The 56,712-nt window shown below is 72.1% G+C and carries 50 protein-coding genes and 5 pseudogenes (2 of these 55 running past the window's edge); 37 read left to right on the forward strand and 18 right to left on the reverse strand.

Features of this window, described 5'->3' with window-relative positions; all coding sequences use genetic code 11:
• Together HUV60_RS05675 and HUV60_RS05680 are read left to right on the forward strand one after the other, a co-directional pair.
• Window positions 1-187, forward strand: the final stretch of a protein-coding gene (locus tag HUV60_RS05675; RefSeq protein WP_257851892.1) for a (2Fe-2S)-binding protein. It extends 728 nt beyond the left edge of the window; 187 of the gene's 915 nt are visible here — the last part of the coding sequence; its start codon lies beyond the left edge, outside the window; it ends in the stop codon at window positions 185-187.
• A 303-nt stretch (window positions 188-490) separates the two neighbouring features.
• Window positions 491-1,534 carry a DUF2637 domain-containing protein gene (locus HUV60_RS05680; RefSeq protein ID WP_257851883.1) on the forward strand — a complete coding sequence of 348 codons (1,044 nt, stop codon included), beginning with the start codon at window positions 491-493 and terminating at the stop codon, window positions 1,532-1,534.
• An 88-nt stretch (window positions 1,535-1,622) separates the two neighbouring features.
• On the opposite strand, the gene HUV60_RS05685 is transcribed toward HUV60_RS05680, so the two are convergent.
• Entirely contained in the window at window positions 1,623-2,108 is a 486-nt protein-coding gene (locus HUV60_RS05685) for an ATP-binding protein (protein ID WP_443047223.1), read from the reverse strand.
• Window positions 2,109-2,496: 388 nt separating this feature from the next.
• On the opposite strand from HUV60_RS05685, the pseudogene HUV60_RS05690 reads away from it, so the two are divergent.
• A pseudogene (locus tag HUV60_RS05690) lies at window positions 2,497-2,851 on the forward strand (transcriptional regulator); the annotation flags it as partial.
• Between the two features lie 6 nt (window positions 2,852-2,857).
• Here the strand turns inward: HUV60_RS05690 and HUV60_RS05695 are convergent.
• Both HUV60_RS05695 and HUV60_RS05700 read right to left on the reverse strand, forming a co-directional pair.
• Entirely contained in the window at window positions 2,858-4,600 is a 1,743-nt protein-coding gene (locus tag HUV60_RS05695; protein ID WP_257851882.1) for a pyruvate dehydrogenase, read from the reverse strand.
• A 76-nt stretch (window positions 4,601-4,676) separates the two neighbouring features.
• Entirely contained in the window at window positions 4,677-6,056 is a 1,380-nt protein-coding gene (locus tag HUV60_RS05700) for a protein phosphatase 2C domain-containing protein (protein ID WP_257851881.1), read from the reverse strand.
• A gap of 184 nt (window positions 6,057-6,240) precedes the next feature.
• Here HUV60_RS05700 and HUV60_RS05705 point away from each other — a divergent pair, with 184 nt between their 5' ends.
• Window positions 6,241-6,723: a DUF456 domain-containing protein gene (locus tag HUV60_RS05705; RefSeq protein WP_257851879.1), complete on the forward strand. Its 483-nt coding sequence runs from the start codon at window positions 6,241-6,243 to the stop codon at window positions 6,721-6,723.
• A gap of 39 nt (window positions 6,724-6,762) precedes the next feature.
• Here HUV60_RS05705 and HUV60_RS05710 read toward each other — a convergent pair whose 3' ends face one another.
• The 5 genes from HUV60_RS05710 to HUV60_RS05730 all read right to left on the reverse strand — a co-directional run bounded on the left by HUV60_RS05710 (window position 6,763) and on the right by HUV60_RS05730 (window position 13,348).
• The gene (locus HUV60_RS05710; RefSeq protein WP_257853101.1) at window positions 6,763-7,290 is read right to left on the reverse strand and encodes a methylated-DNA--[protein]-cysteine S-methyltransferase; all 528 of its coding nucleotides are present in this window, start codon (window positions 7,288-7,290) and stop codon (window positions 6,763-6,765) included.
• A gap of 29 nt (window positions 7,291-7,319) precedes the next feature.
• The gene (locus HUV60_RS05715) at window positions 7,320-8,723 is read right to left on the reverse strand and encodes a DNA-3-methyladenine glycosylase 2 family protein (protein WP_257853100.1); all 1,404 of its coding nucleotides are present in this window, start codon (window positions 8,721-8,723) and stop codon (window positions 7,320-7,322) included.
• A 132-nt stretch (window positions 8,724-8,855) separates the two neighbouring features.
• Window positions 8,856-9,968 carry a ribosome small subunit-dependent GTPase A gene (rsgA, locus tag HUV60_RS05720; protein ID WP_257851877.1) on the reverse strand — a complete coding sequence of 371 codons (1,113 nt, stop codon included), beginning with the start codon at window positions 9,966-9,968 and terminating at the stop codon, window positions 8,856-8,858.
• Window positions 9,969-10,233: 265 nt separating this feature from the next.
• Window positions 10,234-11,763, reverse strand: a complete 1,530-nt coding sequence (locus HUV60_RS05725; protein ID WP_257851876.1) for a cellulose-binding domain-containing protein — start codon at window positions 11,761-11,763, stop codon at window positions 10,234-10,236.
• Between the two features lie 259 nt (window positions 11,764-12,022).
• Entirely contained in the window at window positions 12,023-13,348 is a 1,326-nt protein-coding gene (locus tag HUV60_RS05730) for a radical SAM protein (RefSeq protein WP_257851875.1), read from the reverse strand.
• A gap of 363 nt (window positions 13,349-13,711) precedes the next feature.
• Between HUV60_RS05730 and HUV60_RS05735 the strand changes: the two genes are divergently transcribed.
• The 6 genes from HUV60_RS05735 to HUV60_RS05760 all read left to right on the forward strand — a co-directional run bounded on the left by HUV60_RS05735 (window position 13,712) and on the right by HUV60_RS05760 (window position 22,754).
• Complete coding sequence (locus HUV60_RS05735; RefSeq protein ID WP_257851873.1) at window positions 13,712-14,968, forward strand: FAD-binding protein; 1,257 nt, start codon at window positions 13,712-13,714, stop codon at window positions 14,966-14,968.
• Window positions 14,969-15,101: 133 nt separating this feature from the next.
• Window positions 15,102-16,370, forward strand: a complete 1,269-nt coding sequence (locus HUV60_RS05740; protein WP_257851870.1) for an ROK family transcriptional regulator — start codon at window positions 15,102-15,104, stop codon at window positions 16,368-16,370.
• A 330-nt stretch (window positions 16,371-16,700) separates the two neighbouring features.
• Window positions 16,701-17,966, forward strand: coding sequence for an ABC transporter substrate-binding protein (locus tag HUV60_RS05745; RefSeq protein ID WP_257851869.1), 1,266 nt, complete (start codon window positions 16,701-16,703; stop codon window positions 17,964-17,966).
• Between the two features lie 22 nt (window positions 17,967-17,988).
• On the forward strand, window positions 17,989-18,951 hold the full coding sequence (locus HUV60_RS05750) for a carbohydrate ABC transporter permease (RefSeq protein WP_257851868.1): 963 nt from the start codon (window positions 17,989-17,991) through the stop codon (window positions 18,949-18,951).
• The gene (locus tag HUV60_RS05755) at window positions 18,948-19,838 is read left to right on the forward strand and encodes a carbohydrate ABC transporter permease (RefSeq protein WP_257851867.1); all 891 of its coding nucleotides are present in this window, start codon (window positions 18,948-18,950) and stop codon (window positions 19,836-19,838) included. Before HUV60_RS05750 ends, HUV60_RS05755 begins: the two co-directional genes overlap by 4 nt.
• Window positions 19,839-19,850: 12 nt before the next feature.
• Entirely contained in the window at window positions 19,851-22,754 is a 2,904-nt protein-coding gene (locus tag HUV60_RS05760; RefSeq protein WP_257851865.1) for a glycoside hydrolase family 2 TIM barrel-domain containing protein, read from the forward strand.
• A 315-nt stretch (window positions 22,755-23,069) separates the two neighbouring features.
• Here HUV60_RS05760 and HUV60_RS05765 read toward each other — a convergent pair whose 3' ends face one another.
• From HUV60_RS05765 to HUV60_RS05775, 3 genes are read right to left on the reverse strand one after another with little or no spacing between them, the layout of a single operon-like run.
• A complete protein-coding gene (locus HUV60_RS05765; protein WP_257851863.1) occupies window positions 23,070-24,155 on the reverse strand; it encodes a rhamnogalacturonan acetylesterase in 1,086 nt (361 codons plus the stop codon).
• Window positions 24,152-25,570, reverse strand: coding sequence for an RICIN domain-containing protein (locus HUV60_RS05770; RefSeq protein WP_257851862.1), 1,419 nt, complete (start codon window positions 25,568-25,570; stop codon window positions 24,152-24,154). The genes HUV60_RS05765 and HUV60_RS05770 overlap by 4 nt, the downstream gene beginning before the upstream one ends.
• 1 nt (window position 25,571) lies before the next feature.
• Entirely contained in the window at window positions 25,572-26,732 is a 1,161-nt protein-coding gene (locus HUV60_RS05775; protein WP_257851861.1) for a glycoside hydrolase family 43 protein, read from the reverse strand.
• Window positions 26,733-27,005: 273 nt separating this feature from the next.
• Between HUV60_RS05775 and HUV60_RS05780 the strand changes: the two genes are divergently transcribed.
• From HUV60_RS05780 to HUV60_RS05805, 6 genes are all read left to right on the forward strand, one after another.
• A complete protein-coding gene (locus HUV60_RS05780; protein ID WP_257851860.1) occupies window positions 27,006-27,413 on the forward strand; it encodes a YciI family protein in 408 nt (135 codons plus the stop codon).
• A 43-nt stretch (window positions 27,414-27,456) separates the two neighbouring features.
• Entirely contained in the window at window positions 27,457-28,602 is a 1,146-nt protein-coding gene (locus HUV60_RS05785) for an RNA polymerase sigma factor (protein ID WP_257853098.1), read from the forward strand.
• A 112-nt stretch (window positions 28,603-28,714) separates the two neighbouring features.
• Window positions 28,715-29,629 (forward strand): homocysteine S-methyltransferase, encoded by a 915-nt coding sequence (gene mmuM / locus HUV60_RS05790; RefSeq protein ID WP_257851859.1) that lies wholly within the window; start codon window positions 28,715-28,717, stop codon window positions 29,627-29,629.
• A gap of 234 nt (window positions 29,630-29,863) precedes the next feature.
• Window positions 29,864-30,328 carry a hypothetical protein gene (locus HUV60_RS05795; protein WP_257851857.1) on the forward strand — a complete coding sequence of 155 codons (465 nt, stop codon included), beginning with the start codon at window positions 29,864-29,866 and terminating at the stop codon, window positions 30,326-30,328.
• Between the two features lie 43 nt (window positions 30,329-30,371).
• Window positions 30,372-31,196 (forward strand): hypothetical protein, encoded by an 825-nt coding sequence (locus HUV60_RS05800; protein ID WP_257851856.1) that lies wholly within the window; start codon window positions 30,372-30,374, stop codon window positions 31,194-31,196.
• Between the two features lie 199 nt (window positions 31,197-31,395).
• On the forward strand, window positions 31,396-31,923 hold the full coding sequence (locus HUV60_RS05805) for a S1 family peptidase (protein ID WP_257851854.1): 528 nt from the start codon (window positions 31,396-31,398) through the stop codon (window positions 31,921-31,923).
• Window positions 31,924-32,260: 337 nt separating this feature from the next.
• On the opposite strand, the gene HUV60_RS05810 is transcribed toward HUV60_RS05805, so the two are convergent.
• Window positions 32,261-33,268, reverse strand: coding sequence for a homoserine dehydrogenase (locus HUV60_RS05810; protein ID WP_257851853.1), 1,008 nt, complete (start codon window positions 33,266-33,268; stop codon window positions 32,261-32,263).
• 345 nt (window positions 33,269-33,613) lie between these two features.
• Here HUV60_RS05810 and HUV60_RS05815 point away from each other — a divergent pair, with 345 nt between their 5' ends.
• The 3 genes from HUV60_RS05815 (at window position 33,614) to HUV60_RS05825 (ending at window position 35,879) form a co-directional block, all read left to right on the forward strand.
• Complete coding sequence (locus HUV60_RS05815; protein ID WP_257851851.1) at window positions 33,614-34,666, forward strand: LacI family DNA-binding transcriptional regulator; 1,053 nt, start codon at window positions 33,614-33,616, stop codon at window positions 34,664-34,666.
• 65 nt (window positions 34,667-34,731) lie between these two features.
• Window positions 34,732-35,127: a VOC family protein gene (locus HUV60_RS05820; RefSeq protein WP_257851850.1), complete on the forward strand. Its 396-nt coding sequence runs from the start codon at window positions 34,732-34,734 to the stop codon at window positions 35,125-35,127.
• A gap of 134 nt (window positions 35,128-35,261) precedes the next feature.
• The gene (locus HUV60_RS05825) at window positions 35,262-35,879 is read left to right on the forward strand and encodes a hypothetical protein (protein WP_257851848.1); all 618 of its coding nucleotides are present in this window, start codon (window positions 35,262-35,264) and stop codon (window positions 35,877-35,879) included.
• A 166-nt stretch (window positions 35,880-36,045) separates the two neighbouring features.
• Here the strand turns inward: HUV60_RS05825 and HUV60_RS05830 are convergent, their stop codons facing one another.
• Together HUV60_RS05830 and HUV60_RS05835 are read right to left on the reverse strand one after the other, a co-directional pair.
• Window positions 36,046-36,753: a helix-turn-helix domain-containing protein gene (locus HUV60_RS05830; protein ID WP_257851847.1), complete on the reverse strand. Its 708-nt coding sequence runs from the start codon at window positions 36,751-36,753 to the stop codon at window positions 36,046-36,048.
• 10 nt (window positions 36,754-36,763) lie between these two features.
• Window positions 36,764-37,191, reverse strand: a pseudogene (locus tag HUV60_RS05835) (helix-turn-helix transcriptional regulator); the annotation flags it as partial.
• 2 nt (window positions 37,192-37,193) lie between these two features.
• On the opposite strand from HUV60_RS05835, the gene HUV60_RS05840 reads away from it, so the two are divergent.
• Window positions 37,194-37,529, forward strand: coding sequence for a hypothetical protein (locus HUV60_RS05840; RefSeq protein WP_331461975.1), 336 nt, complete (start codon window positions 37,194-37,196; stop codon window positions 37,527-37,529).
• Between the two features lie 5 nt (window positions 37,530-37,534).
• On the opposite strand, the gene HUV60_RS05845 is transcribed toward HUV60_RS05840, so the two are convergent.
• Window positions 37,535-38,722, reverse strand: coding sequence for a YihY/virulence factor BrkB family protein (locus tag HUV60_RS05845; protein WP_257851846.1), 1,188 nt, complete (start codon window positions 38,720-38,722; stop codon window positions 37,535-37,537).
• A 111-nt stretch (window positions 38,723-38,833) separates the two neighbouring features.
• On the opposite strand from HUV60_RS05845, the gene HUV60_RS05850 reads away from it, so the two are divergent.
• The 16 genes from HUV60_RS05850 (at window position 38,834) to HUV60_RS05920 (ending at window position 54,460) form a co-directional block, all read left to right on the forward strand.
• Entirely contained in the window at window positions 38,834-40,468 is a 1,635-nt protein-coding gene (locus HUV60_RS05850) for an acyl-CoA dehydrogenase family protein (RefSeq protein ID WP_257851845.1), read from the forward strand.
• Window positions 40,469-40,912: 444 nt separating this feature from the next.
• Entirely contained in the window at window positions 40,913-42,247 is a 1,335-nt protein-coding gene (locus HUV60_RS05855) for a GAF domain-containing protein (protein WP_257851844.1), read from the forward strand.
• Between the two features lie 193 nt (window positions 42,248-42,440).
• Complete coding sequence (locus HUV60_RS05860) at window positions 42,441-43,772, forward strand: hypothetical protein (RefSeq protein ID WP_257851843.1); 1,332 nt, start codon at window positions 42,441-42,443, stop codon at window positions 43,770-43,772.
• A gap of 299 nt (window positions 43,773-44,071) precedes the next feature.
• Window positions 44,072-44,644, forward strand: a complete 573-nt coding sequence (locus HUV60_RS05865) for a GNAT family N-acetyltransferase (protein ID WP_257851842.1) — start codon at window positions 44,072-44,074, stop codon at window positions 44,642-44,644.
• A gap of 179 nt (window positions 44,645-44,823) precedes the next feature.
• Window positions 44,824-44,907: a putative leader peptide gene (locus HUV60_RS33840; protein ID WP_351391960.1), complete on the forward strand. Its 84-nt coding sequence runs from the start codon at window positions 44,824-44,826 to the stop codon at window positions 44,905-44,907.
• A 193-nt stretch (window positions 44,908-45,100) separates the two neighbouring features.
• Complete coding sequence (locus HUV60_RS05870; RefSeq protein WP_257851841.1) at window positions 45,101-46,798, forward strand: nitrite/sulfite reductase; 1,698 nt, start codon at window positions 45,101-45,103, stop codon at window positions 46,796-46,798.
• Window positions 46,795-46,986 (forward strand): hypothetical protein, encoded by a 192-nt coding sequence (locus HUV60_RS05875; protein ID WP_257851837.1) that lies wholly within the window; start codon window positions 46,795-46,797, stop codon window positions 46,984-46,986. The genes HUV60_RS05870 and HUV60_RS05875 overlap by 4 nt, the downstream gene beginning before the upstream one ends.
• On the forward strand, window positions 46,983-47,693 hold the full coding sequence (locus HUV60_RS05880; protein ID WP_257851836.1) for a phosphoadenylyl-sulfate reductase: 711 nt from the start codon (window positions 46,983-46,985) through the stop codon (window positions 47,691-47,693). Before HUV60_RS05875 ends, HUV60_RS05880 begins: the two co-directional genes overlap by 4 nt.
• 35 nt (window positions 47,694-47,728) lie before the next feature.
• Complete coding sequence (gene cysC, locus HUV60_RS05885; protein ID WP_257851835.1) at window positions 47,729-48,265, forward strand: adenylyl-sulfate kinase; 537 nt, start codon at window positions 47,729-47,731, stop codon at window positions 48,263-48,265.
• Window positions 48,262-49,215, forward strand: coding sequence for a sulfate adenylyltransferase subunit CysD (gene cysD / locus HUV60_RS05890; RefSeq protein WP_257851833.1), 954 nt, complete (start codon window positions 48,262-48,264; stop codon window positions 49,213-49,215). The genes cysC and cysD overlap by 4 nt, the downstream gene beginning before the upstream one ends.
• 2 nt (window positions 49,216-49,217) lie before the next feature.
• Complete coding sequence (locus HUV60_RS05895; protein ID WP_257851832.1) at window positions 49,218-50,552, forward strand: sulfate adenylyltransferase subunit 1; 1,335 nt, start codon at window positions 49,218-49,220, stop codon at window positions 50,550-50,552.
• Window positions 50,540-50,695: a hypothetical protein gene (locus HUV60_RS05900; RefSeq protein WP_257853215.1), complete on the forward strand. Its 156-nt coding sequence runs from the start codon at window positions 50,540-50,542 to the stop codon at window positions 50,693-50,695. Before HUV60_RS05895 ends, HUV60_RS05900 begins: the two co-directional genes overlap by 13 nt.
• A gap of 152 nt (window positions 50,696-50,847) precedes the next feature.
• On the forward strand, window positions 50,848-51,957 hold the full coding sequence (locus HUV60_RS05905; protein ID WP_257851831.1) for an aliphatic sulfonate ABC transporter substrate-binding protein: 1,110 nt from the start codon (window positions 50,848-50,850) through the stop codon (window positions 51,955-51,957).
• Window positions 51,958-51,995: 38 nt separating this feature from the next.
• Window positions 51,996-52,808, forward strand: coding sequence for an ABC transporter ATP-binding protein (locus tag HUV60_RS05910; protein WP_257851830.1), 813 nt, complete (start codon window positions 51,996-51,998; stop codon window positions 52,806-52,808).
• A complete protein-coding gene (locus tag HUV60_RS05915; protein ID WP_257851823.1) occupies window positions 52,795-53,703 on the forward strand; it encodes an ABC transporter permease in 909 nt (302 codons plus the stop codon). Before HUV60_RS05910 ends, HUV60_RS05915 begins: the two co-directional genes overlap by 14 nt.
• A 4-nt stretch (window positions 53,704-53,707) precedes the next feature.
• A complete protein-coding gene (locus HUV60_RS05920) occupies window positions 53,708-54,460 on the forward strand; it encodes a sirohydrochlorin chelatase (protein ID WP_257853097.1) in 753 nt (250 codons plus the stop codon).
• Between the two features lie 29 nt (window positions 54,461-54,489).
• On the opposite strand, the gene HUV60_RS05925 is transcribed toward HUV60_RS05920, so the two are convergent.
• A complete protein-coding gene (locus tag HUV60_RS05925) occupies window positions 54,490-54,873 on the reverse strand; it encodes a nuclear transport factor 2 family protein (RefSeq protein ID WP_257851822.1) in 384 nt (127 codons plus the stop codon).
• Window positions 54,866-55,439: pseudogene (locus tag HUV60_RS05930) on the reverse strand (DUF1697 domain-containing protein). The gene HUV60_RS05925 and the pseudogene HUV60_RS05930 overlap by 8 nt, the downstream one beginning before the upstream one ends.
• 36 nt (window positions 55,440-55,475) lie before the next feature.
• Here HUV60_RS05930 and HUV60_RS05935 point away from each other — a divergent pair.
• Window positions 55,476-55,997 (forward strand): annotated as a pseudogene (locus tag HUV60_RS05935) (MMPL family transporter); the annotation flags it as partial.
• A 193-nt stretch (window positions 55,998-56,190) separates the two neighbouring features.
• On the opposite strand, the pseudogene mgt reads toward HUV60_RS05935, so the two are convergent.
• Window positions 56,191-56,712, reverse strand: a pseudogene (gene mgt / locus HUV60_RS05940) (macrolide-inactivating glycosyltransferase) (its annotated part continues 700 nt past the right edge of the window); the annotation flags it as partial.

Here is a 56,712-nt window from a genome sequence, read left to right on the forward strand (position 1 = left end):
GCACACCCGGGACCGGATCAGCTGCTGCATGTTCTACACCCTCCGTCCCGACGACGTCTGCGCCAACTGCCCGCGCACCTGCGGCGCCGGAAGGACGAAGGGAAGGGTGAGCGAAGAGGTGGCCACCGGCAAGGTCATCAGCATGCCCACCGAGGAGGCCGTCATGCCGGTGGCGAAGGCGAGTTGACGTCGCGTCACTCGTCGATCCGTCCACCCGTCCGCTGGATCTGCCCGGTTCTGCACCACCACGAAGGTCACAGGGTCTTCACGATTTCCTCGCTTGTTGTGAGGCGTCTCCACGGAAGCACCCGTACGGGTAGTCTCATTCGAACCCAACTCTCGCCCCTCACGCGTCAGTTCGAGCAGAACGCCGCCCTGGGCACCTCCTCGCACTTCATGGCGGCCACTTGCCCCGAAATCCCCAGAGGAGCGGCGGGATTGGGCCACTATGGCGGGCGTTACGCCCTATCCCAATGCAAGGGGCCCCTAGATGAGACTGACCGACATATCGCCGAATTGGCTGCTTCCGGGCGCCGTGCTGCTCCTGGGCATGCTGGTGGCGGTGGCGGTGCTCGCGCGCGGCAAGCGCTCCTCGGTCAAGGACACGAGCGCGGACGACTCGTGGGAGCGCAGCGAAGAGCGCCGCAGGCGCAAGGAGGCTCTGTACGGCACCGTCTCCTACATCCTGCTGTTCTGCTGTGCCGCGGTGGCGGCCGCACTCTCCTTCCACGGTCTGGTCGGCTTCGGCGAGCAGAACCTCGGCCTGTCCGACGGCTGGCAGTACCTCGTGCCCTTCGGTCTGGACGGCGCGGCGATGTTCTGCTCGGTGCTCGCCGTGCGCGAGGCCAGCCACGGTGACGCGGCACTCGGCTCCCGCATACTCGTGTGGACCTTCGCGTTCGCCGCGGCCTGGTTCAACTGGGTGCACGCTCCCCGGGGCATAGGGCACGCGGGCGCTCCGCACTTCTTCGCGGGTATGTCCCTGTCGGCGGCCGTGCTGTTCGACCGCGCGCTGAAGCAGACCCGCCGGGCCGCCCTGCGTGAACAGGGCCTGGTGCCGCGTCCGTTGCCGCAGATCCGCATCGTCCGCTGGCTGCGGGCTCCCCGGGAGACGTACCGTGCCTGGTCGCTGATGCTGCTGGAGGGCGTACGCAGCCTCGACGAGGCGGTCGAGGAGGTCCGCGAGGACCGGCGCCAGAAGGACGAGACGCGCCGGCGCCGGCGCGTCCAGGAGCGGGTGGAACGGGCGCGGCTGAAGGCCATCAGCCGGGGCCACCGCGCTCTCGTGGGCGGCGGCGGCCACCCCATGGAGGCCCCGACGGTGGAGCGGGCGGACGACGTGACGGCCAAGGAGCCTGCCATAGTGGCGCCGGAGACCGCCCTCCCCGTTCGCTCGCGTCCGTCCCTGCAGCCGGTACGCGGTGGTTCCGATCCGATGACCGTCGACCTCACCGCGGAGGACGACACCCAGGCGCTGCCTCGTCTGGACTCCCTCGAGCGCAAGCTCAAGGACCTGGAGCAGCAGTTCGGCTGACGCGGGCGGGACGGGACAGGGCATTCGACGGGACGGGGTACGGCCCGTGCGGCCGTACCCCGTCCCGTCGAATGCGCCGACGCCGGTGTCAGGCGGCGTCCGCTTCGAGTTCGAACCAGACCGCCTTGCCCACTCCGTGCGCCCTGACTCCCCACGCGTCGGCGAGGGACTCGACCAGGACCAGCCCCCGGCCGTGCGTACCGTCGTCGACGACCGGTACCCGTGGCCGGGGTTCGTGGTCCACGAAGTCCCTTACCTCGACCCGTAGTCCACGAGGTCCGACGGTGGCCGTCAGGACCGCCGCCCGGTCGGTGTGGATCAGCGCGTTGGTGACGAGCTCGGTGGTGAGGAGCTCCGCCGTCTCCGACTGTCCGGGCCTTCCCCAGTGCCTGAGCATGTGTCGTAGGTCGTGACGGGACTCGGGCACCGCCCGCAGGTCCGCCCGCCCCAGTCGGCGTTGCAGCCGGGCCGCCGCCGGTGCCTGCTCCGCGCCCTCGTCGGCCGTCCCCTCCACGGTCGTCACCGAGCCGGTCCCGGCCACGCCGGGACGACCCCCTTGTGCCTGCCTTCTCATGGCCCCCGCCCGCGTTCCGGTGTCGATTCCCCCTGCGGCTCGAACACGTCCAAGGGAATCCATGCCCTGTCACCCACGCGGCAGTCATGCGGCGGTCGCCAGGCGTCCTGAAAGCCGGATATTGGCCGAATTTCAACGGCCACACACGTGTGCGGGATCGTCCTCCCGGCCCCCGTGGCGAGAGGACGACCCCGGGTTCGCGGTGGTCGTGCGGTCCGTTGCGGACCATGTACTACCGGCCGGTTCACTTCCGGGCGCCCGTGTCAGTACAGCTTGTTGACGGCCTTGGCCGTCGTCTTCTTGAAGGCGGACACCGGGGCGTCGCCGAGGACGCCCCTCTGCCCCCAGCTCACGATGGTGACCGTCCTGCCGTCGCGTCCCACCGACAGCAAGGGACCAGGGCTACGGCGGCGCCCTCACCCCGCGGTACCTCGCGGCGGGCCTGGACAAGGACCGGCCGATCGCCCGCCCGGTCGCCGGGAACGACGCCGGTACACCGGTCCCCGCGGTCCGTATGCCCTACCGGGTCTCCGCGAAGGACCCGGAGGTACTGGAGGTGACCGCCACGGCCGCGGGCTGCGACTGTCGCTGGTACCTGGAGCTGGAACTGGTCCTCGGGCAGCCGCTCCGGCACCGTCCGGATCGACGACGGCGGCCGTCCGTTCCGCACCAGCGGCATCGAGGGCCCGCCCCGCTACGAGTACGACACCTCCAACTGTCGCTGGACACCCCGTACGGGCTGAACACCCTTACGGACGCGGTACGTTGCGCAGGTTGGAGCGCGCCATCTGGAGCATCCGGCCGACCCCGCCGTCCAGCACCATCTTCGACGCGGACAGCGCGAAGCCGGTCACCATCTCGGCCTTGATCTTCGGTGGGATGGACAGCGCGTTGGGGTCGGTGACGACGTCGACGAGGGCCGGGCCCTTGTGCTTGAACGCGGACTCGAGTGCCCCGGCGAGGTCCTTCGGCTTCTCCACCCGCACCCCGTACGCGCCGCACGCGCGGGCGACTGCGGCGAAGTCCGTGTTCTTGGTGGCGGTGCCGTGCGAGGGCAGTCCGGCGACCAGCATCTCCAACTCGACCATGCTGAGGGAGGAGTTGTTGAAGACGACGACCTTCACCGGCAGGTCGTACTGGACGAGGGTGAGGAAGTCCCCCATGAGCATGCTGAATCCGCCGTCCCCGGACATCGACACGACCTGCCGGCCCTGGTCGACGAACTGCGCCCCGATCGCCATCGGCAGTGCGTTGGCCATCGAACCGTGCGAGAACGAACCGATGACCCGGCGGCGGCCGTTGGGCGAGATGTAGCGGGCCGCCCAGACGTTGCACATCCCCGTGTCGACGGTGAAGACCGCGTCCTCGTCGGCAAGTTCGTCCAGGAGTGAGGCCACGTACTCGGGGTGGACCGGCACGTGCTTCTCCACCTTGCGCGTGTAAGCCTTCACCACCCCCTCCAGCGCCTCCGTGTGCTTCTTCAGCATCCGGTCGAGGAACCTGCGGTCGTCCTTGCCCTTGATCCTCGGGGTCAGACAGCGCAGCGTCTCCCGCACGTCGCCCCACACCGCGAGGTCCAGCTTCGAGCGCCGGCCGAGGTGCTCGGGCCGCACGTCGACCTGGACGGTCTTCACGTCGTCGGGAAGGAAGGCGTTGTACGGGAAGTCGGTGCCGAGCAGGATCAGCAGGTCGCACGCGTGGGTGGCCTCGTAGGCGGCGCCGTATCCGAGCAGCCCGCTCATGCCGACGTCGTACGGGTTGTCGTACTGGATCCATTCCTTGCCGCGCAGGGCATGCCCGATCGGAGACTTGATCTTCTGGGCGAGTTCCATGACCTCGGCGTGTGCGCCCTGGGTGCCGCTGCCGCAGAAGAGGGTGACCTTCCCGGCGGAGTCGATCATGTCGATCAGGCGGTCGATCTCGGCGTCGCCGGGACGGACGGAGGGGCGGGAGGTGACCAGGGCGGTCTCGGCGGCCCGGTCGGGGGCCGGCTGGTCGGCGATGTCACCGGGGAGGGTGACGACGCTGACGCCGGAGCGGCCGACCGCGTTCTGGATCGCGGTCTGGAGCAGCCGGGGCGTCTGCTGGGGGTTGGAGATCATCTCACTGTAGTGGCTGCACTCGCGGAACAGCCGGTCGGGATGGGTCTCCTGGAAGGAGCCGAGGCCGATCTCGCTGGACGGGATGTGCGAGGCGAGGGCGAGGACCGGGGCCATCGACCGGTGGGCGTCGTACAGCCCGTTGATGAGGTGGAGGTTGCCGGGGCCGCAGGAGCCTGCACAGGCGGCGAGACTGCCGGTGATCTGCGCCTCCGCACTGGCGGCGAAGGCGGCGGTCTCCTCGTGCCGGACGTGGACCCAGTCGATGGCGGAGTTGCGACGCACGGCGTCGACGACGGGGTTGAGGCTGTCGCCGACGATGCCGTAGAGGCGCTCGACTCCCGCGCGGGTCAGGATGTCGACGAACTGTTCCGCGACGTTCTGTTTGGCCATGGTTCCCGGGTGCCCCTTCGGTGTCCGTGAATCCCTGGATCTCCGTCCGGGTTCCATGGAGTCACACCCGGTGGGTTCACGCCTCCCAGACGGCGGCGGCCGTACGGTCGTCCGCGTATCCCTTGACCCGTACCTGGGTGTCGGCGAGGAACGCGGCGAGGCCCGGTGGTCCGGGGCGGGACCACCGCGTGGCCAGGTGGGCGCGGAGTTCCTCCTCGCCGCGCAGCGGGCCGGCGAAGCCCGGACTGCACAGCAGGAGGGTGTCGCCCTCGCGGGCGACGGACGTACGGAAACGGAAGGGCTCTCGCGAAGGACCGGGGGCGGGCTCGTACGGGCTCGGGGGCGTCGGTATGCCGAGGTCCATGGTGAGCCGGTCGCCCTCGGGGGTCTCCGAGGGCAGCGAGCCGAAGCCGAGCACGGCCTCGCCCCTGGCCTCGGCGGCCTCCGGCTCGATGTCCTGCCACGCTCCGCCCCGCAGCCGGAACAGTCCGCCGTCGCCGACGCCGAAGAAGACGCGGGTCCGGCAGTCGGGGTCGGCGGGCAGCAGCAGGCAGCGCAGGGTGGCCGCGTACGCCTCGGGTTCGAGACCCTGCTCGGCGGCGCCCGCGCGGAGCCTGCCGAGGGTGCGGTCGGTGAGGCGGTGCAGCCCCGACTTGAGGTCGCCGCGCCGGCCCGCCCTGATGTCCTCGGCCAGGCGGGCGTGGCTGAGGCCCACCGCCTTGCCGATCCACCGACAGGCCTCGGCGGCCGCGCGATGGGCACCGGGGGTACCCCGTACGCCGGTGGCGACCGCCACCAGCACCAGGGCCCGGTCCTCACTGCCGAACCGGGCGGTCAGCAGGGCATCCCGCCGCAGTGCACCCCGGTACCTCGCGGAGTCACCGCGTACGGAGGCGGCCCGCAGGGTGCAGGCCCCGTACCGGGCACCGTCGAGCACGGTGTCCGGGACCAGGTCGTCCAGTTCGTGGGGGTCGGCGGGGGGCAGCGCGGTGGGCTCGGCATCGTAGGTGGGCGGCCGGGAGCCCACGTGGCCGCGCGGCGGGGGCGGCGGCTCCACAGGCGGGACGTGGCGCGGGGCCCGGGGGCGGGGGGAGGCGTCGGTGGGGGCGGCGTCGGGGGCGGCATCGGGTGGGGCGGGAAAGCCGGCCGCCGAAGTCGTGCGGCCCGGCGGGGGCCAGGCCTGCGGTGCTCCTTGCGGCGGGTGGGGCGTCCGGCCACCGGGCGACTGTGTGCCGGATGGCTGCATGCCGGACGGGTTCCCCGTGGAAGGCCCTCCGTGCGCCGGCCCGCCCACCGGACCGTCCGCCCTCTCGTTCACCGTGCCGGCCACGGAGTCGAAGCGGTCCTCCAGGGAATCGGGCGCGGGCGCGGAGCCCGTGTCCGCGGTGGCGCCGTCGTACAACTGCCCCCACCAGTCGTCCTCGTGGCCGGTGGGCCTGCCCCCCTGTTCGCTCATACCTTGCATTGTCCACCGCGCGGGCCCGATGAGAACGGAGCAGGGGAAATCCGTTCCCGGCACCACGCGGCCTACGGCGCCACGGCCACTCGGGGCACATGAGCCACGCTTGTTCGACGCGAGGGGCCGGTGGGAGCCCCACACCTGGTCTGCGCCTCCGGCCGTCCTCCGGCACCCTGGACAGATGGGAGCGTGGGATCTCCTGCTGACCGGACTGGTGATCCTGTTCGGCCTGTGCGGAGTACTGCTGCCCGGGGTGCCGGGGTCGTGGCTGGTGTGGGCCGCGATCCTGTGGTGGGCGCTGAAGGACCCGCGGCCCGTGACGTGGTGGGTACTGGTCGGCGCGACGGTCGCCTTGCTCCTGTCCCAGGTGGTCCGCTGGACCCTGCCGCCCCGCCGGCTCCGGGCCGGCGGCATCGACGGCCGGGTGCTGGCGTACGCGGGCGCGGGGGCGCTCCTGGGCTTCCTCCTGGTGCCCGTCCTGGGCGCGGTCCCGGGTTTCGTGGCCGGGATCTACGCCTGCGAGCGGGTCCGCCTGGGCCGCCGCGGCGAAGCGGTGACGGCGACCCGTACGGCGATGCGCTCGGGCGGCTGGAGCGTGCTGACCGAACTGTTCACCTGCCTGCTGATCACGGCGGCATGGCTCGTCACGGTCGTCTGGCGATGACCGGCAGGCCGGCGGGCCTGCCGGTCCACCGGTCCACGGCTACGGCCGCAGTGCTCCCTCGTGGGTGAGCAGGTGGATCTTGCGGTCCAGGCCGCCCGCGTATCCGGTCAGCCTCCCGTCGGCGCCGATCACCCGGTGGCAGGGGCACACGATCAGCAGCGGGTTCGCGCCGATCGCCCCGCCGACGGCCCGTACGGCGGCCCTGGAGGCGCCGATCCGCGCGGCGATCTCACCGTACGACACGGTCGCCCCGTAGGGGATGTCACCGAGCGCGGCCCAGACCCTCTCCCGGAAGGGGGTGCCGGCGGTGTGCAGCGGCAGCCGGAAGTCCTCGAGCTCACCGGCGAAGTACGCGGCGAGCTGCTCCTCGGCCGCACGGAACGGGCCCGGGTCCTGCCGCCAGGCCTCCCGCACACTGCGCCCGCCCTTCTGCCCGGGCACGGAGAGCGAGGTCAGCGCCCCGTCCGGACCTGCGGTGAGGAGCAGTTTCCCGAGGGGGCTGTCGACACCGGTCCAGTACGTGTCCGTACCTGCGCCCGTGCCCGTGCCCGTGCCCGTGTCGACCATGCCGTTGGCCGTCGTGGTCGTGGTCGTGTTCACGGGTACTCCAACTCCCCTGCCGCGCGCAGGTGGTTCAGGGCGTATGAGCGCCAGGGGCGCCAGCTGTCGGGCAGGTCGGGACCGGGCAGGGCCACGTCCGGGTCGCCGAGCGCACGGGTGCGGATCTCGGCGATGGTACGGACGTCCAGGCCCGGAACGCCGGTCAGGGCGCCCGCGGCCTCGTCCCGGTCGGCGCCGGGGTCGAGCCGTACGGCGCCGTCGGCGAGGGCGGCGGTGAGCGCGCCCAGGGGGCCTCGGGGTTCGGCGTCGGCGAGGACGGACGGTTCGGGGAAGAGGTGGGTGAGGGTGCCGCAGGGGGCGTCGAGCGTCTTGCCGTACCGCTGGACCAGCCGTGTGGCCTCGCCACGCCCCACCAGGGCCCGTACGGCGAGTTCGGCGGGGTCGGCGGCGCCCGGTGAGCGCAGTCCCGGCCGGGCGGCGACCAGCGGGGCGAGCCGCGCGTCGGCGCCGAGCCGTTCGTCGACGGCGTACGGGTCCGCGTCCAGGTCGAACAGGCGGCGCAGCCGCTGTACGGCGGTGGCCAGGTCGCGGAGGTCGGTGAGGTGGATCCGGGCGTCGAGCCAGCCGCCGGGGCGGGCGCCGGAGCCGGGGCGGGCGGCGCCGGGGTGTTCGTCGACGGCGGTGGTGCCGGTGCCGTACGGAAGCCGGAGGGTGCGCCGGTAGGTGCGGGTGCCCGGGGTGCCGGTGACGTCCTCGACGCCCGGGACGGCCTCGCGCTCCAGCAGGTCGAAGACGGGTCCGGGCTGGTACGGGCCGCGGTGGGCGAGGCGCAGGGGGATACCGGCGGTCGGGGTGGCGGTGCGGTGGCCGGCCCGGCCGGCACGTGGCGCGGCGGCACGCAGCTCACCGGGGGTGGCCGCGTACACGGCCCGGACGGTCTCGTTGAACTGCCGCACGCTGGCGAACCCGGCGGCGAAGGCGATCCCGGTGACCGGGAGCGTGGTGGTCTGGAGGAGCACGCGCGCGGTGTGCGCGCGCTGCGCCCGGGCGAGCACGACGGGCCCGGCGCCGAGTTCGCCGGTGAGCTGGCGCTGCACCTGGCGGGCGCTGTAGCCGAGCCGTGCGGCCAGTCCGGCGACGCCTTCGCGGTCGACGACGCCGTCGGCGATCAGCCGCACGGCCCGGCCCACGACGTCGGCGCGTACGTTCCACTCGGCGGAGCCGGGAACGGCGTCCGGACGGCACCGCCGGCAGGCGCGGAACCCCGCGCCCTGCGCGGCGGCGGCGGTCGGGAAGAACCGCACGTTGCGTCGCTTGGGCGTGACCGCGGGGCAGCTGGGACGACAGTAGATCCCGGTGGTCCCGACGGCGAAGAAGAACGCCCCGTCGAACCGCCCGTCCCGGCTGCGCACCGCCTCGTACCTGCTGTCCTCGTCCATCACGCCGTCCAGTCTCCACCGGCCGGAGGACCCCGGCTGGCGGAAATCGGACATGAAGGGCGGGAGGCTGGACCGCCCGGGGCTCGACGGACGACCGCTGCCAGAGCTCGGCCGGGCAACCTGTGACCGGTATTACCGCCGGTGGCTGTCGCCGCCCCTCTTCGCCTCCATGGCGGCCCTGCCGATCGCCCCCTTCCGCTTCCAGTCCTTGCGGATCTCGGCGCGGAGGCGTGCGTCGGTCTTGGCGACGATGCGCCGGTTCTCGCGGAGCAGCTTGCGGTAGCTCTCGAGGCGGCGTTCCGGGAGGGCGCCGGTCTCGATGGCCTCGATGACGGCGCAGCCCGGCTCGCTCTCGTGGGCGCAGTCGTGGAAGCGGCAGCCCTCGGCGAACTCCTCGATCTCGGAGAACACCTGGCCGACACCGCTGCCGGCGTCCCAGAGGCCGACGCCCCGCAGGCCCGGGGTGTCGATGAGGACGCCCCCGCCGGGCAGGGCGAGCAGGTTGCGGGTGGTGGTGGTGTGCCGACCCTTGCCGTCGACGTCACGGGTGGCCCGTACGTCCATCACATCCTCGACGAGGAGCGCGTTGGCGAGGGTGGACTTCCCTGCGCCGGACTGGCCGATCAGGACGGACGTACCCCCGGCGGCGATGGCGGTGAGAACGTCGAGCCCCTCCCCGTCCTGCGCGCTGACGGCCAGTACCGGCACGCCGGGCGCGCTGGTCTCCACGTCCTGGACCAGGTGCGCCAGCGTCACCGCGTCCGGCACGAGGTCGGCCTTGGTGAGCACGACCACCGGCTGGGCCCCGGACTCCCAGGCGAGCGCGAGGAACCGCTCGATCCGGGCCAGGTCCAGCTCGACGGCGAGCGAGACGGCGATGACGGCGTGGTCCACGTTGGCAGCGAGGACCTGCCCCTCGGACCGCTTGGACGAGGTGGACCGCACGAAGGCGGTACGCCGCGGAAGGCACGTCCGTACGTAACGCGGGTTGCCGTCCGGTTCGACGGCGACCCAGTCGCCCGTGCACACGACCCGCAGGGGATCGTGCGGGGTCACGAAGGCGGTGTCGGCGCGCAGGGACCCGTCGGGGGTGACGACGTCACACTGGCCGCGGTCGACCCGCACCACACGGCCGGGCAGCAGCCCCTGCGCACCGTACGAGGAGAACGCGGCCTCCCACTCGTCGTCCCAGCCGAAGGGGGCGAGAGCACGCGAAGAAGCCGGAAGAGAAAAGGAGAAGTTCAAGGGAGACCCTTCGAAGGGCGGCCCCGGCACCGCGCATCACCGGCGCGGCAGAAGAAGAGATGTCAGCCGAGGGCCACGGAGGTGGGATGAACGAACGTCCGGATGCAGACAGCACCCATCGCGGAGACAGCCATCGGTCACACCTCCCTTTCGGCACACACGCACCAACGACAGCAGCGGCCAACGGCCCTGCTCGCTTCCGCGCCCAGAATAAAGCGCCGATCAGCCGGACAGCCACCCTTTTTTCCGTACCCGCCGGGCCCCGTCACCCGCTCGCGCAGGAGTGGCCGTTGAGGGTGACGTCGGTGGGCGGGGAGTTCTTTCCGGTCCAGGAGGCAAGGAAGCCGAAAGCCAGTTTTCCGCCGGCGGGGGCCGTCTTGTTGTAGTCGGCGGCGGTGGCGGTGACACGGGAGCCCTTCTGGCTCGCTTCGGCATCCCACATCTGGGTCACGCGCTGGCCGTCCCGGAAGGTGAAGGCGACGCGCCAGGATTCGAGGGGCTCTGTCGTGGTGACGGTCAGGGTGGCCTGGAAGCCGTCGGGCCACTGGTTACCCAGGTCGTACGTGGCGTGGCAGACGGCCGGCTTGCTGGGCGCGGTGGTCCGGGGCGGGGAGGCCGTGGCGGAGGTGCTGCCCTGCGGTTCGGGGTCGGGGCCGGTGTCGGGGGTCGGCCGGCCCGGGGCGCGTCCGTCGGTGGGGGGTTTGGGGGCGTCGGCGGGTGCGGCGCCGGAGGCCGAGGCGGGTGCGGATCCGGAGGCCGAGGCGGGTGGGACGGCACCAGGGCCCTCGGGCGGGTACGGATCCGGGTTGGCCACCGCCTGGCGGTCGGCGTCGGGGAGGGTCGCCCTGTCTTCCTCCGCGCCGCCGAACTGCATCAGGGAGACGGCAAGTGCGGCTCCCGACACCAGGACGGCGGCGACCATCAGCCGGTTGCGGACGACGCGCGCCCGCTGCGACACGTCGGCCGGGACTCCGCCCACGCCGGGTCCGTCGGGGCGCCCGGGACCGAGACGCGCCTCGGCCGCGCGGCGGCGGCGCTCCAGGTAGGCGAGGCCGCCCCAGCCGATGACCCCGCCGGTGAGCGCGACGGGCAGTCCGCCGCCGTGCATCCGCAGGCAGGCCGCGGCCTCGGCACACTGCACGCAGACGGCGAGGTGCCGGGACAGGTCGTCGGGGGTGTCGGCTGCGGGCGAGCGGGTGACGGCGTCCAGCAGCCGGGCGTAGCTGCGGCACTCCGCGTCCATCGGGGAGTCGAGGTGGTTGCGGTGGCAGCGGTCCCGGAACAGGCCGCGGACCTGGGTGAGTTCGTCCGCGGCGGTGACGGGGTCGAGACCGAGCCGGCGGGCCACCAGGGGCAGCGGCAGGGACTCCGCCTCGGCCAGCCAGAGGAGTTCGGCGTCGGCCTGCTGCAGATCGCGCAGTCCGCGCAGAGCGATCGGGCGGCTCAGCGGAGGGCCGGTGTAGCGGGCGGCCTTGTCCGAGTGGAGCCACAACCTCAGGTCCGGATCGAGCCGGTGCCCCTGTCCGGTGCCCTCCCAGTCCGCGGCAGTGGTGCGAACGGCGGCCAGCAGCAGGGGTATTCGGGGCAGCCTGGAGGAGCGGCGGCCGGTGCCGCGCACGGTACTCGCCTCCGCCTCGCGCACCTCCCGTATGCCTTGTGCGAACGCCTCGCGCGCGAGTTGCGCGGCGGCGGTGGAGCCGGCCGTGCAGAGATCGGCGTACGAGAGCACCGCGTCCCAGCACTCGGAGAACAGTGCTGCCTCGGTGGCGTCCTGAGGGGCCGGCAGGTCGGTCATGAGTCTCCTGCATCCACGAACGAGGTCAACTCGCCATTCTAAAAGCACAGTTGGGGGAACCCTCGGGGGCGATGGACGAGCTTTTCACTATTTCGACACAACTGACAAGCTCTGTGTCCGCTTCGGGCGGCACGACGCCCGCGTACGCGCCCTCGCGCACGCCTCACGTCGGAGGATACGCAAGGAAGGCCGGAACGTCTCGGTTCCGGCCTTCCCCGTGTTCCGTTTTCCTCTCAGGTGCTCCCGGCCCTCGCGCGTCTCACGCCTCGGCGGGCTCCTGCGCCGGGAGACTGTCCATGAAGGAGCTGACGGAGAACACCGCGCGCCCCGGTCCGGGCTCACCGTAACCGGGGGGCGAGGACAGGCCGAAGTCGTCCATCGTGGCGCGGTAGGCCTCGAGCAGCCGGATGTGGTACTCCAGCGGCGCGCCCTGCGGGTTGGCCTTGCCCAGCGGGGTCGTCGGCTCGGGGCACCAGGTGGTGAAGCGGGGCGTGATGCCGTGCGACATGAAGAAGCGCAGGCCCTCGGTGGTGGAGGCGATGGCCTCGTCGACCGTGGTGAAGCCGAAAGGCTCGGCCATCTCCACGCCTGCCACGAAGTTCGGGATCACGTTGCGCGCGCCGAAGACGTCCGCGGAGTCCAGGATGCGCTTGTGCCACTCGTCGCGGCCGACGTAGCGCTCCTTGCCGGGGCAGTACAGCTCGAACAGGCGGCGGTCCCACACCTCGTAGTTGGGGTGGTAGATCTGCACGCCGTAGTCCTTGAAGCGCTGCACGTCGTCCCTGGGCAGCGCCTGGGCGACGACCTTGCCGATCCAGCGGCCGGGGAAGCGCTCCTCGATGGCCTTGGCGTAGTGGCCGTAGAAGTCGGCCTCGTCACGGCCGGCGACCGTCCTGGTGATCGCTCCGCCGGTCAGCGTGTAGGCGGTGGACGCCTTCGCCGTGTCGTACCGGTCGATGATCTCCAGCGCCTCGAGGACCTCCTCGACGTCCTTGACCCCGGTGTAGGGCCGGCCGGCCGCCTTGTGCTGGCGCCAGTTGTGGTTGATGTCGCAGTACTGGCACTCCTCCTTGGCGCCGAAGTACTGGCAGACCCGGAAGACGGTCAGGTAGATCAGGTAGCCCCACTGGATCGTGGGGGCGACCTCCATGACGGACTTCCCGCTGGAGAGGGTGTGCCGGTAGTACTCGGGCATCGGCGGCACGCCGACGTCCGAGACGCGCTTCCCGTCGAGGTAAAGGCCGAGGACCCCGTCCTCGTCCGCGGCGACCCGGTAGGGGGAGGCCGGGTTCACCCTCACGGAGACCACGGTGCGGCGCAGGTCGTAGGGGCCTCCGGTGAGGATGATCTCCTCGGGCGGGCGCCGGAGCGCGGCCTCGCCCAGCTCGGGCAGCGTTCCGTGGTCGAAGGAGAAGATGAAGTACGACTTCGGTTTGACCTCACCGCCCTCGTTGTCACTGAGGGCGGACGGATCGAAGGCGATCCCGCCCCGGAGCAGGTCCTCCTTGAAGACGGCCTCGCGCGGCACATGCGGGAACCGCTCCATCAGATCCTCGACCAGCGCGGTACGGCTGCCGCTGCCCATCCCGTGTCTCCTTCCGGTTCGGACGTACGACTCCCGGCTCGGACGTACGACTCCTCACGGTATGCCCCTGCCCGTCGGTCCGTGGTACCGGGGCCCCCGACGTGACGCGGGGCACTCCCCCCGGACCTGCGGAGACAGTACGTCCCGTGGGTCGCCCGGTGGGCTTCGGTGCCGTGCTGCGCCCCGTGCGCGCCCCGCGCCCCAGCGGGAGAGCGGGAGAGCGGGAGAGCGGGAGAGCGGGAGAGCGGGAGAGCGGGCCGGGCGGGCCGGGCGGGAGAGCGGGCCGGGCGATGCATACCCCGGGGCTCGCGATAAGTTCCGGCGGGGACCTTTTCGGTCCCGCACCTCCGGGAAGGACGACCGATGACCGGGACCGTGACCAACTGGGCGGGCAACATCACGTACGCCGCCAAGGAGCTGCACCGCCCGCACACCCTGGACGCGCTGCGCGCGCTGGTCGCCGGGAGCAGCCGGGTGCGGGCTCTGGGCAGCGGGCACTCCTTCAACGAGATCGCCGAGCCGGGCGAGGCCGGCGTCCTGCTCTCGCTCGAGGGCCTGCCCGCGCAGGTCGACGTGGACACGGCGGCCCGGACGGTACGGGTGGGCGGCGGCGTGCGGTACTCGGAGCTGGCCCGCCGCGTGCACGAGCGAGGACTCGCGCTGCCGAACATGGCGTCGCTCCCGCACATCTCGGTGGCCGGTTCGGTCGCCACCGGCACGCACGGCTCCGGGGTCGGCAACGGTCCGCTCGCGTCGGTGGTGCGCGAGGTGGAGCTGGTCACGGCGGACGGTTCGACGGTACGGATCGGCCGTGGGGGCGAGGCCCGGTTCGGCGGCGCGGTCACCTCGCTCGGGGCGCTGGGTGTCGTCACGGCGCTCACCCTGGACCTGGAGCCGGCGTTCGACGTCGAGCAGCACCTGTTCACCGAGCTGCCGCTGGCCGGGCTGGATTCCCGTCTCTTCGAGACGGTGATGTCGGCCGCGTACAGCGTGAGCCTGTTCACCGACTGGAGGACGCCGGGGTTCCGGCAGGTGTGGGTGAAGCGGCGTACGGACCAACCGCTGCCGGACTTCCCCTGGGCGCCGCCCGCGACCGAGAAGCTGCACCCCGTGCCGGGCATGCCTGCGGTCAACTGCACGGACCAGTTCGGCGTGCCGGGGCCCTGGCACGAGCGGCTGCCGCACTTCCGCGCGGAGTTCACCCCGAGCAGCGGCGAGGAGCTGCAGTCGGAGTACCTGCTGCCGCGCCGGTTCGCCGTCGACATGCTGCATACGATCGACAGCATCCGGGAGACGGTCTCCCCCGTACTGCAGACCTGCGAGGTGCGGACCGTGGCCGCCGACGGCCAGTGGCTCAGCCCCTCCTACGACCGGGACACCGTGGCCGCCCACTTCACCTGGGTCGCGGACACGCCCGCGGTGCTGCCCGTGGTCCGGCGGCTGGAGGAGGCGCTGGCGCCCTTCGAGGCGCGGCCGCACTGGGGGAAGGTGTTCACCACCCCGGCGGCGAAGTTGCGCGCCCTCTATCCGCGGCTCGGCGACTTCCGGGCCCTGGCCCGGTCACTGGACCCGGCGGGCAAGTTCAGCAACGCGTTCGTGCGGGACGTCCTGGGCGACTGACCGCGCCCGGTCCCGGCTCGCCCGACTTCGTACAGCCCCTTTCCGAACCTCTTGCCGAACGTCGGCACCGGCCATAGCCTTGCCGCGCGCCGGTGCCGACGCAGCCCGGCACGGCAGTGCGGGCGCTGCAGGGATGGGGGCACCTCCGGTGAAGCGCACCTCGCGGGACATCCGTACCGCCAACCGCTACGAGGTGCTGCGCCAGATCATCGCCGAGTCCCCCACCTCACGGCAGGAGCTGGCGGCCGCCACCGGGCTCAGTCTCGCCACGGTGGCCACCCTCGTCGGCGAACTGCTCGGCCTCGGCATGGTCGTCGAGGTCGGTTTCGAGGACTCGGCCGGCGGACGTCCGCGCGGTCTGGTGGCCGTCGACGCGTCGGGCGGCGTCCTGATCGGCGTCGACCTCGCCGAGACATACGTCCGGGTCGAGCTGTTCGACCTCGCGCTGAACGTGCTGGCCCGCGCTGGCGAGGAGATGCGTCCCGGTGAGAACCGGCCCGAGCAGGTCGTGGGCCGTGTGGCCTCGGCGGTCGGCTCGGTGGTGGAACGGGCCGGGACCGGGTCCGCGCGGGTGCTCGGGGCCGGGGTGAGCGTGCCGGGCCAGGTGGACCGTGCCACGGGAGTCTCCGAGTACGCGCCGAACTGGGACTGGCACGACGTGCCGCTGCTGGACCTGCTCGCCGAGCGGATCCCCCACCCGCTGTACCTGGACAACCCGTTGCGTGCCTGCGCGGTGGCCGAGCTGTGGTTCGGGGCGGCGCGCGGGCGCGGTGACGCGGTGGTGGTCAACCTCGGGACCGGGGTGGGCGCCGGGCTCGTGCTGGGCGGCGGAGTGCACCGTGGGGTCAGCAACAGTGCCGGCGAGTGGGGGCACACCACGCTCGTCCTGGACGGACGCCCCTGCCACTGCGGCAACCACGGCTGCGTCGAGACGTACACCGGGGCGCCGGGGATCATGTTGAACCTGCGGGAGGTGAGCCCGCACAGCCCTCTGCTGCGTCCCGACGACCAGACGGCGACCGTCGGCGCCCTGGCACGGGGGGTGGCTTCGGGCGACCCGGTGGCGGTCAAGGTCCTCGAGGACACCGCCCGTTACCTCGGTGCCGGGATCGCCGACCTGATCAACCTGCTCAACCCGGAGGTGGTCGTGCTCAGCAGCTGGGTCGCGGCCGCGTTCGGTGAGCCGCTGCTCGACGCGGTGCGCGAGGCCGTCACCCGGCACGCGCTGCGCCGCCCGCTGGCCGCCACCCGCATCGTGCTCTCCCCGATTCCCACCGATCCGGTCTGCCTGGGCGCGGCGACGTTCGCGCTGGAGGGCGCGTTGAAGGCGGCGCGCAAGGGAAACGGCACACGCGCCGACACAGCCACGCAAGCCCGCGGATCCGGCACCGACAAGCCGTGACGTCCCGCGCACCACCCGCGTCCCGAGCCTCGAATCCCCGGCTCCGTCGGCCCGTTGACCGATCCGTCCGTCATCCCGAACGGCGCACAACGCTTCGTACGGGCTTTGCCCAACCCCTTGCCGAAGCCTTGAACGAAGGTTAACGTCCGGCACCGCAAGGCCTTTCCGCGCCGTCCACCGCACCACCGCCAGAAGCCGTCCGCCGCGGATCCCTCTGCTCCGCGTGCACTGCCCCGTACCGCCGGCGCCGCCCGTACGTCCCCGCACCCGCCCGGGGCGCCTGCTCCACTCACCTGCCTTTCGAGCCGTACTCGAGACAAGGACGTCGACATGTCGGTATTGGGTACTCACCACTGGGACCGCCGTTCCGTACTGAGGGCGGCCACGGGCCTGGCTGCCGTCGGCGGGCTCGCCGCGTGCGGCGGCAACACCGGCCGGGACGGCGGGCCGGGATCGGGCAAGCGTCTGGTCCAGTACTTCCACGCCTACGGCGAAGCCGGCACCGAACAGGCCATCAGGCGCTACGCCGAGGCCTACGAGGAGGCCGACGTGAGCACGCAGTGGATCACGGGCTCCAACTTCGAGAGCAAGCTGTTCGCCTCCCTGCTCACCGACAAGGCTCCGGACGTCTTTGAGTTCCATCCGCAGATCCAGCTCGTCAGGAGCGGCCAGGTGGCGGACCTGACCGACCTGGTCGAGCCGGTGAAGGACGACTTCAACCCGGCCGACATCCGGTCGCACACCGTCGACGGGAAGATCTACGGGGTCCGGATGATCGACGACCCGCAGTTCTTCTTCTACCGGAAGTCGATGTTCGAGAAGGCGGGCGTCGGTGTCCCCGCCACACTCGACGATCTCCTGGCGACAGCGGCGGAGTTGACCACGGACAAGGTCAAAGGCATCTATCTGGGCAACACCCTGCACCCGGTCGTCAACCCGATGATCTGGGCGTCCGGCGCCGACACCCTCGACGAGAAGAACGAGATCGCGTACCACACCGACGCGGTGGTCGAGGGTTTCCGCACCCTGCGCAAGCTCTTCACCAGCGGTGACCTGCTGCTCGACGCGCCGACCGACTTCTGGGACCCCTCCGCGCTCAACCAGGGGCTCACCGCCATCCAGTGGTGCGGCATGTGGGCGATGCCTCAGATGCAGGAGGCGCTCGGCGACGATCTCGGGATCTTTCCCTTCCCGAGGGTCACCGCCACGGGCAAGCCGGCGGTCACCAACGGCGGTTGGTCGATGTTCGTCAACGCGAAGGGCGAGGACGTCGAGGCGGCCAAGGAGTACGTGAAGTGGCTCTGGATCGACCAGAAGGAGTACCAGGAGGACTGGGCGCTCTCCTACGGCTTCCACATCCCGCCGCGCACCTCGATCGCCCGGTCCGCCGACAAGCTCAAGTCGGGCCTCCCGGCCGAGGGCGTCAGGCTGTTCAACGAGTTCGGGCACTTCGACAACATCGGCTGGACCCAGGCCATGATCACCGCCCTGGAGGACGTCCTCGCCGACTGCGTCCGCAAGGGCGGTGACCCTGAGAGCGCGCTCGACAAGGCCGACCGGACGGTCGGCCGCGAGCTGCAGAAGCTGTTCGGATAGACCGCGGACGGGCAGCGACGAGATGTCGACCACCACCGCGCGCGGTGCCGCCCGCCCCGCCCCGGCCAAGGGCTTCCCCCGGCCGCGGCGGCAGCTGCGGGCCAGCAGCACCTTCAACTTCTGGCTGTTCACCGGGCCCTTCCTCATCGGCCTGCTGATCTTCGTCTACGTGCCGATCCTGTGGAGCGCGTGGCTGTCCTTCTTCGAGGCCCGGTTCACCGTCACTCCGAGCGAGTTCATCGGCTTCGAGAACTACCGGGTCATGCTGACGGACGAGCGGTTCGTGGGTTCCCTCGTCACCTTCACGGTGTTCGCGGCGCTCATCGTCCCGGCCACCTGGGCGCTGTCGCTGGCGCTGGCGCTCGCGGTGAACCGGCTGCGGTTCATGCGGGCCTTCTTCCGCTCGGTCTTCTTCCTGCCGACGGCGGTGAGTTATGTCGCCGCCTCGCTCGTCTGGAAGATGTCCATTTTCAACGGGGTCCGCTTCGGTCTGGCGAACACCGTGCTCGGTGTGTTCGGGGTGGACGACACCGCGTGGCTGGCGAACCCGAACCCGCCCTGGTACTGGCTGGTCATCGTGACCGTACGGCTGTGGCTCCAGGCGGGCTTCTACATGATCCTGTTCCTGGCCGCGCTGCAGAACATCCCGCGCGAACTGTACGAGGCTGCCGCCATCGACGGCGCCCGGCCCGGCTGGCAGACGTTCCGGTACATCACACTGCCGCAGGTGCGCGCGACCTCGACGGCCGTGATCCTTCTGCTGCTCGTGGCCGCGTACCAGGCCTTCGACGAGTTCTTCAACCTGCTGAGCAAGACCACGTGGGGGCGCCCGCCACTGGTCGAGCTGTATTACAAGGCCCTGGGCGACAACCAGGACTACGGTGCGGGCAGCGCGGGCGCGCTGATCCTCACGCTGCTGATCTGTCTGGTGACGCTGCTGCAGGGCCGGTTCATGGGCTTCGGCCGGGGGGAGGACGGCAGATGACCTCCGGTACGCCGAAGACGGCGGGCCCCGCACCGAACCGGTCGCGCCGGGGCGGCCCGCGCGCCGGCGTGCTCGGGTCCGCGGGCCTGTACGCCGCGACCGGCCTCGCCGCGCTCCTCTTCCTGGTCCCCTTCTACCTGATCGTCCGAAACGCCCTGTCCACCGATTCCGAGATCACCGGCGAGGAGTGGGCGTTCTTCCCGTCGGACATCCAGTGGGGCAACATCACCGAGCCGTTCGACGACCCGACGGTCGACTTCGCCCGGTCGCTGTGGAACTCGGCGGTCGTCGGAACACTGCATACGGTCGGCACCCTGCTGGTCTGTTCGCTCGCCGGGTACGGGCTGGCCCGTATCCCGTACCGGCACGCCGACAAGGTCTTCTACGCCGTCCTGGGGACCCTGATGGTGCCGACGGCGGTCACCTTCGTGCCCAGTTTCGTGCTCGTGTCGTCCCTCGGCTGGGTGGACAGCTACCGGGGTCTGATCATCCCGGGCCTCTTCAGTGGTTTCACGTGCTTCCTCTTCCGGCAGTACTTCCTGGGGTTCCCGAGAGAGCTGGAGGAGGCGGCACGGGTGGACGGGCTCGGCTACTGGGGCGCGTACTGGCGGGTCGTCGTCCCGAACTCGCTGAACTTCTTCGCCGCCATCGCGACGATCACCTTCATCAGCGGCTGGAACTCCTTCCTGTGGCCGCTCGTCATCGGACAGGACCCGAGCGCCTGGACCGTCCAGGTCGCCCTCTCCTCCTACATGACCAACCAGACCGTCAACTTCCACCTGATCTTCATGGCCACGGCCATTTCCATCCTGCCCCTGGTCTGCGTCTTCCTGTTCCTCCAGCGCTGGCTCGTCCAGGGCATCGCGCAGACCGGCATCAAGGGCTGACCCAGGAGACCCATGTCTTTGCACACGCGCACCACGGCGACCGACTACGTGGAGGACGTCTCCCCCGGCCGAGGGACCCTTCCCCCGCGTGCCCGCTACGCGTCCTCGGACGCGGCGTCCCTTTCCCTGAACGGCAAATGGCGGCTGCGCCTGTCGGCGACCGCCGACGCCGAGGACGACGCGTTCGGCGTGCCCGGCTACGACGCCGGCGACTGGGCGGAGGTGACCGTCCCCGGCCACTGGGTCCTCCAGGGGGACGGTGCCTTCGGGGCCCCCGCCTACACGAACCACCTCTACCCGTTCCCCGTCGATCCGCCGTACGTCCCCACCGAGAACCCGACCGGCGACCATCTGCGCGTCTTCGACCTGCCGAAGGGCTGGCCCGCCCCGGCCGAGGGGGACGAGGCCGTGCTGCGCTTCGACGGGGTCGAGTCCTGTGCCCGGGTGTGGCTGAACGGCACGGACATCGGTGAGTTCAAGGGCTCGCGGCTGCCGCACGAGTTCGCGGTCGGGGCGTTGCTGAAGCCCGCCGGGAACGTTCTGGCGGTCCGCGTCCACCAGTGGTCGGCCGGTTCGTATCTGGAGGACCAGGACCAGTGGTGGCTGCCCGGTATCTTCCGTGACGTGACGCTGCTGCACCGGCCGGCGGGCTGCGTCGGCGACTTCTTCGTGCACGCCTCCTACGACCACGTCACCGGCGAGGGCACCCTGCGCGTCGACGCCGACACCGGCTCCAGTACCGGCGGGCGGGTGACCGTGCCGGAGCTGGGCATCGACGTCGCGACCGGGGAGAGTGTGACGCTGCCGGTCGCCCCCTGGTCGGCGGAGACCCCCCGGCTCTACGACGGGGTGCTCGCCACGGCCGGTGAACGCGTCCCGCTGCGCGTGGGGTTCCGCACCGTCGCCCTGGAGGACGGCCTGCTCAAGGTCAACGGCAGGGCCGTCCTCTTCAAGGGCGTCAACCGGCACGAGTGGCACCCCGGGCGGGGCCGCGCGCTCGACCCGGAGACCATGCGCGAGGACGTGCTGCTGATGAAGCGGCACAACATCAACGCCGTCCGCACCTCCCACTACCCGCCGCACCCCGCCTTCCTCGACCTGTGCGACGAGTACGGGCTGTGGGTCGTCGACGAGTGCGACCTGGAGACCCACGGCTTCGTCGAGCAGGACTGGCGCGACAACCCCACCGACGACGAACGCTGGACCCCCGCCCTGCTCGACCGCGCCGCTCGCATGGTCGAGCGGGACAAGAACCACCCGTCGGTCGTGATGTGGTCGCTCGGCAACGAGGCGGGCACCGGCCGCGGTCTGACGGCGATGGCCGACTGGATCCGCTCCCGGGACCCCGCCCGTCCGGTGCACTACGAGGGTGACATCGACTGCCGTGACACGGACGTCTACTCACGGATGTACCCGCCGCACGCCGAGGTCGAACGGATCGCCCGCGGGCTCGACGGCGGCTCCCGCCGGCGCCGTCGGCTCCCGCTGATCCTCTGCGAGTACGCGCACGCCATGGGCAACGGCCCCGGCGGACTCGCCGACTACCAGTCCCTGTTCGAACGGTACGACCGGCTCCAGGGCGGCTTCGTCTGGGAGTGGATCGACCACGGCGTACGGCACCCCACGCTCGGCTACGCGTACGGCGGCGACTTCGGCGAGGAACTGCACGACGGCAACTTCGTGTGCGACGGGCTGCTGTTCCCGGACCGCACGCCGTCGCCGGGTCTGATCGAGTACAAGAAGGTGATCGAGCCCGTCCGCATCGAGGCCGGTGAGGCGGACGGCACCGTGCGGGTGACCAACCGGTACGACTTCGCCGACCTGTCCCATCTGGAGTTCGAGAGCTCCTACCAGATCGACGGGCTGCCGGCCGGGACGTACCGCCTCACCGTGCCCGCGCTGGCCCCCGGCCGGTCGGCGGAGGTCGAGCTGCCCGGGGCACCGGACGGAAAGGGCAAGGAGGTCCAGTGGACGGTACGCGCGCTGCTCGCCGACGACACCGGCTGGGCGGGCCGTGGCCACGAAGTGGCGTGGGCCCAGCGGACGGTGGCCCCTCGCGCCCCCGTGGCCGCCGCGACCGGCGTACGGCCCGTCGTCCGGGGGGACGGGATCACGCTGGGCCCGGCGTCCTTCGACACACGCACCGGCGCGGTGCGCACGATCGCCGGTGTTCCCGTGAGCGGTCTGCGCCTGGACGTGTGGCGGGCGACGACCGACAACGACGACGGCGCGCCCTGGCAGTCGGACACCCGGTACGGTCCGCTCTGGCGTGAGCTGGGCCTGCACCGCATGCGGCACCGGACGGTCGCCGTCGGGACGGACGGCGACGCCCTGGTCGTACGGACCCGGGTGGCGTCCGCCGGCCGGGAGACGGGGCTGCGGGCGGCGTACCGCTGGACGTCCGACGGCAGACACGTGCGGCTGACCGTCTCGGTCGTGCCGGAGGGCGACTGGCGGGTGCCGCTGCCCAGGCTCGGCATCCGCTTCGGGCTGGAGGGCTCACCGGAGAACGCCGTCCTCTGGTTCGGCGGCGGGGGCGAGGCGTACCCGGACACCAGGGCGGCGTCCAAGGACCTGCTGTGGGACGCGAGCATCGAGGATCTTCAGACGCCCTACGTCCGTCCGCAGGAGAACGGCGCGCGGGCCGACGTGCGCTGGGTGGAGCTGGGCGGCCTGCGGATCGAGGGCGAGCCCGAGTTCTGGTTCACGGCCAGGCCCTGGACCACCGAACAGCTGGACGCGGCCCGGCACCTCACCGACCTCGTCCCCGGTGACACGGTGTGGGTGCACCTCGACCACGCCCAGCACGGAATCGGCTCGCAGTCGTGCGGTCCGGGCCCGCTCCCGCAGTACGTGCTGAGGGCCGAGCCCGCGGAGTTCTCGTTCGTCTTCTCCGCCCAGCCGGGTTCCGGCTGAGCCGGGCGGACCGCCTCCCGCCGGGCACGGGAACGCCTGCGTCCGGCGGCGGGCAGCCGGCCGGGTCGCCGGGGATGCCCATGCCCATGGTTCCTCGGTCCCTCCATCCCTCGCCGGAGATGAGTACAGAGGTTCTGATACCCGCGAAAGCGTCAACCGTACCAGGGCCGCCCGGACAAGGCGGTGACGTCGGCCTCGTCCCGCACGGAGGCCCTGCTCAGCACCTGGATTTCCGTGTGGGCGGTGCGCCGGGCGGGGGGCAGACTCGGGAGGGGCCTGCGGCACCCCGGTTCCGGCCGGGGTGCCGCAGGGGCTTCATCCCCTCCTGACCCGGTCCTCGGGCACCAGATACCCGAGGACGAGTTCGTCGCGGACCAGGGCCGCGAACTGCGTGGCTCCGTGAGGGGAGGTGTGGGTGTTGTCGCGTTTCTCGTCGTAGAGGTAGAGCGCCTTGGAGCCCTCCACGCCGAGGGATTCCACCAGCTCCCTGGTCCTGGCGGTGAGGTCGATCAGCGGGACGCCGGCTGCCGAGGCGACGGCGCGGACGACCGCCGGGTGGTCGACGCCGAGCCCGTTGACCAGCAGGGCGGTGCCGTTGTCCAGGGTGCCGTCGGCGTTGAACCAGCGCCGTACGACGGGCGTCACGAGGACCGGTTCGCCGCCCTCGGCCCGCACGCCCGCCACCATGGTCTCGAGGTTGGCCCGGTAGGTCGCCCCGTCGGTGGTCTTGTCGTTGTGGGCGAGCTGGATGAGGACAAGGTCACCGGGCCGGATCGACGACCGGACGGTGTCCCACAGTCGCGGGTTCCCCAGATAACTGACCGTGCTCTCACCGGAGTCCGCGTGGTTGGCGACGGAGACGCCCTTGCGCAGGTACTGCGGAAGGTGCTGGCCCCAGCCGGAGTACGGGGCGCCGGGCTGGTCGCAGGCGGTGGAATCGCCGACGACGAGGATCTGCCGGGTGTGCCGGTCGACGGCCGGGGTGACCCGGATGTCCGCGAGCGCGGGGGCGCTGCCGTCGATGGTGAGGTCGAGCCCGGGGCTGCCGTCGGGGCCGGTGGGCTCTCCTTCGGGCGTGCGGACGTCTACGGTGAAACCGCGGTCGACCCGCTGCCCGGCCCCGGCGGCGGTCTCCGCGAGCAGCGCGCGCCGGGTCTCGCCCCCGATGGCGGTACGGGAGGCGGTCTCACCTCCGAGACGGACGTGTACGTCGTAGGCGCCGGGCGGGAGGTCGAAGTGGCAGGCGGTGGTGGTGCAGTTCTCGATGCCGAGGGCCGGCCGGTGGTCCCGCGTCCGGGCGGCGGCGGGGGCGGACGACAGCCCGAGCCCGCCGACGACCGTCGCGGCCGCCACGGCTCCCGCGACGGCGGTCTCCGCCGTCCGTCTCCGACGTGTCCTCATGTTCCGCGTGTCCACTGCTGGTTACTCCCTCCGTTGCAGGTGTGCGTGATGAGGGCCGCCGAGTTGGCGGTCGCACCGCCGGACACGTCGAGGCATTCGCCGGTCGCACGGGACGTGAGGGTCGCGTAGGAGCCGGTGGTGGAAACCGACCACTGCTGGGCGGTGGCTGCGGCGGAGGCGGAGCAGTTCTCCTGCGTCACGGTGCCCGCGTTCTCCTGGAGGCACAACGAGCTGTTGCGCACGACGAGCTGGTGGTAGCCGTTGCCGACCGGCTTGAACCAGAACCGCTGGTTGCCGCCGCCGTTGCAGTCGTACTGCTTGAGCTGGGCGCCCTGCCACAGCGACCGGCTCGTGATGTCGGCGCACTTCCCACTGTGCCGGGCGATGAGCGTGTGGTAGGTGGCGGAGGTCCCGCCGACCGTCCCGGCGGCCGTGTCGACGGTGATCTCGGGTGACCAGGACAGGGACATCGAGGTGGAGGACGGGAAGGTCAGCGGCAGCCATACGTACCGGGAGTCGTTGACCCTGCCGCCGAAGGAGTTGCCCCAGCGGTCACCGAGATACAGGTAGGACGTGCCCGAGGACCCCTGTACCGGCAGGACGAACGCGGTCTGCGACCCGTAGGCGGTCGCGTCCCCCACGTTGCGCATCGCCGACCAGGGGCCGGCGGGGCTGGTGGCGGTGGCGTACTGCTGCTGGTTGGGGTTCCAGCCGGTGGCGCCGGACGTCAGCATGAAGTACACGCCGCCCCGCTTGAACAGGGCCGGCGCCTCGCGGTGGCCGCCGGGCCACGGGTTGGCCGCCAGGCCCGCGATACCGGTGTGGTCGGCGGTGAGCCGGTAGATGTGCAGGTCGTAGTTCTCGCGGGCGGCCGAGACCATGTAGCCGGTGCCGTCGGTGTCGGTGAAGACGGTGATGTCGCGGGACATGTGCTGCCCCAGCGGGCGGAAGCTGCCCCGCCACGCGTAGTCGCCGTCCACGGTGTCGGAGACGGCGACGGCGGCGCGGGCCTCGCTGTAGTCGGAGCCGTTCTCCTTGTGCATCCACATCACGAACTTCCCGGTGGCCGCGTTGTACATGACCTTGGGCCGCTCGATGTTGGCGGTGGCGAGCTCCGGGTCACTGGCCTCGGTGAGGACGTGGTTGCGGAACTCCCAGTTCTTCAGGTCGGTGGAGCGGTAGGCGTCGACGTACCGGAAGGTGTTGTCATCGCCCCGGTGCTCGCCGAACCAGTAGTAGTACGCGCCGACCTTGATGATCCCGCCACCGTGGGCGTGCACGGGGTTTCCGCCGACGTCGGTGAACTGGACGCCGTTGCCGATCGACTGCGGTGCGGCCTGGGCGGGCCCGGCGGCGCCGAGGGCTCCGGCGAGGGCGAGGCAGAAGGTGAGCACCACCGCGTACAGGCGTCTCATGTCACACCCCCGTGCCACTGGTCGCTGCGGTCCCGTCGGCGACGGGGACGCCGAAATCCGGGGTGCCGTCCGGCTTCCAGCCGAGGGGCTGGGCGCGGGTGTGGCGGTTCGGGTCGTCGAGCGGGTCCCCGTCGATCTCCTTGTACTGGCGGGCGTGGTAGACGAGGACGTCGGTGCGGACCTCCTCGGCGACGGTGAAGCAGCTGCGCCCGGGACCGTACTGGCGGGTCGTGTCGTTGCTGGTGAAGACGGGGACGGGCGACTTGGACCAGCTCGCGGTGTCCATGAGGTCGCTGTCGTCGGGGGCCGTGAGCAGGCCCATGCGGTAGCTGGCGTCGGTGACGCCGGCGGAGTACCTCATGAAGACCCGGCCGTTGCGCTGGATCACGTACGGCCCCTCGTTGGCCTTGCAGCCGAGGCGTTCCCAGCCGCACTCCGGTGTGGACAGACGCACTTGGGGCCCCGTCAGGGTCCACGGATCGGACATCCCGGAGAGCCAGATCGCGGTGTTGTTTTTGTCCGTGCCGGGCTCGTGCTGGGCCCAGGAGAGGGAGCGGGTGCCCTGGTGGGTGAAGGTGGTGGTGTCCGGGGAGAAGGACTCCCACGCGGTCCTGATCTGCCTTTTCTCGACCCAGGTGCCCAGGAAGGGATTGGGGTGGGCGTTCTCCGGTACCCAGATGCGGATGGCCCACACGTCCTCGGCGGGCGCGGCGGCGAAGTAGACGTACCACTTGCCGGCCACGCGGTGCATCTCCCGCGCCCAGATGTGGGCGCCCATGTCACCGGTGGGGTGCGCCCGCCAGACCACGGACTCGGCGGCGCTCCCGAGCCCGGCCGGCGTGCGGGAGCGGCGCAGGACGATCCGGTTGCACTCGGGGGCGGTGGCGGTGGCGGTGGCGGTGAAGTAGTAGAAGCCGTCGGTGTGACGGGTGATGTGCGGGTCGGCACGGTTGCGCACGAGGGAGTTCGCGTGGGGGGCCGCCGCCTTCGGCCTGTCGGCGGGGGGCGAGGGGGCGGCCGCGTGGGCCGCCGCGGGGGTGCTGGCGGCCGGGGCGCCTGCGGCGAGGGCATTCTTCAGCAACAGTCTGCGGGCGGGCGCGGGCGGCAGAGCGGGGGACGGCTCGGGGAGGTCGGGGCGGGGCAGGTCGTCGGCGCGGCTCATGCGGTCTGCCTCTCGGGGAGGGGAGGTGGTCCGTGCACGGGCTGTTCGACTCATTCCTTCTGTTCGACATACCGAAAGTCATCTGACATGACGAACGCCGAACGTCCAAAAGGTAAGCGCTTGTCATGAGTGGGTCAACGGTTCGGACAAGCCGAGGCGGTACGTCCGCGGGAACGAAAACTTTTCGGGTGCCGATGTCGAGAAACCGTGGCCTGCTCCGTCCCCGCAGTGAACGCGACCAGAATGGGTCGCACAGCACCGAGGAGAAACAACATGACCAAGTACCTGCTGCTGAAGCACTACCGCGGCGCCCCGGCTGCGGTCAACGACGTACCCATGGACCAGTGGACGCCGGAGGAGATCTCGGCCCACATCCAGTACATGAACGACTTCGCCGCCCGGCTCGAGGGAACCGGCGAGTTCGTCGACGGTCAGGCGCTCTCCCCCGAGGGGACGTTCGTCCGGTACGACGGCGAGGGCCGCCCGCCGGTCACCGACGGCCCGTTCGCCGAGACCAAGGACCTCATCGCGGGCTGGATGGTGATCGACGTCGACAGCCACGAGCGCGCCGTCGAGCTGGCCGGGGAACTGTCGGCCGCCCCCGGGGCGGGCGGGAGGCCGATCCACGAGTGGCTCGAGGTGCGCCCGTTCCTGGCCGCGCCGCCCGCCATCACGGAATGACGGCGGAAACGACGGCGGAAACGACGGGTAAATGACCTCCGAGGTGAACGAGTTCCTCCTCCGGGGCCTCGCGCCGAGCGTGCTCGCGATCCTCGTCCGCCGCGGAGCCGACTTCGCGGCGGCCGAGGACGCCGTCCAGGACGCGCTGGTCGAGGCGGCCCGGGTCTGGCCGGCCGGCCCACCGCGCGACCCGAAGGGCTGGCTGGTCACCGTGGCCTGGCGCCGGTTCCTCGACGCGACCCGCGCGGACACCGCCCGCCGCCGGCGTGAGGGCCTTGTCGACGAGGAGCCGGCCCCCGGGCCCGCGCCCGCGGTGGACGACACGCTCCAGCTCTACTTCCTGTGCGCCCACCCGTCGCTGACGCCGTCGTCCGCGGTCGCGCTCACGCTGCGCGCCGTCGGCGGGCTCACCACCCGCCAGATCGCCCGGGCCTACCTGGTTCCCGAGGCGACCATGGCGCAGCGGATCAGCCGGGCCAAACGCACCGTCTCCGGCGTGCGGTTCGAGCGGCCCGGCGACGTCGCCACCGTGCTGCGCGTCCTCTACCTGGTCTTCAACGAGGGCTACTCCGGCGACGTCGACCTCGCCGCCGAGGCCGTCCGGCTCACCCGGCAGCTCGCGGCCGCGATCGACCACCCCGAGGTGGCGGGGCTGCTCGCCCTCATGCTGCTCCACCACGCCCGGCGCGCTGCCCGGACCGCGCCCGACGGCAGCCTGGTACCGCTCGCCGAGCAGGACCGCGGCCGGTGGGACACCGCGACGATCGCCGAGGGGGTCGGGATCCTGCAGGCGGCCCTCGCCCGCGACCGGCTGGGCGAGTTCCAGGCCCAGGCCGCCATCGCCGCACTCCACGCCGACGCGCCCACCGCCGGGGAGACCGACTGGGTGCAGATCGTCGAGTGGTACGACGAGCTCACGCGCCTGACCGACAGCCCGGTCGTCCGGCTCAACCGCGCGGTGGCCGTCGGCGAGGCCGACGGGCCGCGCGCCGGCCTGGCGGCGCTCGCCGCACTGGACGCCTCGCTGCCCCGCCACGCCGCGGTGGCGGCGTATCTCCACGAGCGCGACGGCGGCCTGGCGAAGGCGGCACACCTGTACGCCGAGGCGGCCCGGAAGGCGTCCGACCTCGCCGAACGCGACCACCTGACCCGCCAGGCCGCCCGGCTCAACGCCCGCCGGGGGCACTGAGGAGTCGCGCTCGGCCTCCCGGAGTCCCGCCCGGCGTCCGACGCGGCCCCGTGCCGAGGAGCCGCCCGCCCGCGCCCGGCTCACTGCTCACGGTTCGACTACCGTCGACGGCATGCACACCGCCCCCGCCCCGGCCGACCTCCTCGCCGCCGGCGCAGCCGTTCTCGACGGCGGCATGTCCACCCTGCTGACGGCAGCGGGCCACGACCTGAGCGACGAACTGTGGTCGGCACGCCTGCTCGCCGAGGACGCCGGGGCGATCACCGAGGCGCACCTCGCCTACTTCGAGGCGGGCGCGGACGTGGCGATCACCGCCAGCTACCAGGCCACGTTCGAGGGCTTCGCGCGGCGCGGCATCGGCCACGACCGGGCCACCGCCCTGCTCGCCCTGAGTGTCGGGTCGGCACGCGAGGCGGCCCGGCGGGCGCGGGTGTCCCGCCCCTTGTGGGTGGCGGCCTCCGTAGGCCCGTACGGCGCGATGCTCGCCGACGGCTCCGAGTACCGGGGCCGGTACGGCCTGAGCGTGGCCGAGCTGGAACGCTTCCACCGCCCCCGTATGGAGGTCCTGGCCGCCGCGGAGCCCGACGTCCTCGCCCTGGAGACGATCCCGGACACCGACGAGGCCGAGGCACTCCTCCGCATCCTGGCCGGCCTCGGCATCCCGGCCTGGCTGTCGTACTCGGCGACGGGCGACCGCACCCGCGCCGGGCAGTCGCTGGAGGACGCCTTCGCGCTCGCCGCCGACGTGGACGAGGTCGTCGCGGTCGGCGTGAACTGCTGTGCCCCCGAGGACGCCGACCACGCGGTCGCCCTGGCGGCCCGCGTCACCGGCAAACCGGCCGTGGTCTACCCCAACAGCGGCGAGACCTGGGACGCGGGGGCGCGCGCATGGAGGGGCAGCGCCACGTTCACCGCCGAGCAGGTCACGGGGTGGCGTGAGTCCGGGGCCCGGCTGATCGGTGGGTGCTGCCGGGTGGGCCCGAAGACGATCTCGGCGATCGCCTCGACGCTACGGCGGCCGGCGTAGCGAACGCGCACCGGACGGCCTTCCCGGGGCCCTGCTCCCCCACCCCGCCCGTTGCGCTTCGCCCACCCTGCGCCTCGCCGCCGCCTGATCGTCGTCCCACCAGGAGCGGTTGTCAGGGTCAGGCGTTGTCCTCACCGAACGCGTGTGACACATGTGTCTTACGACCACCGGGGGGTGTCCGTGCACGGCCGTGATCAGTTTTTCCCTCAGGACGGTCCAGCCGGCCACCCGGGCATGTCGACCGAGGCGGGAATCGACGTCCAACGTCAACTGGAGTCCCTGATCCAGGACTTCCGGGCGGGCGATCCTCCGATGCCGGTGATCGTGCTGTATGCCGAGGGTCCCGCCGACGACGACCGGGTCACCGGACTCGTCGACGAGCTGCGCGAAGGACAGCAGCACGGCACGCGCCTGGCCGTCGCCTCGACCGAGCCGCAACCGGGGAAGGACAGCCCCACGGCGCGGGCCACACGACTCCTGCGCGATCTCGGCGACTCCGGGAAGTGGGGCGACCGGTCCGCCGCCTACCGGCCCTGCTCCTTCCCCCGCCCCGGCCTCGTCGGTGCCCTCCAGGAGGCCACCGACGATCCGGAGATGCGCGAGCACTGGCCGACCGCCCCCGTCGGCACCCCGGAGGGGAACACCCGGCGGGAGCGGGCCCGGACCCGCCTGCCGCGCATCCTGGCCCGGCAGCACTGACGCCCCCCGCAGACCTCCGCGCCGGCAGATACTGCTCACCGACGTGCAGCAGTTCCTCCCCACGGGCGTCCTGGGCGCCTTCACCGCGCTGCTCACCCGCCCCGAGTGGTACATCACCGTCCTGGCGGGCATCGGACTGGTGGCCCTGCTCGCCGTACTGAACCACGTCCCCGGCCACGCCCTTCTCTTCCTTTGGTTACGCAGGGAAGGCCGGTGGTTCCTGACCACGACGTTCCTCCAGTCCGCCGCACGCCACCAGTCGACCAGTGTGCGGCTGCTGCGGCCCGTCCCCTCCTGGGAGGCCATCGCGGCCCGCGCCTACGACGTGGCCGGGGCCGTGCGGGAGGGCGGCCCGTTCCCCCTCCGGCTGTACGTGCCGGCGCTCCCCGAGGGCCTGCGGAACAACCACCGGCGCGGCAGCTGGGATCTGCGGGGGTTCAAGCGGACGCGTCCGCCGGTGCTGTTCCTTCGCCGGACGGGTCGGGAGAACGGCGGCATCGAACTGATCAAGGCAGTCAGCGCCGTCCGCAGCCGGCGCAGTGAGCTCGACCCGCTGCTGATCGTGGCGGGCGGGGCGGCGGAGGACGCGCCGCTGCTCGACCGCGGCGCGGACGGAAGCCCACAGGCCTCACCGGCACCGTCACCGTCCCGGTACCAGCCCTCGCGGCTTCAGCAGCGGCTGCGGAACTGGTACGACGAATGGGCCGGCAACCTCAGGACCGACCAGTCGCCGAGCAGGACGAACGCCCTGCCCTGGGTACTCAGGATTCCGCTGCCCAGCGAGGAGTTGGTGCAGCTGCGGGAGACCGCCCGGCGTTGTGTCAGAGCCCGGCACCGGCTGCCCCAGGATGGCAGGCACATGCCATAGGAGGCCGCCGTGAGTCCCACGCGTTCCGAAAGACCCCTGCGAACCGTCGTCCGGGCCGCCGTCGTACTGGCACTGCTCCTCGGTTGGTCCGCCGCCGTCGGATCGGCCGCCCATGCCGGGGAGCGGGCGGGGCGACAGGCGGCCGTCTCGGTACGCGGGGGCGACACCCTCCATCCACAGCACCGGCGCCCGCCGCACCGTGGGCTTCAACGCCCGCTCCGGCTCCACGCTGTACGCGCTCGCTTCGCACCGGTGCGCCCAGGGCGCCCGTACCCGGTACGCCGACGCCGCCCTGACCGTCGCCGTCGGCGTCACCGCGGGAGTGGGTTTCCCGGGCAACGACTACGCGAGCATCCGGTACACCGACACGGCGGTCGCCTACCCGGCCGAGGTCTCGCTGGGCGCCGGTGCCGGTGCCCGCGACATCACCAGCGCGGCGCATCCCGTCGTCGGGCAGTCGATCTGCCACGTCGGGCGGACCACCGGATACCGCTGCGGAACCGTCCAGGCCGTGAACGTCACCCTCGACTACGGCGGGGGAACCGGGTACGGGCTGTTCCGGTCCACCATCTGCTCCGAGCCCGGCGACTCCGGTGATCCGGCTTTCTCGGGCGGCACGGCTGTCGGCGTCATCGTCGCCGGCAGCGGTAACCGCAGCTCAGGAGGCTTCACCCACTACCAGCCGGTGACCGAATGGCTGTCGGCGTACGGCCTGAGCGTCTCCTGAGGCGGCCGGGCCGGGCCGACCGCGCACGCGAAGCCCCCGGCGGACAGAGCCGGGTCACCGGGGTGTCGTGCGCGGCTGACGGCGGGCCGGCACCGACCGCCTGCCGTCCACTCACCAAGGCCGCGCGGCACGGTCCGACCGAGGAGGCGGAGAAGTCGTCCGTGCCGCTCGCCGACCGTGGTCCCGCCCTCTGCCGGCGCCACGGACAACGGACACTGGTGGGGCAAGGGGGTTCCCGGTGTCGGGACCAGGAGGGTCAAGGGCCGACCACCCCGGCCCCCGTGCCCCCCTTCCCCGTTCCCACCGTCCCGGAGACCAGACCCCCGCGTGCCACATGTCAGAGGAACCCTGTGCGGGGAGCCGTGACCTCGACGGTGTCCTTCACCAGGGCGAGCGCGGCGCCCAGAGGACTCGAGCGTCCCCCGCTCACGATCACGTCGCCGGCGTCGGGGCAGCCGAACACCACAGCCTTTTCCGGCCCGACCAGCGCGTACAGGGGGTCGCCGGGCTCCGTCTCCTCCAGTCGGACGCGGACGAGGTGGGGCTCGCCCAGGGAGGCGCTCGCCACGGCCCGCAGGCGGCACGCCCGGGAGACCGCGTCCAGCGCCGTCCGGGAAGTTCCCTCGCCCACCGGCTCCGCCCGCACCTGCACGGACGCCGGGTCCCATCCCCAGGCCAGCGCTGCCAGCAGCCGCACCTTGGTGGCGGCGTCCTCGCCGGACAGGTCGGACGACGGATCCGCTTCCGCGGTCCCCCGGCGCTGAGCCTCCCGGACCGCCTCACCCAGCGATCCGCCCTCGGCGAGGCGGTCGAGGACGAACGTGGCGGTGCCGTTCGGGCAGGCCCGAATCGTCGTGCAGCCCAGACCGCGCAACGAGGTCCTGGCCAGGTCCCCCGCCGGCAGAGCGGCTCCCGTGGCCCCGGAGATCCTGATCATGCTGTCGGCCGCGCGGGCCGCTTCGTCGAGGTCCCGCCAGTGGCTGAGCAGGTGGCTCTTGGTGGCCGTGACCACATGAACCCCTCTGCGCAGGGCGACGAGGGCCTCCTCCGCGGCATGCCGCCGGAGTTGGGGTGAGGACGGGATCGCCTGGACGAACACGCGGGCAGCGGTGCGGTCGAGCGTCTCCTCCAGCGGGGCCGGGGGACCCCACTCCGAGCGGGGCGGCACGGGCTCCCCCTCGCGGAGCCGGCACTGCGAGGAACTCGCCCGGACGACAGCCACGTTCACCCGTACACCGTGCCGGCGGGCCGGCCCGTCTCCCTGCCGCGCCAGGTGCTCGACGAAGGCCTGGCCGACCGGACCGTATCCGGAGAGCACCACATCGGCCCGGCTCACCTCACGCATGGTTCCTCACTCCTCTTCGACATCCCCGTACCGGAGGCCAAGCCTCGCATTCCTCCGTGAGGTCGCCTGGGGTGCATCGACCTCACAGGGATCCGAGACCCGTTTCGCAGCCATGGCTGTAGCCCGGGCGTGGGTGACAGCCGACGAAGGCGGGTTCCGGGGCGTGGCAGGTGCCGGGGGGTGGGGCGGTCGGAGGACCGGGCGCACTCGTGGAAGCGCGAGAGCGCTTCCACGAGTGCGCCCGTCGCCCGTGTACAGGTTCTTCCCGCCGGGTTGCACCGGATCTACAGTAGGAAGCGCTTTCTACACGGTGGCCCTCGGCTGGGCCGGAGAGGTGGGGTCCCGATGGTCCGTACGGGAGGTACGGGGCGGGCGGGCACGGCGGCCGGGCCGACGCTGGCGGTCGTGGCCCGCGAGGCGGGGGTGTCCGTGCCGACCGCGTCCAAGGTCGTCAACGGGCGTGAGGACGTGGCCCCGGAGACCCGGCGCCGGGTCACGGAGGCGCTGGACCGGCTCGGCTATGTGCGCAGACCCCGGTTCGACGGGGCGAGGGCACCGCGCATGGTGGACCTCGTGGTGGACTCGCTGGGAAGTTCGGGGTCCGGCGCGGTCCTGCACGGTGCGGAGGAGGCGGCGCACGACGCGGGGCTGGAGATCGTGGTGTCGGCCACGCTGACCCGCTGCCACTCCGGCCGCCCGGAGCGCGGCTGGCTGGACAAGCTGGTGACCCGTGGATCGTCGGGGGTCCTGTTCAACTTGGCCGAGCTGGGCATGTCCCAGTACGCCTGGCTGGAGCAGCGCCGCATCCCGTTCGTCATGATCGACCCGGTGCTCGAACCCCCGCCCGGTGTCGTGTCGGTGGGCGCGGCGAACTGGCAGGGCGGGGTCACGGCGACCGAGCATCTGCTGTCGCTGGGGCACGAGCGCATCGCCGTCGTCGCGGGTAGCGGGCACACTCTGTCCAGCGGCGCCCGTGTCGCCGGCTACCGCTCGGCCCTCGCCGCGGCGGGGGTCCGGTACCGCACGGAGTACGTGCGCCACGCCGGGTTCGACGAGGCCACCGCCCGCTGCCGTGCCCAGGAACTCCTCGACCTGCCCGAGCCGCCCACGGCCGTCTTCGTCTCCTCGGACCGGATGGCGCTCGTCGTGTACGAGGCCCTGGCCGAACGGGGCCTGCGCGTGCCGGACGACATGAGCGTGATCGGCTTCGACGACCTCCCCGAGGCCCGCTGGCTCGCCCCGCAGCTGACGACCGTTCGCCAGCCCCTGTCCGAGATGGCGGCGACCGCACTGCACCTCCTGCTCCGCATCATGGACGGCCACCACCCGGAAAGCACCCGCACCGAACTGTCCACCCGCCTGGTGGAACGCGCGAGCACGGCGCCGCCGCGCGGCTGACCCACGCACGGGCCGTGTCCGATTCCTTCAAGACCGGGCAGCCGGGGCGCGCCTACGGTGACCCCATGAGTGCACGATTTGATGCCATCGGGCTGGTCGTCTCCGACATGGGCGCCTCGGTCGCCTTCTATCGGCGGCTGGGGTTCGCGTTTCCCGAGGGGGCCGAGAAGCAGGGGCACGCCGAGGCGGAACTACCGGGTGGCCTGCGGTTGTTGCTGGACACCGAGGAGGTCGTCCGGTCGTTCCACGCCGGGTGGGAGCCGCCTTCGGGCGGAGGGCGGGCCTCACTCGCCCTGCGGTGCGACAGTCCTGCCGAAGTGGACTCCCTGTATGAGGAGTTGATGGCGAGCGGTTGTCGGAGCGAACTCAAGCCCTGGGACGCGATGTGGGGACAGCGGTACGCCACCGTCCTGGACCCTGACGGGAACGGGGTGGACCTGTTCGCACCGCTGGTCTTCTGAGTCGGGAATTCCGTTCAGACGTGCGGGCTTGCCGGGCGGCACGGGCCGGGCGGCCGGGCAAGCACCTTCTTCGTTGACCCCGGACGCGAGCGCAGCCGCATCGTGGTCCGGCCCGCCCCGACCGGTGCATCGAGATGCTTGACGAGAACGGCCGGGGCAAGGCGGAGGCGCCCTCCACGGCCACAGCCACGGCCACGAACAAGCCGGAGGAACGGAAGGCGGCCGCGGAACCCGGAGAGGGCCGCCGGGAGCGGCCGGAGACAGGGGCGGACATCGCCACGCCGGTCCCCACCGCGTCACCGGGCACCACCGGAGGCGTCCAGTCCGGACTGGCTGCCGTACTCGGCGGCGTCCGCCGGTCCGGCGGAACCCGGCGGGGAAGCGGCGACAGTGACGGGACGCCGGGGAGGCCGAAGGCCCCCGTGCCGGCCGCCGCCGGAATCGCCGGGGTGATCCTGATGGCCGTACCACTGCGGGTCATGGCCGGCAACGGCTGGAACGAGGAGCCCGAGGACCGCGCCACCGTGGCTGCCGGTTCCCAGGCGCTGCACGACGGGGAGGAGGTACAGCCACCGCCGCACGTCTATGCCGCGCAGCCCTCGAAGGACGATGCTTCGGCCGGCTCGTCTAAGGACGGCGACGGCGACGGCGACGAGGGGAGACGCGGGAAGGCGGCGGAGCACGGGACGGAGGCGGAGGACGCGGCCCCGGAGGGCCCCCGCACCCCAGCCGTCCACGGCACGAGCCTATGACAGGTCCCGGGCGCTCCTGCGTATCGCACGGACGCCCGGGACCCGTCCTCGTACGTGGCGTGTCGGAGCCTCCGCCGATCCCTGAGCGGTTCACGCCGGGCCCGCTGCCCCTTCGTCGGATGGTCATGCCCCACAGGGCGTGACCATCCACGACCGGGATCCGCTTTCACACCGCTCCTCCGTCGTGAGCCGCCAGGAGTCTGCTCAGCGGCAGGCCCGTCAAGCCCCGTACGTCGCGGGAGAGGTGGGCCTGGTCGGCGTAGCCGGTGCGGGTGGCCGTCTCCGCGTACGGGGTGCCCCTGCGGGCCAGGGCGAGGGCTCGGCCCAGGCGGAGGATACGGGCCAGTGTTTTGGGGCCGTATCCGAAGGCAGTCAGGGAGCGGCGGTGCAACTGGCGTGCGCTCAGGCCGAGTTCGTCGGCGGTTTCGGCGACCGGGCGGCCCGCGTCCAAGGCGGCCACGACCTGTCGAAGCACCGGGTCGGGCCGGGTGGCGCCCTCGGCAGCCCGCCTCAGGGCCAGGTCCTCCAGGCCGCGCGCCGGGTCGGCCGCCGCGTTCACCAGGGCGGTCGCCCGGCGTACCTCCGCCGTCGGCCACAGGTCCGCCAGGTCGGGGCGCCGGTCCCGCAGTTCGTGCGCGGGCACTCCCAGCAGCACGGGGAGGGTGCCGGGGTGGAAACGGATGCCGGCCCAGGGGCCCGACGTGCCGCCCCCGGTGAGGTGGGCGCGGGTGTCGGGGCCCGCGACCAGCAGGCGCCCCTCGTGCCACAGCAGGTCCATACAGCCGTCGGGGAGTACTCGGCCCGCTTCCGCGCCGGCGGGGGTGCTGGTCCACACGACCGCGTCCGGCAGCCGTGACGCCCGTTCTCTGTACACGTCCCCCAGGCTACGCGGCCCACGCCCGCCACTCCTGTGGACTGACTCCGTACGCCCGTTTGAAGGCCGTCGACAGGGCGAAGGCACTGCCGTAGCCGACGTGGCGGGCGATCGCGCCGAGGGTGTCGTCCGTGTCGCGGAGGCGGTCCTCGACGAGGGTGAGGCGCCAGCCGGTGAGGTACGTCATCGGAGGCTCGCCGACCAGTTCCGTGAAGCGTCGGGCCAGCGCGGCGCGCGAGACGCCGGCCCTCGCGGCGAGCGCGGCAACCGTCCAGGGGTGGGCGGGGTCGTCCTGGAGGAGGCGCGGCACCGGGCCGACGACAGGGTCGCCCAGCATCCCGTACCAGGCAGGCGGCATTGCCTCGGGACGGGCGAACCATGCGCGCAGGGCGGCGACGGCCGGCAGGTCGAGAGCCGGCCGAGGACGACCTCCTGGCCTCGTGGTCGCCGCGCTGACCGGCGGGGAGCGGTACGCCAGGCGGAACCTCACCGTGACGGGGCCACGGCTGCTGACGTTCGGGGAGGCGGTCGCGGAGATCGCGCGGGCGACGGGACGTGAACTGACGCACCGCGCGGTGTCCGCCCAGGGCTACGGCGAGGCGCTGACCGGGTTCAGGGTGCCGCCCGAGGAGGCCGGGTTCCTCACCGGAGTGTTCGCCACCCTTCTGGACCGCCGCAACGCACAGGCGGGGGTGCGGCAGGTGCTGGGCCGGGAACCGCGGGACTCCGCGGACTTCGTGCGGGAGGAGGCGGCCGCGGGGACCTGGAGGCCGTGAGCGCGCTACTTGTCCTCACCGGACGGTGACGCCGGGCCCGCCGGGCCCTCCCCGTTCCTCTGATGCGGGTGAGGGCGCTGCTGCCGATGGCTGCTCTTGACATGGGTGCGCAGGCGGGCCGTGACGTCCTCCGGGGGCAGGAAACGGGACCAGCGCTCGGGGAACTCGGAGGGCATGTCGGGGCCTGCCTCGTCGCCGGCTCCCGTGGAGGTGCGGGCGACGTACTCGGCGACCTGCTCCTTCCGCAGCCGCTCGTTCTCCTCACGGGCGGCTGCGGTCGCGGCGGCCGGCCAGACCCGGTCGATCGCGGCGTTGACCGCGGCCCCGACGAGCACGGCGAAGGCGGACACGCCGATCCACAGGAGTACGGCGACGGGGGCGGCGAGGGACCCGTAGATGGTGGGGCCCTCGATGGTGTTGGTGAGGTAGATCCGCAGCAGGAAGCTGCCGAACACCCACATGGCGAGGGCGACCAGCGCGCCGGGCACGTCCTCGATCCACGGGGACCGCACGGGCACGGAGACGTGGTAGAGCGTGGTCAGGAAGGCCACGGACAGCAGGATCACCACGGGCCAGTAGAGAATCTGCACGAGCGTCGCCGACCAGGGGACGACGCTGACCACGGCGTCGGGGCCGGCCACCATCAGGGGCAGCGCGACCGAGCCGATCAGCAGGGCCCCGATGAACAGCAGGAAGGCCATCAGCCGGGTCTTGACGATGCCGCGCACACCGTCGAGGCCGTACATGACGGTGATGGTGTCGATGAAGACGTTCACCGCGCGGGAGCCCGACCAGACGGCGAAGAGGAAGCCGACGGAGATGACGTCGGGCCGGCCGCCCTCCATCACGTCGTCCAGGATCGGCTCGGCGATCTGGCTCACGCCCCGGTCGGACAGCACCGCCCGGGAGGCCTCGATGATGTTGTTCCGCACACTCTGGGTGGTCTCGGCGCCGGTCCAGGTGTCGACGTAGCCGAGCAGGCCGATCAGGCTGAGCAGCAGCGGGGGCACCGACAGCAGGGTGAAGAAGGCCGCCTCCGCGGCGAGGCCCAGGATCCGGTACTCCATGCAGGAGTTGACGGTGTCCTTGAGCAGCAGCCAGGCGGTCCTGCGTTTGGAGACATTGCGGTACAGGGCCCGGGCCCTGTGGAGTCGGCCGGAGGGCGCGTCGGGGGAATCGCTTGCTGGCTGCACGAACCAAAGGTATCCGTCGTGCCTGGTCGGCCTCGCCCGAAGGGTCTCGGGGGGATCGCGGGGTGACGCGGAGGGGTGATGCGGAGGGCGGTGCCGGGTAGGTTCGTGTTCATGGCAGGTACCACGCACACCGTGACCAACCAGGCGCCGCCGCTGGCGCAGTACGACGTGTTCACCGCCGACCGGGCGCTGACGGAGGCCGTCGAACGGCATCTGGACCCGCCGGTGCTGGAGGAGGGCCTGTCCGAACTGACGGCGCTCGGACGCAGCTCCGGCTCCGCCCAGGTGCAGGAATGGGGAGTGCAGGCCAATGAGAACCCGCCCCGGCTGCGCACCCACGACCGGTACGGGCACCGGATCGACGAGGTCGACTTCCATCCCGCCTGGCACCGGCTGCTCGGCAAGGGCGTCTCGGCGGGTCTGACGGGCGCGTGGGCGCGGCCGGGCGGGCATGTGCGGCGGGCGGCGGGGTTCGTGGTGTGGTCACAGGTCGATGCCGGGAACGGCTGCCCGCTGTCGATGACGCACGCGGCCGTGCCCGCCCTGCGCGCGGACCCGGCGCTCGCCGCCGAGTGGGAGCCGCGGCTGACGTCGGCGGTGTACGACCGGGCGCTGCGGCCCGCCCACGAGAAGTCCGGTGTGCTCCTCGGGATGGGCATGACGGAGAAACAGGGCGGCAGCGACGTACGGGCCAACACGACGTCCGCGCGGCCGCTGGCCGAGGACGGGACGTACGAGCTGACCGGGCACAAGTGGTTCTGCTCGGCTCCGGTGTCGGACGCGTTCCTGGTGCTGGCGCAGGCTCCCGGCGGGCTCACCTGTTTCCTGGTGCCGCGCGTGCTCGAGAACGGCGCGCGCAACGTGTTTCTGATCCAGCGGCTCAAGGACAAGCTGGGCAACCGGTCCAACGCGTCCTCGGAAGTCGAGTTCGCGGGGACGTGGGCGCGGCGGGTCGGGGACGAGGGGCGCGGGGTGCGCACCATCATCGGGATGGTGGCGGCGACCCGGCTGGACTGCGTGCTGGGCTCGGCGGGGCTGATGCGGCAGGCCGTGGCGCAGGCGGTGCACCACTGCACGTACCGGGAGGCGTTCGGCGGCAAGCTGGTCGACAGGCCGCTGATGCGCAACGTCCTGGCCGATCTCGCGCTGGAGTCGGAGGCGGCCACCACGCTGGCGCTGCGGCTCGCCGCGGCCTACGACGACGGGAGCGAGCGGGAGCGGGCGCTGCTGCGGATCGCGGTGCCGACCGCCAAGTACTGGGTGACCAAGCGGTGTGCGCCGCTCGCGGTGGAGGCGGCGGAGTGCCTGGGCGGCAACGGGTACGTGGAGGATTCGGGGATGCCCCGGCTGGTGCGCGAGTCCCCGCTGAACTCGGTGTGGGAGGGCGCCGGCAACGTCCAGGCGCTGGACGTGCTGCGCGCCCTGAGCCGGGATCCGCAGGTGCTGGACGCGTATCTCGGCGAGGTCGGTCGGGCACGCGGGGCCGATCACCGACTGGACGGCGCGGTCAAGGACCTGCTGACCGAACTGGCCGACCTGGAGGGCGCCGAAGGGCGCGCGCGGCGGCTCGTGGAGCGGCTCGCGCTGGTGCTCCAGGGCTCGCTGCTGGTGCGGTACGCGCCGCCGCAGGTCGCCGACGCGTTCTGCGCGGCACGGCTGGGCGGTGACGGGGGCGCGGCCTTCGGGACACTGCCGCACACCCTCGACCTCGCGACGGTGGTGGAACGGGCCCGGCCGGAGGTGTGAGACGGCGGGGGCTGCTCCAGGTGTGGGCCGCCCCGGGTCTGAGAGCCCCGCCCCGGGTGCGAGACGACGGGGGTTGCCCGGCGGCGAATCGAGCGGGGCGACCCGGCCGGGAAGGGCCGGTTTCGGCCTTCCCGGCACGACAACCCGGTGGTGACGCGGGAGTGGTGCTGCGCCGACACGGCACCACCCCCGCCGCACGGGCCCCTTGGAGCCGTGGACGCCGCTCGGGACGGCGTCGCTCAAGTTTCAAACAGTGCGGGGCGAGCCGCCAGGGTTGCAGGGGGTTGCAACTTGCTGCTGTCCGTGTCCGTGCCGAAGGACCTCGCCGGGGGCACACGGCACTATGGGACCGACGACAGCCAGAACGGATCTCGGGGGCGCGGCCGGTGGGCCGGGTGCTGTCCTCCGAGTCTTTCCCCGGGAGGATCAGTGCCGCTCTCGCCGATGGACGTGAGGCATCTGGTCGGCGTGGACACGACGCGCGCGGCCAGGATGCTGAGTGAGGTCCGCTCCGCGACGCTCTCCGGTCGCCGCGCGCCCATGGCGCCCCGCCCGGTGATCGAGGAGTCCTGGGAGCGGGTGCTGCGCAGCGGCGTCGACCCGGACCACGACGTCCGGGCCGGGCTGCTGTCCCGCGCGGAGGTGCAGCGGCGGCGGGAGGGTTCGGCGCTTCGGCATGTGCTGCCGGTGCTGCGGGAGGGGCTGCTGCCGTTCGCGGACGTCACCCGTCACATCATGGTGGTGGCCGACGCGGACGGCAGGGTGCTGTGGCGGGAGGGCAGCGCGGCGGTCCTGCGCAAGGCGGACGGCATCGGTTTCGCGGTGGGTGCGGACTGGCGCGAGGACGTCGTCGGCACCAACGGGGTGGGCACCCCGGCGGTGACCCGCCGGCCGGTGCAGGTGTTCGCCGCCGAGCACTTCGTACGGTCGCACGCCGCCTGGACGTGTGCGGGGGCGCCCCTGACCGATCCGCGGGACGGGCGGCTGATCGGTGTGGTGGATGTGAGCGGGCCGCTGGAGACGATGCACCCGTCCACGCTGGCCTGGGTCGACTCGGTGGCCAAGCTCGCCGAGGCCCGGCTGCGGGAGCGTCATCTGGAGTCGCTGGAGCGGCTGAGGTCGGTGGCGGCGCCGGTGCTGGCCCGGGTCGGTGGACGGGCCCTGGTGGTGGACCGGCACGGGTGGACGGCCGCGGTGACCGGAGTGCCGTACACAAGACGGCTGGCGCTGCCGGATGCGGTGTCGGCCGGGATGCGGTGGCTGCCGGCGCTGGGCCGCTGCTCCCTGGAGCCGCTGGCCGGGGGCTGGCTGGTGCGGGCGGCGGACGAGCCGGTGTCCCGTGCGGCGAGCCGTGTCGTGCTGGATCTGCGGGAGCCGCGCGGCGCGTCGGTGGAGGTGTCCGGTGGCGCGGGCTCCTGGTCGCGGAAGCTGAGCCCCCGCCATGCCGAACTGCTGTATCTGCTGGCCGTGCAGCGGGCCGGCCGCAGCGCCGCGGGCCTGGCCGAGGACGTGTTCGGGGACCCGGCCCGTACGGTGACGGTGCGCGCCGAGATGTCCAGGGTGCGGCGCTATCTGGGCGGCTTGCTGGAGCACCGGCCGTACCGGTTCACGGAGGGCGCCGACGTCGACGTCCTGCTCCCGGACGACCCGCGTGACCTGCTGCCGCACTCGAGGGCCCCGGCACTGGGCGGCGGCCGCGAGCACCCGCAGGCGAGCGCACGCCGGGACCGCGGCCCGAAGAGCCCGCCGGCCCCCCGGCCCGGAAAGCCCGGGCCATGACGGTCCAGCACAGCACATCACCGTGCGCCGGGTCGCCTGTTCTGCGGATTCGCCGGGTCTTCGCCCCCTGCGGGGCTGTCTGCCGTAGCATCGCCCCACGAGCCACCCTCACCTGCTCCATGGTCAACGGTCATCGGTCGGAAGGTCAACGGTCCGATCGCCGGACGCAGTTGGCTCGCCTCGGGAGGACATCATGAAGCATCGCGGCAGACACCGCCGGCGCAGGCGGGGCAAGGCGCTGCGGGCGACGCTGGCCGGGACCGCGCTCGCGCTCACCGCGGCGGCCACCATGATCAGCACGTCGCAGGCCACCGACGCCGACGACCCCGGGGCGCTGAAGCCGCTCACCAGGGCCGCCGAGACCGCGCCGCTGCGGCTGTCGGAGACCCGTGTGCCACCGGAGTGGCTCGACCGGCTCTCCTCCGAGATGGGGCGACCCGTCGGCGTCCGGACCGTGCTCGACGACACCGACGGTTCCCTGCGCGACGCGGAGTCCTGTACGGACGAGGACCGGCACGGGCTGCCTCTGGAGCCCGCCGCCACGCGCGCGTACTGCTGGGACGGCACCGACGTCGAGGGCTGGCGTCCCGGCGCCGTCACCACGTCCGGGGACGCGGACGACGACGGCCACTGGGGCCCGGACCGGGTGGTGCTCTCCGCCTGGAGCCGGGGCGGCACCACGGCGGACGGCACCGCGGCGCAGGACCCGGCCGTGGCGGACGCCGGCGCGGGGCAGGGGCTCGCGCGGGTCGCGTTCGTCGACGCCGGTGACCCCGACGACCTCCGCTACACCTGGGCGCAGCTCGCCGTCCCGGTCGCCGGGGGGCAGGACTACCGCGGGCTGGTCTCCCCCGTGGCGGGCATGGTCTGGTACCAGGACAAGCTGCTGGTCACCGCCGGGCGGGGGGACGGCAGCGCGCTGTACGTGTACGACGTGGACCGCGTCCAGCGGGCCACCGTGAGCGGTTCGACGGTCGGGCGGGTGCCCGGCGGCTGGTCGGCGGCCGGGGCACGGTACGTACTGCCCGCCGTCGCCGCCTACCGGACGGCCGACGCGGCCGCCCCGCAGCCGGGCGGCATCTCCCTGGACCGCAGCACGGCACCGGACAGCCTGGTCGCGCACGAGGCGGTCACCGACGACCACGACGGGCCGACCCGGCTGTGGCGGTACGCGTTCGACGACGACGAGGCCCGCGCGGGCCTGCTGGCCACGGACCCCCTGCTGAAGGTGGACCCGGCCGCGGCGTACGAGACGAAGCTGACCCATGTGCGCAGTGTGCTGTCGTACGGGTCGGGCTGGTACCTGGGCCGGGTGACCGGGACGTCGGACGAGCGCGGGACGCTGTGGCGACAGGACACAGAGGGGGCCCGGCCCACCCGGTGCGGGGCGGACGAGACGCACCGCTGCTGGAGCGGTGCGTCGGCGTCCCTGTCCTACTGGCAGGAGACCGGCGAGGTGTGGTCCCAGTCCGGCCGCATGCTCTTCGCCCTGCCCCTGACCTCCGTCGACGGCTCGCTGGACTAGAGCCTGTCCGGCGGATCGTGCCAGGGACGCGGGATGGCCGGCACGCTCTGCGCCAGTGCTCTTCGAGCAGGAGTGCCCCAGCGGCGTCGCCGCCGGTCGTTGCCTCGCAGCCGCACGCACCAGCCCACGCTCGCCCCGGCCGGATGTGGTCGGCGGCCTCCGGCTTGATCCGCCGGGCAGCCCTGACCCGACCGCTGAACCCGGCCAGGGGTCTGCCGCTCCCCGTACCGCACGGGCCGCACGGGCCGCACGGGCCGGGCATTCGACAGGTGTCCGCGCCGGGTGGTTCCCTTTCCGGCATGACGACCATCGCCGTGACCACCTGGTCCCTGGAGCAGACCGCGTCCACCGATCTCCTGCCCGCCGCCGTGCCGGAGGGGGACATACAGGTCGTGCACGCCGAGGTGCCGTCCCCGGAGTTCAGCCGCTTCCTGTACGCGTCGGTCGGCGGTGACATCCGCTGGACCGACCGGCTGGACTGGACGTACGCGCGGTGGCTGGAGTACCTGGACCGGCCCGGCACGGAGACCTGGGTGGCGTACGAGCGGGGGGCGCCCGCGGGGTATGTGGAGCTCCGGGCCCAGGACGACGGGGTCGTGGAGATCGTTCACTTCGGGCTGATCCCCGCCTTCCGAGGCCGGCACATCGGCGGGCACCTCCTGTCGTACGGCGCCGCGCGGGCCTGGGATCTGGCGGAGCGGTGGCCGGGGCGCAAGCCGACCGCGCGGGTCTGGCTGCACACGTGCAGCAAGGACGGCGAGCATGCGATGGACAATTACCGGCGTCGGGGATTCCGGCTGTTCGCCACCTCGGTCGAGGACGAGCCCGAGGTCGCCACCCCGGGCCCGTGGCCGGGGGCGCACCCGGCCTGAGCACCGCACCCTCGTCGTCCGCCCCGCACGCCCCCCGCACGCCCCCTCCTGAGCTGCGCGGACAGGACCGCTCGCGCCGCCTGTGACCAAAGCCACCCCTGTCTCTCCTGTCGAGACGAAGCTGTCCGCATCATGGATGAAGCTGGACTGTGTCCAGATCTCCGTGCCACGCTTCCGTCATGCCTGGAACAGGAATCGCCTTGGTGAGTCGGCGGCACGTCGACCTCGGCCGCATGTCCAGCGCCATCTGTCCGGTGCGCTGAGAGCACGTTCAGCAGCACCCGCCAGCCCTTCTTCGGTCCGTTCCGCTCCGGTCCGCCCTGATCGGCACCGCACGGTTCCGCCCGATTCGTTCTCGCTCCACCGAATTCCCGCGCAATGACGCGCCGCGTACCCCTGCACCGTCATGCGCAGGTCAGAGCCGTATCCCCGTCTGTCCCGAAGGACGTGTCAACCATGGCCGCCAGCCCGCAGAACCCTGCCGCCGCGACCCCCCGCCGCAAGGTGAGCCGTCACCGCGGAGAGGGCCAGTGGGCCGCGGGACACTTCACTCCGCTCAACGGCAACGAGCAGTTCAAGAAGGACGACGACGGTCTCAACGTACGGACACGTGTTGAGACGATCTACTCGAAGCGGGGCTTCGACTCGATCGACCCCAACGACCTGCGCGGCCGGCTGCGCTGGTGGGGCCTGTACACGCAGCGCCGCCCCGGGATCGACGGCGGCCGTACCGGTGTGCTGGAGCCCGAGGAGCTCGAGGACCAGTACTTCATGATGCGGGTCCGGATCACCGGCGGACGGCTCACCACCGAGCAGCTGCGCGTGATCGGCGAGATCGCCGAGACGTACGCCCGCGGCACCGCCGACATCACCGACCGGCAGAACATCCAGTACCACTGGATCCGTATCGAGGACGTGCCCGCGATCTGGGAGCGGCTCGAGTCGGTCGGCCTGTCCACCACGGAGGCCTGCGGCGACACCCCGCGCGGCATGCTCGGCTCCCCCGTCGCCGGGGTCGCCGAGGACGAGATCATCGACGGCTCGGCGGCGCTGGACGAGATCGCCCGCCGCTCCATCGGGGACCCGCGCTTCTCCAACCTGCCGCGCAAGTTCAAGACGGCCGTCTCCGGTTCTCCGCTGCTGGACGTCGCCCACGAGATCAACGACGTGTCCTTCGTCGGCGTGGTCCACCCCGAGCACGGTCCGGGCTTCGACCTGTGGGTCGGCGGCGGTCTGTCGACCAACCCCAAGTTCGGGGTGCGGCTGGGCGCCTGGGTGCCCGAGGCGGACGTGCCCGACGTGTGGGAGGGCGTCATCTCCATCTTCCGCGACCACGGATACCGGCGGCTGCGCAACCGGGCGCGGCTGAAGTTCCTGGTCGCCGACTGGGGTCCGGAGAAGTTCCTCCAGGTCCTGCAGGACGACTACCTGGGCCGCGAACTGGCCGACGGTCCGGCACCCGTGATGCCCGCGCAGCAGTGGCGCGACCACATCGGGGCGCACCGCCAGAAGGACGGCCGGTTCTACGTCGGTTTCGCGCCGCGGGTGGGCCGGATGGACGGCTCGCTGCTCACCAAGGTCGCTGCGCTGGCCGAGGACCACGGCTCGGGGCGGGTGTCCACCACGGTCGAGCAGAAGATGATCGTCCTGGACGTGCCGCAGGACCGGGTGGACTCGCTCGTCGAAGCCCTGGAGGCGCTGGACCTGCGGGTCAGGCCGTCGACCTTCCGGCGCGGCACGATGGCCTGCACGGGCATCGAGTTCTGCAAGCTCGCCATCGTGGAGACCAAGGAGCGCGGCAGCGACCTCATCGACGAGCTGGAGCGCCGGCTGCCCGACTTCGGGGAGCCGCTCACCATCAACATCAACGGCTGCCCGAACGCCTGCGCCCGTATCCAGACCGCGGACATCGGTCTCAAGGGACAGCTGGTCACCGACGCCGAGGGCCGGCAGGTCAGCGGCTACCAGGTGCATCTGGGCGGCGCGCTCGGCCTGGACCCGTCCTTCGGCCGCAAGGTGCGCGGCCTGAAGGTCACCTCGGACGAGCTGCCGGACTACATCGAGCGGGTCCTGAAGCGTTTCGAGGCGGAGCGCGAGGACGGCGAGCGGTTCGCCACGTGGGCGGCCCGCGCGGATGCGGAGGCCCTGTCGTGAGCGAGCGGGCCGCGCCGTTCTACTGCCCCTACTGCGGCGACGAGGACCTGCGTCCCAGTGAGGAGGGGCACGGGGCCTGGGAATGCGGGGTGTGCAACCGGGCCTTCCGGCTGAAGTTCCTCGGACTGCTCGCCCAGGGGCTCGACCGGCCGGACACGGGACCGGACACAGGAGGGGACCGAACATGACGACGGTTCAGGAAGAGTGCGTCACCGGCGAACTGAAGGAGCTGGCCGAGCAGGCGGGCCGCGACCTGGAGGAGGCCTCCGCACCGGAGATCCTCCGGTGGGCCGCCGGGACCTTCGGCGAGCGCTTCTGCGTGACCTCCTCCATGGAGGACGCGGTGGTCGCCCATCTCGCCTCCCGTGCCCTGCCCGGCGTGGACGTGGTGTTCCTCGACACCGGCTATCACTTCGAGGAGACCATCGGCACCCGGGACGCCGTTCAGGCCGTGATGGACGTCAACGTCATCACGCTCACCCCGCGGCAGACCGTCGCCGAGCAGGACGCCGAGTACGGGCCGAAGCTGCACGACCGCGACCCCGACCTGTGCTGCGGTCTCCGCAAGGTGCGGCCGCTGGAGGAGGGCCTGCGGGGATACCTGGCCTGGGCGACCGGGCTGCGCCGCGAGGAGTCCCCGATCCGGGCGAACACCCCCGTCGTCGGCTGGGACGGGAAGCGGCGGAAAGTGAAGATCTCCCCTATCGCACGGTGGTCACAGGAAGATGTGGCAGCGTACGTTGCGGAGCACGGCGTCCTCACCAACCCGCTGCTCATGGACGGCTATGCCTCCGTGGGCTGCAGACCCTGCACCCGCCGGGTGCTGGAGGGCGAGAACGCACGCGCCGGCCGCTGGGCGGGCCGCTCCAAGACCGAGTGCGGACTGCACGGCTGACCATGACCGCGCCCCCTACGAACCAGGAGACCGACGTGACGACCGGAGCCACCGTCTGGCTCACAGGTCTGCCGAGCGCAGGCAAGACCACCATCGCCCGCGAGCTGGCCGCCCGGCTGCGCGAGCAGGGCCGCCGGGTCGAACTGCTCGACGGCGACGAGGTCCGCGAGTTCCTCTCCGCGGGCCTCGGCTTCTCCCGTGAGGACCGGCACACCAACGTGCAGCGCATCGGATTCGTCGCCGAACTGCTCGCCCGCAACGGCGTCACCGCGCTCGTCCCGGTCATCGCGCCGTACGCGGACAGCCGCGACGCGGTCCGCAAGCGGCACGAGACGAACGGCACACCGTACGTCGAGGTGCATGTGGCGACCCCCCTCGAGGTGTGCTCCGTACGTGACGTGAAAGGCCTGTACGCGAAGCAGGCCGCGGGCGAACTCACCGGGCTGACCGGCGTGGACGACCCGTACGAGGCTCCCCTCTCTCCCGATCTGCGCATCGAGTCGCAGCACCAGACCGTCCGGGAATCCGCCGCGGCGGTGCACGCCCTGCTGAGCGAAAGGGGACTGGCATGACAACCGTGGCCACGGTCACGACCGGCGACGAGGGCACCGGCGGTGCGGCCGGCCCGCACGCCCTCTCCCACCTCGACGCGCTGGAGTCGGAGGCGGTGCACATCTTCCGTGAGGTCGCGGGCGAGTTCGAGAACCCGGTGGTGCTGTTCTCGGGTGGCAAGGATTCGATCGTCATGCTGCACCTGGCGCTGAAGGCGTTCACGCCGGCGCCGGTGCCCTTCTCGCTGCTGCATGTGGACACCGGGCACAACTTCCCCGAGGTCCTGGACTACCGGGACCGCGCGGTGGGCCGGCACGGGCTGCGGCTGCACGTCGCCTCGGTGCAGGACTACATCGACCGCGGTGTGCTGCGCGAGCGCCCCGACGGCACCCGCAACCCGCTGCAGACGGTCCCGCTGACGGAGAGGATCCAGCAGGAGCGGTTCGACGCCGTGTTCGGTGGCGGCCGGCGGGACGAGGAGAAGGCCCGCGCGAAGGAGCGGGTGTTCTCCCTGCGCGACGAGTTCTCCCAGTGGGACCCGCGCCGTCAGCGGCCCGAGCTGTGGAACCTCTACAACGGCCGGCACGCGCCCGGTGAGCACGTCCGGGTCTTCCCGCTGTCCAACTGGACCGAGCTGGACGTGTGGCAGTACATAGCCCGCGAGGGCATCGAACTGCCGGAGATCTACTTCGCCCACGAACGCGAGGTGTTCCAGCGGGGCGGCATGTGGCTGACCGCCGGAGGGTGGGGCGGCCCGAAGGACGGCGAGAGTGTCGAGAAGCGGCAGGTGCGCTACCGGACGGTGGGCGACATGTCCTGCACCGGCGCGGTCGACTCCGACGCCGACACCATCGAGAAGGTGATCACCGAGATCGCCGCCTCCCGGCTGACCGAGCGCGGCGCGACCCGCGCCGACGACAAGCTCTCCGAGGCCGCGATGGAAGACCGCAAGCGCGAGGGGTACTTCTAGACATGAGCACGATCACGAGCGAGGCGCTCGCGGAGACCACCCTGCTGCGGTTCGCCACCGCCGGTTCCGTCGACGACGGCAAGTCCACCCTGGTGGGCCGGCTGCTGCACGACTCCAAGTCGGTCCTCACCGACCAGCTGGAGGCCGTGGAGCGGGCGTCGGCGAGCCGCGGCCAGGAGGCTCCCGACCTGGCCCTGCTCACCGACGGGCTGCGGGCCGAGCGGGAGCAGGGCATCACCATCGACGTGGCCTACCGCTACTTCGCCACCCCTCGGCGCCGGTTCATCCTCGCCGACACCCCGGGGCACGTGCAGTACACCCGCAACATGGTCACCGGTGCCTCCACCGCCGAGCTGACGGTGATCCTGGTCGACGCCCGCAACGGCGTCGTCGAGCAGACCCGCCGTCACGCGGCCATCGCCGCCCTGCTGCGCGTGCCCCATGTCGTCCTCGCCGTCAACAAGATGGACCTGGTGGACTACGAGGAGGCCGTGTTCGCACGGATCGCCGAGGAATTCACGGCGTACGCCACCGAGCTGGGCGTTCCGGAGGTCACCGCGATCCCGATCTCGGCACTCGCCGGCGACAACGTGGTGGAGCCGTCCGCACACATGGACTGGTACGGCGGCCCGACCGTCCTGGAGCACCTGGAGACAGTGCCGGTCAGCCACCACCTGACGCACTGCCACGCCCGGCTGCCCGTGCAGTACGTGATCCGGCCGCAGAGCGCCGAGCACCCCGACTACCGGGGATACGCCGGCCAGATCGCCGCGGGCACGTTCCGCGTCGGCGACGAGGTGACCGTGCTGCCGTCCGGCCGGACCACGACGGTCACCGGGATCGACCTGCTGGGCACGCCCGTGGAGACGGCCTGGACGCCGCAGTCGGTGACGCTGCTGCTGGCCGACGACATCGACATCTCCCGCGGCGACCTGATCGTGCCGAGCAAGGACGCGCCGGCCACCACGCAGGACGTCGAGGCCACCGTCTGCCACGTCGCCGACCAGCCCCTGACGGTCGGCCACCGGGTGCTGCTCAAACACGGCACCCGCACGGTCAAGGCGATCGTGAAGGACATCCCGGCCCGGCTGACGCTGGACGACCTGTCGCTGCATCCGCACCCCGGCACGCTCGCCGCCAACGACATCGGCCGGGTGAAGATCCGCACCGCCGAGCCGCTGCCGGTCGACTCCTACGCCGACTCACGGCGCACCGGCTCGTTCATCCTGATCGACCCGAGCGACGGCACCACGCTCACCGCGGGCATGGTCGGCGCGTCCTTCGCCGCCCCGGACCCGGCCAAGGACGCGGCCGAGGACGGCGGATGGGACTTCTGACGATGCGCCATCTCTCTTTCCCGGCCCGCGAACCGACCGATGTCCTCGCCACCGACGTCTTCGCCACCTTCGCCAAGGAGGGCGGCCGGATCGGCGGCGGGCAGCTCGGCAGCGGGCAGGGCGGGGTCGCGCGATGCGGGTGACGCTCCCGGCGCAGCGGGAGCGCGCGCACCGTTCGCGCGCTTTCCTGGTCCAGCGCCGCCACCGCCGAAAACCCGCCGATCCCCCGGCCACGACCGGCTGAGTACGACCAGCCGAGTACGTGAGAGCCGGGCCACCGAGAGGAACACCTCCCGTGCCTGCCCACCCCGCCATTGTCCGCCGCGCGTTCGCCGTGACGGCCCCGCTGGTCGTCCTGTTCGCCCTGGCCGGCTGCGGCTACGGCTCCCAGGCCAAGGAGAACACCGGCGCCGGGATAGCCGCCGGGGCGCAGAAGACCGACGGTCTCGACGCGGTGAGGATCGGCCACTTCGGCAATCTGACCCACGGGACCGCACTGGTGGGCAAGCAGAAGGGCTTCCTCCAGAAGGAGCTCGGCGCGACCGAGGCACGGTACGCGGTGTTCAACGCGGGGCCGTCCGCGATCGAGGCGCTCAACTCCGGTTCCATCGACGTCGCCTGGATGGGGCCGTCCCCCGCGGTGAACGGCTGGGCGAAGTCGCAGGGCAAGAACCTGCGGATCATCGGCGGTTCGGCGTCCGGCGGGGTGAAGCTGGTGGTGAACCCGGACCGGGTGAAGTCCCTGGAGGACGTCGAGGGCAAGCGGATAGCGACCCCGCAGCTCGGCAACACGCAGGACGTGGCGTTCCTCAACTGGGCGGCCGGGCAGGGCTGGACGGTCGACGCGCAGAGCGGCAAGGGCGATGTCACGGTCGTCCGCAGCGACAACAAGGTCACCCCGGACGCCTTCGCGGCCGGGTCGGTCGACGGCGCGTGGGTGCCGGAGCCCACCGCGTCGAAGCTGGTCGCCGAGGGCGGGAAGGTCCTGCTGGACGAGGCCTCCCTGTGGCCGGACGAGAAGTTCGTCATCACGAACCTGGTCGTGCGCCAGGAGTTCCTGGAGAAGCACCCGAAGGCCGTCGAGGCGGTGCTCGAGGCGTCGGTCTCCACCAACCGGTGGATCGACGAACACCCTGCCGAGGCCAAGGCCGCCGCCAACGAGCAGCTGGCGGCCGACTCCGGCAAGGCACTGCCCGCCGACGTCCTGGACCCGGCGTGGGAGTCGATCCGCTTCACCGACGACCCGCTGGCCGCCACCCTCGGCGCCCAGGCGGAGCACGCCGTGAACGCCGGCCTGCTCGAGCGGCCCGACCTGAAGGGCATCTACGACCTGGAACTCCTCAACAAGGTCCTCGCGGCCGAGGGCGCGCCCGCCGTCGACGACGCCGGCCTCGGCACCAGCTGATCCCGGAACCCGAAGAAACGTCCCAGGAGGTGACGACCATGGCCACGACCCTCGCCAAGGCCGCAGACGGCACCGAGGCGGTCACCCACGCCGCCCGGATCGAGCATGTCTCGAAGTCGTTCGCGGGCCCGGCCGGGCAGCAGCTCGTGCTGGACGACATCACGCTCGATGTCGCGCCCGGCGAGTTCGTCACCCTGCTGGGGGCTTCGGGATGCGGTAAGTCCACGCTGCTCAACCTGGTCGCGGGCCTCGACGCACCCAGTGCCGGCGCGATCAGCACGGACGGCCGCCCGGCGCTGATGTTCCAGGAGCACGCGCTGTTCCCGTGGCTGACCGCGGGCAAGAACATCGAACTCGCCCTGAAGCTGCGGGGCGTACCGAAGGCGGAGCGGCGCGGCCGGGCCGAGGAACTGCTGGAGCTGGTCCGGCTGGGGGGCGCCCACGGCAAGCGGGTGCACGAGCTGTCCGGCGGCATGCGCCAGCGGGTCGCGCTGGCCCGCGCGCTCGCCCAGGAGAGCAAGCTGCTGCTGATGGACGAGCCGTTCGCGGCGCTGGACGCCATCACCCGGGACGTGCTGCACGACGAGCTGACCCGGATCTGGCGCACTGCGAACACCAGCGGATCCGCCGCGGGCCGGTTGTCCGTCCTGTTCGTCACGCACAACGTGCGCGAGGCCGTCCGGCTCGCGCAGCGGGTGGTCCTGCTGTCGTCCCGGCCCGGCCGGATCGCCTGCGAGTGGGCGGTGGACATCGAGCACCCGCGCCGTATCGAGGACACCGCGGTCGCGGAACTGTCCGTCGAGATCACCGAGCAACTCCGTGGGGAGATCCGCCGTCATGGCCAGCACTGAAACAACCGCGAAGGCCACGAAGGACGAGACGGACACGAACGACCTCGCCGGTCTCGAGGCGGGCCTCGACGCGCTGGAGACGAGGCAGCAGACCCGCAGGCCGTGGCGTCAGACCTTCGTCCAGAAGATCCTGCCGCCCGCCCTCGCCGTCGCCCTGGTGCTGGCCGTGTGGCAGGCACTGGTCTCCTTCGGGATCGTCGACGATCCGACCAAGCTGCCCTCGCCGGGCGCCGTGTGGGGCGTCGTGCGGGAGTCGTGGCTCCAGGGCGAGCTGCTCGGCTACATCTGGACCAGCGTCTCGCGCGGTCTGCTCGGCTTCTTCTTCGCGCTGCTGATCGGTACGCCGCTGGGGCTGCTGGTGGCACGGGTGAGGTTCGTGCGCGCGGCGATCGGCCCGATCCTGTCCGGGCTGCAGTCCCTGCCGTCGGTGGCGTGGGTGCCGCCGGCGGTGATCTGGCTGGGCCTGAACAACCAGATGATGTACGCGGTGATCCTGCTCGGCGCGGTCCCTTCGATCGCCAACGGTCTGGTCTCCGGCGTCAGCCAGGTGCCGCCGCTGTTCCTGCGGGCCGGCCGCACGCTGGGCGCGACGGGGTTGAAGGGCACCTGGCACATCGTGCTGCCGGCCGCGCTGCCCGGCTACGTGTCGGGGCTGAAACAGGGCTGGGCGTTCTCCTGGCGTTCGCTGATGGCCGCGGAGATCATCGCGTCGTTCCCCGATCTCGGCGTCGGCCTCGGGCAGCTGCTGGAGAACGGCCGCAACGCGAGCGACATGGCCATGGTGTTCGAGGCGATCCTGCTGATCCTGACCGTCGGTATCGCCATCGACCTGCTGATCTTCAGTCCGCTGGAGCGGTGGGTGCTGCGCAGCCGCGGCCTGCTGGGGAAGGACTGATCCGATCGTGCACCGTCCGGTTCTTCTCGTCATCGCCCACGGAAGCCGCGATCCGCGGCACGCGGCGACCGTGCACGCCCTGGTGCGGCGGGTACGGTCGCTGCGGCCGGAGCTGCGGGTGGAGACCGGCTTCCTCGATTTCAACGTCCCCTCCGTGCCGTCGGTGCTGAACTCCCTCGCGGCGGAGGGTGTGCGCGACGTGGTGGCCCTCCCGCTGCTGCTGACCCGCGCCTTCCACGCCAAGGCGGACATCCCGGCGGTCCTCGCGGACGCGGACGCGCGGCTGCGCGTCCGCCAGGCGGACGTCCTGGGGCCGTCCCCCCTGCTCCACGCCGCGCTGGAGCGCCGGCTGTACGAGGCGGGCCTGACGCCCGCCGACAAGTCCTCGACCGGGGTCGTCCTGGCCTCGGCGGGGTCCACCGACCCGGAGGCGACCGCAGTGATCGCAGACATCGCGCGGGAGTGGCGGCACACCGGTTGGTGCGCCGTGCGGCCTGCGTTCGCCTCCGCATCCCCGCCCCGCACCGAGGACGCGGTACGCGAACTGCGTGCCCTCGGCTGCGAACGCGTCGCCGTGGCCCCGTACGTGCTGGCTCCGGGCTTCCTGCCTGACCGCATCGCACGGGGCGCGGCCCTGGCGGACGTCCTGGCGGACGTCCTCGGCCCGGCGCCGGAGGTGGCACGGGTGCTGTTGCAGCGGTACGACGCGGCACGGATACCGGCGTTGGCGGAGGCGATGCGGGCAGTGGGGGCCTGAAGGCCTCGGAGCCGGCGGTGCGGCGGTGCTCAGCCGCCGGCCACCGCGTCCGGGTCGTACAGCGTCCCCCGGTGGAAGTAGAGCGGCTGCTCCCGGCCGGTACGGCGCCACAGGGAACTGCGGTGGGCGCACCGGCCGTTGTGGTCCGTGTCGAAGGTGAGATGAACGGTGTCGGGGGCCGGCTGCACGGCCTTCATCCGGGAGACGGTGCCGGTGGGGTCCCCCGAACCGCGTTCGCCGGCGAGCAGCGCGACGATCGCTTCGCGGTCCCAGACCCGCCCGGACGCGCCGATCTGCGTGAACTCAGGACGGAGCAGCCCTCCGACACGTTCGGACGAACGGCGCGCCTCGGGGTCGAGGAGTTTCAGTTCGGCCTCGATGGCTGCGTCGGCGGCGGTGTACGGGTCAGTCACGGGTGAGCTCCATGAGCTTGACGACGGTGTTCCAGTTACGGGTGGTGGCGACGACGCCCCGGGGGGTGCGGGGCCCGGCCAGCCTGGAGCGGCCCAGACCGTCCGGGGTGTACAGGTACAGGGCGCGGTCACCGAGGCGGAACTCCTCGGGCAGGTGGGCTGACCGGTCGATGTCCGCGAAGCGCTCGGCGGCGGCGGAGAAGTAGGTGACGTGCAGTTGCTTGGGCGCCAACTCGGCGGCCGGGAAAGGACAGTCGTCGACGACCGCCCGCCCGCAGATAGGCGTGGTCGCGCACGATCACGTCGACGGCGAAGCCGAAGTGGCGCTCGACGGCGTCGGCGAGTTCGGCGGCCAGCACGTCCTCGGCCGGCTCCCCGGCGGTGTCCGTGCCCCTGTCCCGCGGCCTGTCGCTCCCGGTGGTGAACACGGGCTGGCCGCTCTGGAGATGGATGCGGACCGCGTCGTGGCCGAGGCCCTCCATCAGGGCACGCAGGTCGGCCGTGGGGGGCTTTCTGCTGCCACCTACGTTGATGCCGCGCAGCAGTGCCGCATATGTCGTCGCCATCCGCACACGACAGGACGGCCGCCGTGCCCCGTGGGAGTGGGCGCGGAGGGGGTCGGCACGATCATCACCTGGCTGCCGCTGTTCCTCTTCGTCATCCTGTTCGGCCTGTCGATGGATTACCACGTGTTCGTGGTCTCCCGGATCCGCGAGGCCCGCCTGCGGGGCCGTACGACGCGGGACGCGATCCAGCACGGTGTGGTCACCACGGCCGGTGTCATCACCAGCGCCGCGGTCATCATGGTCGCCGTGTCCGGGCTCTCCGGGACCCTGTCCCTGCAGTCGATGAAGCAGACGGGTGCGGGCCTGGCGGCGGCGGTGCTCATCGACGCGACGAGCATCCGGGACGTGCTGCTCCCGGCGGTGATGGCGCTGCTCGGCGAGCGCAACTCGTACCTGCCGAAGTGGCTGCACAGGATGCCCGACCTGACCCACGACGAGTCGCCGGAGGCCGCGGGCACGGCGGGCGCGCTCCTGGCGGAGGGCGGCGTGGACCAGGGCTCCGGCAGAGGTACGGACACGGGCCACGACGCCGACGTGGGCGAGCGGGTGCAGGGCTGATCCCCGGTCTCCTGCCCGCCAGGTCCTGTCGTCACATCCCCGTCGTCCGCCCGCAGGGCGGATCTTGCGGCGTCACGGGAGTCCCCCCGTTCGAGCGAAGCGGAGAGTGGGGGAGAAGCCGAGAGCTCGGGGGAACGTGCATGGCGTCGCGAGGCAGGCGGGAGCGCGACGACAGGTCCTGGCTCCCGCGCGGCAGCTCCGCCTCGATGAGGTCGGCCGCCCTGCGGGTGCCGCCCTCCTGGGTCATGTCCGCCTGGATCTCCTTGAGCCGGCGGGCGACCGTTGGGTCGCCGGCGAGGCCGAGGGCCGCTGTGCGAAGGGTTGCGGCGGTGGCCTCCCCCATCGGGACGTGCCGGGCGACGCCGAGGGCCTGGAGCATGTCCGCGTTGCCGAACTGGTCCACGGCCTGCGGTACCGCGATCATCGGCGTGGCCGTGGCCAGCCCTTCCTTGCTGCCGCCCGCGCCCGCGTGGGTGACGAACAGGTCGGCCTGCTTGAGGACCGCGAGCTGCTGCACCCAGGACCGCACCTCGACGTTCGCCGGCAGGTCGCCCAGTTCGGCGGGGTCGACGTGCTTGCCGATCTGGAGCACCAGGTGCCACCCGGGCAGGTCGCCGAACGCTCTGAGGCACTCCCGGTAGAAGCCGGGCTGCTTGGTGAACGACGTTCCGAGCGACACCAGGACGACCCTCTGCGCACCGGCCGGCCGCTGCCA

Source organism: Streptomyces sp. KMM 9044, assembly GCF_024701375.2.
Lineage (GTDB): Bacteria > Actinomycetota > Actinomycetes > Streptomycetales > Streptomycetaceae > Streptomyces.

Coding starts and splice junctions, on each gene's coding strand:
- HUV60_RS05825 (WP_257851848.1), top strand. CDS start 35,262: ATGCTTGACGAGAACGGCCGGGGCAAGGCGGAGGCGCCCTCCACGGCC.
- HUV60_RS05710 (WP_257853101.1), bottom strand. CDS start 7,290: ATGGTCGACACGGGCACGGGCACGGGCACGGGCGCAGGTACGGACACG.
- cysD (WP_257851833.1), top strand. CDS start 48,262: ATGACAACCGTGGCCACGGTCACGACCGGCGACGAGGGCACCGGCGGT.
- HUV60_RS05765 (WP_257851863.1), bottom strand. CDS start 24,155: ATGAGGACACGTCGGAGACGGACGGCGGAGACCGCCGTCGCGGGAGCC.
- HUV60_RS05870 (WP_257851841.1), top strand. CDS start 45,101: ATGGCCGCCAGCCCGCAGAACCCTGCCGCCGCGACCCCCCGCCGCAAG.
- HUV60_RS05740 (WP_257851870.1), top strand. CDS start 15,102: ATGGGGGCACCTCCGGTGAAGCGCACCTCGCGGGACATCCGTACCGCC.
- HUV60_RS05700 (WP_257851881.1), bottom strand. CDS start 6,056: ATGAGCGAACAGGGGGGCAGGCCCACCGGCCACGAGGACGACTGGTGG.
- mmuM (WP_257851859.1), top strand. CDS start 28,715: ATGCACACCGCCCCCGCCCCGGCCGACCTCCTCGCCGCCGGCGCAGCC.
- HUV60_RS05755 (WP_257851867.1), top strand. CDS start 18,948: ATGACCTCCGGTACGCCGAAGACGGCGGGCCCCGCACCGAACCGGTCG.
- HUV60_RS05680 (WP_257851883.1), top strand. CDS start 491: ATGAGACTGACCGACATATCGCCGAATTGGCTGCTTCCGGGCGCCGTG.
- HUV60_RS05750 (WP_257851868.1), top strand. CDS start 17,989: ATGTCGACCACCACCGCGCGCGGTGCCGCCCGCCCCGCCCCGGCCAAG.
- HUV60_RS05685 (WP_443047223.1), bottom strand. CDS start 2,108: ATGAGAAGGCAGGCACAAGGGGGTCGTCCCGGCGTGGCCGGGACCGGC.
- HUV60_RS05820 (WP_257851850.1), top strand. CDS start 34,732: ATGAGTGCACGATTTGATGCCATCGGGCTGGTCGTCTCCGACATGGGC.
- HUV60_RS05915 (WP_257851823.1), top strand. CDS start 52,795: ATGGCCAGCACTGAAACAACCGCGAAGGCCACGAAGGACGAGACGGAC.
- HUV60_RS05900 (WP_257853215.1), top strand. CDS start 50,540: ATGGGACTTCTGACGATGCGCCATCTCTCTTTCCCGGCCCGCGAACCG.
- HUV60_RS05910 (WP_257851830.1), top strand. CDS start 51,996: ATGGCCACGACCCTCGCCAAGGCCGCAGACGGCACCGAGGCGGTCACC.
- HUV60_RS05795 (WP_257851857.1), top strand. CDS start 29,864: ATGTCGACCGAGGCGGGAATCGACGTCCAACGTCAACTGGAGTCCCTG.
- HUV60_RS05730 (WP_257851875.1), bottom strand. CDS start 13,348: ATGGGCAGCGGCAGCCGTACCGCGCTGGTCGAGGATCTGATGGAGCGG.
- HUV60_RS05815 (WP_257851851.1), top strand. CDS start 33,614: ATGGTCCGTACGGGAGGTACGGGGCGGGCGGGCACGGCGGCCGGGCCG.
- HUV60_RS05865 (WP_257851842.1), top strand. CDS start 44,072: ATGACGACCATCGCCGTGACCACCTGGTCCCTGGAGCAGACCGCGTCC.
- HUV60_RS05880 (WP_257851836.1), top strand. CDS start 46,983: ATGACGACGGTTCAGGAAGAGTGCGTCACCGGCGAACTGAAGGAGCTG.
- HUV60_RS05895 (WP_257851832.1), top strand. CDS start 49,218: ATGAGCACGATCACGAGCGAGGCGCTCGCGGAGACCACCCTGCTGCGG.
- HUV60_RS05695 (WP_257851882.1), bottom strand. CDS start 4,600: ATGGCCAAACAGAACGTCGCGGAACAGTTCGTCGACATCCTGACCCGC.
- HUV60_RS05855 (WP_257851844.1), top strand. CDS start 40,913: ATGGACGTGAGGCATCTGGTCGGCGTGGACACGACGCGCGCGGCCAGG.
- HUV60_RS05760 (WP_257851865.1), top strand. CDS start 19,851: ATGTCTTTGCACACGCGCACCACGGCGACCGACTACGTGGAGGACGTC.
- HUV60_RS05725 (WP_257851876.1), bottom strand. CDS start 11,763: ATGACCGACCTGCCGGCCCCTCAGGACGCCACCGAGGCAGCACTGTTC.
- HUV60_RS05770 (WP_257851862.1), bottom strand. CDS start 25,570: ATGAGACGCCTGTACGCGGTGGTGCTCACCTTCTGCCTCGCCCTCGCC.
- HUV60_RS05715 (WP_257853100.1), bottom strand. CDS start 8,723: ATGGACGAGGACAGCAGGTACGAGGCGGTGCGCAGCCGGGACGGGCGG.
- HUV60_RS05705 (WP_257851879.1), top strand. CDS start 6,241: ATGGGAGCGTGGGATCTCCTGCTGACCGGACTGGTGATCCTGTTCGGC.
- HUV60_RS05745 (WP_257851869.1), top strand. CDS start 16,701: ATGTCGGTATTGGGTACTCACCACTGGGACCGCCGTTCCGTACTGAGG.
- HUV60_RS05860 (WP_257851843.1), top strand. CDS start 42,441: ATGAAGCATCGCGGCAGACACCGCCGGCGCAGGCGGGGCAAGGCGCTG.
- HUV60_RS05850 (WP_257851845.1), top strand. CDS start 38,834: ATGGCAGGTACCACGCACACCGTGACCAACCAGGCGCCGCCGCTGGCG.
- HUV60_RS05780 (WP_257851860.1), top strand. CDS start 27,006: ATGACCAAGTACCTGCTGCTGAAGCACTACCGCGGCGCCCCGGCTGCG.
- HUV60_RS05735 (WP_257851873.1), top strand. CDS start 13,712: ATGACCGGGACCGTGACCAACTGGGCGGGCAACATCACGTACGCCGCC.
- HUV60_RS33840 (WP_351391960.1), top strand. CDS start 44,824: ATGCCTGGAACAGGAATCGCCTTGGTGAGTCGGCGGCACGTCGACCTC.
- HUV60_RS05810 (WP_257851853.1), bottom strand. CDS start 33,268: ATGCGTGAGGTGAGCCGGGCCGATGTGGTGCTCTCCGGATACGGTCCG.
- HUV60_RS05775 (WP_257851861.1), bottom strand. CDS start 26,732: ATGAGCCGCGCCGACGACCTGCCCCGCCCCGACCTCCCCGAGCCGTCC.